Annotated in this window: 46 protein-coding genes (2 of these 46 cut by a window edge); 30 read left to right on the top strand and 16 right to left on the bottom strand. The window is 51.7% G+C overall.

Annotated elements, in window-relative coordinates; translation table 11 throughout:
- The 6 genes from EG028_RS05020 to EG028_RS04995 all read left to right on the top strand — a co-directional run.
- A protein-coding gene (locus EG028_RS05020) for a hypothetical protein (RefSeq protein WP_123864560.1) crosses the window boundary here: on the top strand, positions 1-1443 show its 3' portion. 318 nt of this gene lie to the left of the window's left edge; the window shows 1443 of its 1761 coding nt (coding positions 319-1761); the start codon falls outside the window, past its left edge; it ends in the stop codon at positions 1441-1443.
- A gap of 67 nt (positions 1444-1510) precedes the next feature.
- Positions 1511-3034 (top strand): hypothetical protein, encoded by a 1524-nt coding sequence (locus EG028_RS05015; RefSeq protein ID WP_120515304.1) that lies wholly within the window; start codon positions 1511-1513, stop codon positions 3032-3034.
- An 18-nt stretch (positions 3035-3052) separates the two neighbouring features.
- On the top strand, positions 3053-4648 hold the full coding sequence (locus EG028_RS05010; protein WP_120515305.1) for a T9SS type A sorting domain-containing protein: 1596 nt from the start codon (positions 3053-3055) through the stop codon (positions 4646-4648).
- A gap of 81 nt (positions 4649-4729) precedes the next feature.
- Entirely contained in the window at positions 4730-5419 is a 690-nt protein-coding gene (gene cmk, locus EG028_RS05005; RefSeq protein ID WP_120515306.1) for a (d)CMP kinase, read from the top strand.
- A 665-nt stretch (positions 5420-6084) separates the two neighbouring features.
- Positions 6085-8037 carry a tetratricopeptide repeat-containing sensor histidine kinase gene (locus tag EG028_RS05000; protein ID WP_162946289.1) on the top strand — a complete coding sequence of 651 codons (1953 nt, stop codon included), beginning with the start codon at positions 6085-6087 and terminating at the stop codon, positions 8035-8037.
- Between the two features lie 35 nt (positions 8038-8072).
- Positions 8073-8834: a LytR/AlgR family response regulator transcription factor gene (locus EG028_RS04995; protein WP_120515308.1), complete on the top strand. Its 762-nt coding sequence runs from the start codon at positions 8073-8075 to the stop codon at positions 8832-8834.
- 439 nt (positions 8835-9273) lie between these two features.
- On the opposite strand, the gene EG028_RS04990 is transcribed toward EG028_RS04995, so the two are convergent.
- Positions 9274-10503 carry a 4-hydroxy-3-methylbut-2-enyl diphosphate reductase gene (locus tag EG028_RS04990; protein WP_120515309.1) on the bottom strand — a complete coding sequence of 410 codons (1230 nt, stop codon included), beginning with the start codon at positions 10501-10503 and terminating at the stop codon, positions 9274-9276.
- 143 nt (positions 10504-10646) lie between these two features.
- On the opposite strand from EG028_RS04990, the gene EG028_RS04985 reads away from it, so the two are divergent.
- On the top strand, positions 10647-11144 hold the full coding sequence (locus EG028_RS04985; protein WP_120515310.1) for a DUF4251 domain-containing protein: 498 nt from the start codon (positions 10647-10649) through the stop codon (positions 11142-11144).
- Positions 11145-11283: 139 nt separating this feature from the next.
- Positions 11284-12570, top strand: a complete 1287-nt coding sequence (locus tag EG028_RS04980; protein ID WP_162946291.1) for a DUF3472 domain-containing protein — start codon at positions 11284-11286, stop codon at positions 12568-12570.
- Positions 12571-12649: 79 nt separating this feature from the next.
- Here the strand turns inward: EG028_RS04980 and EG028_RS04975 are convergent, their stop codons facing one another.
- Both EG028_RS04975 and EG028_RS04970 read right to left on the bottom strand, forming a co-directional pair.
- Positions 12650-14332, bottom strand: coding sequence for an ATP-binding response regulator (locus EG028_RS04975; RefSeq protein WP_120515312.1), 1683 nt, complete (start codon positions 14330-14332; stop codon positions 12650-12652).
- 76 nt (positions 14333-14408) lie between these two features.
- A complete protein-coding gene (locus EG028_RS04970) occupies positions 14409-15299 on the bottom strand; it encodes a rhomboid family intramembrane serine protease (RefSeq protein WP_120515313.1) in 891 nt (296 codons plus the stop codon).
- Positions 15300-15480: 181 nt separating this feature from the next.
- Here EG028_RS04970 and rpsA point away from each other — a divergent pair, with 181 nt between their 5' ends.
- The 3 genes from rpsA (at position 15481) to EG028_RS04955 (ending at position 22574) form a co-directional block, all read left to right on the top strand.
- A complete protein-coding gene (gene rpsA, locus EG028_RS04965) occupies positions 15481-17379 on the top strand; it encodes a 30S ribosomal protein S1 (protein ID WP_120515314.1) in 1899 nt (632 codons plus the stop codon).
- A 459-nt stretch (positions 17380-17838) separates the two neighbouring features.
- Positions 17839-21024, top strand: coding sequence for a SusC/RagA family TonB-linked outer membrane protein (locus tag EG028_RS04960; protein ID WP_120515315.1), 3186 nt, complete (start codon positions 17839-17841; stop codon positions 21022-21024).
- Between the two features lie 14 nt (positions 21025-21038).
- Positions 21039-22574 carry a SusD/RagB family nutrient-binding outer membrane lipoprotein gene (locus EG028_RS04955; RefSeq protein WP_120515316.1) on the top strand — a complete coding sequence of 512 codons (1536 nt, stop codon included), beginning with the start codon at positions 21039-21041 and terminating at the stop codon, positions 22572-22574.
- A 266-nt stretch (positions 22575-22840) separates the two neighbouring features.
- Here the strand turns inward: EG028_RS04955 and hxpB are convergent, their stop codons facing one another.
- Complete coding sequence (gene hxpB / locus EG028_RS04950; RefSeq protein ID WP_162946293.1) at positions 22841-23500, bottom strand: hexitol phosphatase HxpB; 660 nt, start codon at positions 23498-23500, stop codon at positions 22841-22843.
- A 527-nt stretch (positions 23501-24027) separates the two neighbouring features.
- Here hxpB and EG028_RS04945 point away from each other — a divergent pair.
- From EG028_RS04945 to EG028_RS04935, 3 genes are read left to right on the top strand one after another with little or no spacing between them, the layout of a single operon-like run.
- Complete coding sequence (locus EG028_RS04945; protein WP_120515318.1) at positions 24028-26148, top strand: HEPN domain-containing protein; 2121 nt, start codon at positions 24028-24030, stop codon at positions 26146-26148.
- 27 nt (positions 26149-26175) lie between these two features.
- Positions 26176-26952: a uroporphyrinogen-III C-methyltransferase gene (gene cobA / locus EG028_RS04940; protein WP_120515319.1), complete on the top strand. Its 777-nt coding sequence runs from the start codon at positions 26176-26178 to the stop codon at positions 26950-26952.
- A 2-nt stretch (positions 26953-26954) separates the two neighbouring features.
- Positions 26955-27536, top strand: coding sequence for a precorrin-2 dehydrogenase/sirohydrochlorin ferrochelatase family protein (locus tag EG028_RS04935; RefSeq protein WP_120515320.1), 582 nt, complete (start codon positions 26955-26957; stop codon positions 27534-27536).
- Between the two features lie 231 nt (positions 27537-27767).
- Here EG028_RS04935 and EG028_RS04930 read toward each other — a convergent pair whose 3' ends face one another.
- Positions 27768-28292, bottom strand: a complete 525-nt coding sequence (locus EG028_RS04930) for an acyl-CoA thioesterase (RefSeq protein ID WP_120515667.1) — start codon at positions 28290-28292, stop codon at positions 27768-27770.
- Positions 28293-28848: 556 nt separating this feature from the next.
- Between EG028_RS04930 and EG028_RS04925 the strand changes: the two genes are divergently transcribed.
- The 3 genes from EG028_RS04925 to EG028_RS04915 all read left to right on the top strand — a co-directional run bounded on the left by EG028_RS04925 (position 28849) and on the right by EG028_RS04915 (position 33455).
- Positions 28849-30504 (top strand): CTP synthase, encoded by a 1656-nt coding sequence (locus tag EG028_RS04925; RefSeq protein ID WP_120515321.1) that lies wholly within the window; start codon positions 28849-28851, stop codon positions 30502-30504.
- A 120-nt stretch (positions 30505-30624) separates the two neighbouring features.
- Positions 30625-32475, top strand: a complete 1851-nt coding sequence (gene yidC, locus EG028_RS04920; protein ID WP_120515322.1) for a membrane protein insertase YidC — start codon at positions 30625-30627, stop codon at positions 32473-32475.
- 56 nt (positions 32476-32531) lie between these two features.
- Positions 32532-33455: a M20/M25/M40 family metallo-hydrolase gene (locus EG028_RS04915; protein ID WP_120515668.1), complete on the top strand. Its 924-nt coding sequence runs from the start codon at positions 32532-32534 to the stop codon at positions 33453-33455.
- A 15-nt stretch (positions 33456-33470) separates the two neighbouring features.
- On the opposite strand, the gene EG028_RS04910 is transcribed toward EG028_RS04915, so the two are convergent.
- A complete protein-coding gene (locus EG028_RS04910) occupies positions 33471-34682 on the bottom strand; it encodes a tetratricopeptide repeat protein (protein WP_162946295.1) in 1212 nt (403 codons plus the stop codon).
- Positions 34683-35524: 842 nt separating this feature from the next.
- Here EG028_RS04910 and EG028_RS04905 point away from each other — a divergent pair.
- A complete protein-coding gene (locus EG028_RS04905) occupies positions 35525-35980 on the top strand; it encodes a hypothetical protein (protein ID WP_120515324.1) in 456 nt (151 codons plus the stop codon).
- The gene (locus EG028_RS04900; RefSeq protein WP_120515325.1) at positions 35977-36588 is read left to right on the top strand and encodes a hypothetical protein; all 612 of its coding nucleotides are present in this window, start codon (positions 35977-35979) and stop codon (positions 36586-36588) included. The genes EG028_RS04905 and EG028_RS04900 overlap by 4 nt, the downstream gene beginning before the upstream one ends.
- A 50-nt stretch (positions 36589-36638) precedes the next feature.
- Here EG028_RS04900 and EG028_RS04895 read toward each other — a convergent pair whose 3' ends face one another.
- Both EG028_RS04895 and porW read right to left on the bottom strand, forming a co-directional pair.
- A complete protein-coding gene (locus EG028_RS04895; protein WP_120515326.1) occupies positions 36639-39071 on the bottom strand; it encodes a transglycosylase domain-containing protein in 2433 nt (810 codons plus the stop codon).
- Between the two features lie 183 nt (positions 39072-39254).
- Entirely contained in the window at positions 39255-42152 is a 2898-nt protein-coding gene (gene porW / locus EG028_RS04890) for a type IX secretion system periplasmic lipoprotein PorW/SprE (protein WP_162946297.1), read from the bottom strand.
- Between the two features lie 306 nt (positions 42153-42458).
- On the opposite strand from porW, the gene EG028_RS04885 reads away from it, so the two are divergent.
- The 5 genes from EG028_RS04885 to EG028_RS04865 are packed head-to-tail and all read left to right on the top strand — an operon-like array spanning position 42459 to position 44552.
- Entirely contained in the window at positions 42459-42857 is a 399-nt protein-coding gene (locus EG028_RS04885; protein ID WP_120515328.1) for a hypothetical protein, read from the top strand.
- A gap of 54 nt (positions 42858-42911) precedes the next feature.
- Positions 42912-43352 carry a bactofilin family protein gene (locus tag EG028_RS04880; protein WP_206614386.1) on the top strand — a complete coding sequence of 147 codons (441 nt, stop codon included), beginning with the start codon at positions 42912-42914 and terminating at the stop codon, positions 43350-43352.
- Positions 43318-43542 (top strand): AtpZ/AtpI family protein, encoded by a 225-nt coding sequence (locus tag EG028_RS04875; RefSeq protein WP_120515329.1) that lies wholly within the window; start codon positions 43318-43320, stop codon positions 43540-43542. Before EG028_RS04880 ends, EG028_RS04875 begins: the two co-directional genes overlap by 35 nt.
- Entirely contained in the window at positions 43532-43927 is a 396-nt protein-coding gene (locus EG028_RS04870) for a hypothetical protein (RefSeq protein ID WP_120515330.1), read from the top strand. The genes EG028_RS04875 and EG028_RS04870 overlap by 11 nt, the downstream gene beginning before the upstream one ends.
- Before the next feature lie 4 nt (positions 43928-43931).
- Positions 43932-44552, top strand: coding sequence for a SprT-like domain-containing protein (locus EG028_RS04865; RefSeq protein ID WP_120515331.1), 621 nt, complete (start codon positions 43932-43934; stop codon positions 44550-44552).
- On the opposite strand, the gene EG028_RS04860 is transcribed toward EG028_RS04865, so the two are convergent.
- From EG028_RS04860 to sucC, 6 genes are all read right to left on the bottom strand, one after another.
- Positions 44515-45051 carry a hypothetical protein gene (locus EG028_RS04860; RefSeq protein WP_123864559.1) on the bottom strand — a complete coding sequence of 179 codons (537 nt, stop codon included), beginning with the start codon at positions 45049-45051 and terminating at the stop codon, positions 44515-44517. The two genes, EG028_RS04865 and EG028_RS04860, sit on opposite strands and share 38 nt — an antisense overlap.
- A 122-nt stretch (positions 45052-45173) precedes the next feature.
- Entirely contained in the window at positions 45174-46370 is a 1197-nt protein-coding gene (locus EG028_RS04855) for a hypothetical protein (RefSeq protein ID WP_120515333.1), read from the bottom strand.
- 87 nt (positions 46371-46457) lie between these two features.
- Positions 46458-46874 (bottom strand): OsmC family protein, encoded by a 417-nt coding sequence (locus tag EG028_RS04850; RefSeq protein WP_120515334.1) that lies wholly within the window; start codon positions 46872-46874, stop codon positions 46458-46460.
- A gap of 119 nt (positions 46875-46993) precedes the next feature.
- Positions 46994-48898, bottom strand: a complete 1905-nt coding sequence (locus tag EG028_RS04845; RefSeq protein ID WP_120515335.1) for a DUF4139 domain-containing protein — start codon at positions 48896-48898, stop codon at positions 46994-46996.
- A 319-nt stretch (positions 48899-49217) separates the two neighbouring features.
- Complete coding sequence (locus EG028_RS04840) at positions 49218-50276, bottom strand: DUF4407 domain-containing protein (RefSeq protein WP_120515336.1); 1059 nt, start codon at positions 50274-50276, stop codon at positions 49218-49220.
- Positions 50277-50412: 136 nt separating this feature from the next.
- The gene (gene sucC / locus EG028_RS04835) at positions 50413-51627 is read right to left on the bottom strand and encodes an ADP-forming succinate--CoA ligase subunit beta (protein WP_120515337.1); all 1215 of its coding nucleotides are present in this window, start codon (positions 51625-51627) and stop codon (positions 50413-50415) included.
- A 116-nt stretch (positions 51628-51743) separates the two neighbouring features.
- Here sucC and EG028_RS04830 point away from each other — a divergent pair, with 116 nt between their 5' ends.
- The 6 genes from EG028_RS04830 to EG028_RS04805 all read left to right on the top strand — a co-directional run bounded on the left by EG028_RS04830 (position 51744) and on the right by EG028_RS04805 (position 57092).
- Positions 51744-52556 carry a purine-nucleoside phosphorylase gene (locus tag EG028_RS04830; protein ID WP_120515338.1) on the top strand — a complete coding sequence of 271 codons (813 nt, stop codon included), beginning with the start codon at positions 51744-51746 and terminating at the stop codon, positions 52554-52556.
- A 30-nt stretch (positions 52557-52586) separates the two neighbouring features.
- Positions 52587-54569: a putative porin gene (locus tag EG028_RS04825; RefSeq protein ID WP_120515339.1), complete on the top strand. Its 1983-nt coding sequence runs from the start codon at positions 52587-52589 to the stop codon at positions 54567-54569.
- Positions 54570-54618: 49 nt separating this feature from the next.
- Positions 54619-54999 (top strand): HYC_CC_PP family protein, encoded by a 381-nt coding sequence (locus tag EG028_RS04820; RefSeq protein ID WP_120515340.1) that lies wholly within the window; start codon positions 54619-54621, stop codon positions 54997-54999.
- An 89-nt stretch (positions 55000-55088) separates the two neighbouring features.
- Complete coding sequence (locus tag EG028_RS04815) at positions 55089-55634, top strand: heavy-metal-associated domain-containing protein (RefSeq protein WP_162946299.1); 546 nt, start codon at positions 55089-55091, stop codon at positions 55632-55634.
- A gap of 10 nt (positions 55635-55644) precedes the next feature.
- Positions 55645-56517, top strand: a complete 873-nt coding sequence (locus EG028_RS04810; protein WP_120515342.1) for a hypothetical protein — start codon at positions 55645-55647, stop codon at positions 56515-56517.
- A 2-nt stretch (positions 56518-56519) separates the two neighbouring features.
- Entirely contained in the window at positions 56520-57092 is a 573-nt protein-coding gene (locus tag EG028_RS04805) for an AraC family transcriptional regulator (RefSeq protein WP_120515343.1), read from the top strand.
- Positions 57093-57207: 115 nt separating this feature from the next.
- On the opposite strand, the gene EG028_RS04800 is transcribed toward EG028_RS04805, so the two are convergent.
- Positions 57208-57477, bottom strand: coding sequence for a c-type cytochrome (locus EG028_RS04800; protein WP_162946301.1), 270 nt, complete (start codon positions 57475-57477; stop codon positions 57208-57210).
- Positions 57478-57561: 84 nt separating this feature from the next.
- Positions 57562-57671, bottom strand: the final stretch of a protein-coding gene (locus tag EG028_RS04795; RefSeq protein WP_120515345.1) for a hypothetical protein. The gene runs 229 nt beyond the window's last position; the window shows 110 of its 339 coding nt (coding positions 230-339); its start codon lies off the right edge, out of view; it ends in the stop codon at positions 57562-57564.

Here is a 57671-nt window from a genome sequence, read left to right as displayed (position 1 = left end):
GAAGATGACGGATCAGGCGGCTCTCCCTGGAAAATGGGTGGTAACGCGAATGCGACTACCGGCAGCTTCTTCGGTACTCCCACAGGCGTGCCTACTGTGCCCCTGGACTTTAAACTGAATGGTAGCTCAGTTATGACATTTGCCACTACCGGCCGTCTTACCATCCCTTACGCTAATGTGGATGTGGCAGGCGCAGGAGTGAACGATGTGTTGATGATCGGTTCTGATGGCGTGGTGCAGAAACAAAACCTTTCGCTCACTTCTGTGACTTCTCTGAACGCTGTAAAAGGGGACGCGTTACTCCAGGGTGCCGCTTCGCCCTCTAATACGGTAAACACGGCTTCTGCCGCAGGCTCAGGCCAGAACGTGACCCTGACCTTCCCGACGATGTTAGGTGGTGCCAGCCAGACCTACGGTTTCATGACCAAAGCTGATTGGGACAAACTGAATAACATCACCAGCGCTACCGGTTTCACCGTGAAGGACCTGACCCCTGCTGACGCAGTTGCAGGCGCTAAATCCGCTAAACTGGAAAAAGACGTAGCAGCCGGTGCTGACGGCAAATGGATACTCTCCCTGTTTCCCGCTACCGAAACCAACCCTGGTGTGGTAACCGTAGGAAACCAGACTTTCGCGGGTACCAAGACCTTTGACGGCGACATCGCTATTACCAATGTAAACGGTGGCAATGGCGGCCTGATCACTGAGGGCAACATCACCACGAAAGCTAAACTGAACATCGATATCACATCAGACGTCAGCGCAGCAGCTACTACAGTAGACGTGCTCGTTAAAGAAGGCAGCAGCGAAGTGAAAAAACTGTCCATTGACCCTACCAGGCTTGGCAGCGGTGTCAAAACTATCACAGCAAACGGGGCAGCTACCGGAGCTTCTGCTGCACCTGACGGTAAACTGAACTTCGCATTAGATTCCGCCGGTACAAACTTCAATATAGCAACCACCGCCACCGGTGTAACTTTCAACATTCCCAGCGCAAGCGGTGGCAGCCGTGGTTTGGTTAACACCGCCCCCCAGACTTTCGGAGGCGAAAAGACCTTCAGGGACAGCCTGACGGTAGGTGTTGGAAATTCTACTTCAAACTTCAATCTCAACGGTTCCATGTCAGTGAAAGTGCGTACACTGCCAGGCGGTTCCGGAGCGGTACTTGCGACCGATTATATTGTGCAGGTGGCTGGTACTTTAGCTGCTGAACTGAGTGTGACCGTCCCTACAGCTTCCGCGGACAACCTGGGCAGGATCTATATCATCAGGAGGATCCCGGCGGTAGGAACGGATAACAGTATCATCAAAATCTCTGACGACGGCGGTAAACAAATCAGCGGTCGTGCCACTATCGATATTGACGAACCTTACTTCTCCGTAACCCTCATCTCTATGGGTACTACCTGGGAAGTACTCAGCAGATCTGCTTCCAATTACTAAAATTTTGATTGAAAGGAACGGTTACGTATAACCGTAGCCGTTCCTTTATAATCCAAATACTATCCCAATGACCTATCTCTACACCAAAATTTGGAAAACAGCCCTTCTCTCCCTCGCACTCGGGCTGACCATTATTCCGGCTACCGCGCAAATGAAATTCGGCGGTACCAATGAACAAAGGGCTGACGCCATCCTGGAATTAAGCCATACCAAAAAAGGCCTGCTGCTTCCCCGCATCAACGCCGCCGCGCTTGCCGCACATCCGCTGGACACTGCAGCCGCCGGCATGATCGTCTATAATCTGACGGACAACAATCTTTACATCCGGAAAAAGACCGGCCCTACCACCAGCTCATGGGTAGCCATGCAGGAAGTAGGCGGTACCGGCAGTACCTGGACTTTCACAGGTAACAACAACATTAACCCCTCCGTAAATTATTTGGGCTCCACAAACGCCCAGCCTTTGATATTCAAAACAAACAACACCGAAGCCGCGCGTATTTCCGCAAACGGAAGGGTAGGCATTGGCACCGATGCGCCAAACGCCCGCCTGCATGTGAACGGCTCCATGAGCACGAACCTCGCAACATCCGCCGGTAACTATACCATGGCGGATTCCAGCAACGTCGTGATCATGAACAATACAACAGACGCGACTTTCACACTGCAATCCGCCGCCGGCCAGACTGGCAGGGCGATCGAAATTGTAGCTTACAATACAGGCACCGTAATCTTCGCGGGAGCGAATGTAAGAACGCAGGGCGCCGCCAATCCCACCCTTTCACTGGCGCCGGGTTATTCCCTCCGCCTGGTAAGCAATGGGACGGACTGGGCGGTTTCCGGCAAACAACGCAGCGGTATGCCCATGTATCTTGCCACCACAAACGGTACTGGTGAAGGCGAAGTGGTAAGGGATTACAATGGCTACCTCAACAATGGCAGCAGTGTGATACAGACAGACGTAGCGGGTGTACCTGTGAACCCGATCCCGAACGAAGGCGCATGGTTCAGCATGATGATGCAGGCGGTAGGCAGCACTTATTACGGGCAGTTCAACCTGAATGATCACAACGCTTATTTCCGCGGTGGCGAAAGAAACAACGTAGCCACCAGCACCTGGTACAAGTTCCTCAGCCATCCGGCCAAGATCAAATTCTCCGTGCTGGAAAGAGGTACAGACAGTGTTAACTTTAACCAGGAAGATGCCCGCGCGATCGTATTCAGCACCGCAAATACCGCGCGTGTATCCATCACCGGTGAAGGTGCTACGAACTTTAATACGCAGATGATCTACAACGTGACCAATATCACGGGAAACTATAATGTTGCAGCCACCGATTATACAATTGTGATGACGGCGAATGCCAATGCTACTATTAATTTGCCGGATGCGTCCACCTGCATCGGTAGGGTATTGGTGTTTAAAAAAGCGATCACCAATAACAGGACTTTCGCTTTGTCGCCCATGGGCACAGACAGGATCGATGCGGCGGGCGCAGGTACAGACCTTAGTTACACCGGCGCCGCGGTTCGCTGCTGGACCATCCAGGCTACCGGCAACGACCAGTGGATCATTATATCACAATTTTAAACGCAGGCTGACGCTGACATGAAACGCCTTCTCCACATATCATTCCTTCTCCTCCTGCCGCTGCTCATGCGCGCGCAGCAGGGCGTGTACATCGCGCCGGGCGCCCGCATCCAGGTGTCTTCCGGCGAGGTAATGTCCATATACGGTAATGTAGTGAACGACGGGGCTTTTGGCAGCAACCAGACGGCCGTGATCAACTTCTTCGGCAAAACCTGGAACAATGGCACCGGCGGTACCCTGCCCGATGAAAGCACCAACGGCTTCACCGGGAGAGGCGGGCTGTTCCGCTTCTCAGGCAATAACCCGCTTTACGGGAACCTCGGCGCACAACAACTATTTGGCGGTTACAACGTAACCAGCCGCCTGGGCGCCACTTTCCCCAATTTTGATGTGAACAACCGGCTTGGCATATTACTCAGCGACCTGAGCGATATGAAAGTGCGCAATAACCTGAACTTTTCCACCGGCCACCTTTTCCTCAACGGCTGGAACCTCGTGATAGGAAACGGCAATCCCGGCACCGTGACCGGTTACAGCGAGCAGTCCTTCATCATCACCGGCAGCAGCATCGCCGGGGGCTTTGTATACCGGGAACAGATCAACGCCGCCGCCGGCAAAGTGGTGTTCCCCATCGGTACCTCACCCGCCACCTATGCGCCCGCCGCTATCGAATATGCGGGATCGGCGGATGATTTTAAAGCAAGGGTGTTCGACAGCGTGTATCAATACGCCATCTCCGGCCTGGTGAACAAACTGGATTTTACCAACAAAACCTGGAACATGTCCCGTGGCAGAACGGACGCTTCCGAAGCCAATCTCACGCTCCAGCACATGGATGCGGACGAGGGGCGGGATTATTATTCCCAGCGCTCTTCCAGCTACGTAACACGATTTGTGAACAACGCATGGGATTACATGGAGCCTGAAACTTTCCCCACCGCGGGCAACCTCACTACCACCAATACACTGAGAAACGCCACGATGCACGTCCGCCGGTTCAGGGACGGCATCCGCAGCAACGAATATTTTACAAAGGCCTCTATCCTCTACGGGCCGTATGCACCTGCTGTTTTTATTTATTTCAACGCCTGGCGCCTGAACGAAAACTTCGCGCAGCTGGAATGGTCCGTGTCCCGCGAGCTGAACAACGCCTATTTCGAAATAGAGCGCCGGCTGGACAATGACACCGGTTTCGTGAAAGTGGGCCAGCTGGGCTCCCTCGCGCCTAATGGCAATATCAACACCCGCCTGGACTACCGTTATGTGGACCCGAACAGTCACGATGGCTGGAGTTATTACCGCATCAAAGCCGTAGGCCGCAGCAATGGCCGCGTGAGTTATTCAGAGATCAAAGCGGTGCCGCCGTTCCTGCGCATAGAAGTGTTCCCGAACCCGAACCGGGGCCAGTTCACTGTACGGATCCGCGGGGAGCAGACGGAGATCAATATGCATCTTATGAACGCACTGGGTCAACTGATAGAACAGTTTACCATCGCCGGCGAGCGGGACCTGCGTATAGACGGGCTGGCCAAAGGCACCTACCTCCTCGTATTCTACGAAAAAGGCACGAACCGCCTCATGCGTACGCACAAGGTGGTGGTGATAGACAGATAGCAATAATCTCTTTGATTTTTCCGGGATTTACGGCAACTTTGCAGAGGCATCCCAGCCAATGCACATCCTAAAAACCGGGGCTTGAAAAAAATAACCATTACGATAGACGGATACTCCTCCTGCGGGAAGAGCACATTAGCCAAACAACTGGCTAAGAAACTGGGCTATTTGTATATCGACAGTGGCGCGATGTACCGCGCCATCACCCTTTATTTTATTCAGCACACCGTGAACTGGAACGATGCGGAAGCCGTGAAAGAGGCGCTGCGCAGTATCCATCTCGAATTCATCCACAACCAGATCACCGGCCAGAGCGACATGTACCTCAATGACGAGAACGTGGAGCCGCTGATCCGTGAAATGCTGGTAGCGGAAAAGGTGAGCGAAGTGGCGGCAGTCCGCGAAGTGCGTGAGTTTGCCGTGGCACAGCAGCAGAAGATGGGCAAAGAAAGAGGCATTGTAATGGATGGCCGCGACATCGGCACCGTCGTATTCCCGCATGCCGAACTGAAGATCTTTATGACGGCGGACCCCGCCATCCGCGTGGAACGCAGGTTCAAGGAACTGTATGAGAAAAACAGGAATATCACACTGCATGAAGTGAAAGAAAACCTCGAACTCCGCGACTACATCGACTCAAACAGGGAAGTAAGCCCCCTGCGCAAGGCGGATGATGCGATAATCCTGGACAACAGCCAGCTGACCATGCCTGAACAGCTGGATCTCGTGCTGCAGTGGGTGGAAGACGCGATAATGGCACATTCTTCTTGAATTTTTTTTGTATATCAAAAAACGTTATTATCTTTGATTTGTTAAGGGAGCAGCCTCCCTTTAGCGTTAGCTATTAATGTAATAATAACCTCATCCTCCGAAATTCCTGCTATTTAATGGTCTTTGCCCTGCATTCCATGATATGAATGGATAGTAGTCGATACATGCCGCTGATACTATTGGACCAGAAGAAACTTTATACCTGGAAAAGAACCTGAACTTTGTAGCCGTCAGATAAGGATCTGACAAAAGCTCCCGGATAACGCATAGCGGACCCGGTAACTTTGCCGACGCAACACGTTTGGTTCCTGTGTTAGTCCAAAGGCTTTTGAAGCCATATCCGGATTTGTATTATGCAAAAAAGACCATGCTATTAACCGTCTATAAACGAACTGTGATATATATCAGACATCCCTGGGCCTTGGTGCTCAGGCCGTTGTAAAACGCAATGTGGAATACGGGCTAGTGCCCTGTTTCATATTTTCAGTAGGTGTATTCGGTTAATAGGAAAGGGGCGAATTCTTTCGCCCCTTCGCTTTTTTAAGCCGCTATAAACGGACACTTACATATCGCAATTAAATTTTACCTTGTGAAGGCTGTTTGCCTGATAACGCTGACCCCTAATGGTCGCAGGCGGAAAAGCAGCTGTTTTTTTACCTGATACCATGTCTAAAAGAGGGCTCTTTTACCTGTCATGCCTGTTGCTCCTGTGCTGCGGAATCAATTCCTCCGCGCAGGATTCCGTATTGGCGTTCCGCAGTCTCGATTCCGTTAAAAAAATGGCGGACGATACCCTCAAGGTGAATACCTTCATGGCCCAATCCAAAAACTTCTACCGTTATTTCGACCGCAAAAACCAGGAAAATCCTTTCCTCCTGGAAGCCATCACCCTTAGTTCCCGTATAAAATACAATAAAGGCCTGGCGGACGCCTATAACGAAATGGGTACCTCCAAACGTAATAAAAGCCAGTACATCCTGGCCACAGAATACCACGAAAAGGCGCTGGCCGCCGCGGAAGACAGCCGCAACGACCGCCTTATCGCAGTGTCTCTCAACAACATAGGTGTGGATTACCGCCGGCGCGACATGCTGGAGAAAGCCTTCGATTACCACTTCCGCGCCCTGAAGCTGGCCGAAAAGATCAACGACGTCCGTAATATCACCATCGCGACGAACTCCATCGGCAATATCAATCTCAGTGACGGCAAATACGAGGATGCCATCCGCGAATTCACCCGCAGCCTTCGCCTGGAGCAGGAAAGCGACAATGAGCTGGGCGTGGCCATCAACCTCGGCAACCTCGGGTATGCTTACGAATATCTTGGCAAACTGGACCTCGCCATCGATTATTACGAACGGTCCCTGGCCGTGAACCAGCGGCTGGGCAACTCCACCGGCATGTCCATCTGCTACACCTGCCTGGGCACGGCCTACCAGAAAAAGAAAAATTACCCCCTGGCCATGGATTACCTGCAAAAAGCCCTGGAGGTGAACGACCGGGTGGACGATAAGGTGCACGTGGCCGAAAGTTATCTTAGCATCGGCAGGCTGCTGAACGAACAGGGCAAATACGAGGACGCCCGGCACCATATCCGCCAGGCGCTTGAACTCGGGCATCAGTGGGGTTTTAAAAGCGTGCTGATGGAAGGTTATAAGGCCATGGCGGACAATTACAAACGCGAGGGCGACTATGCCCAGTCGCTGGACAATACCAATCTTTCCCTTCAATACAAGGACAGCATCCTGGAAGAACGCTCCAGCACCGAATTCGCCCAGATGAAGGCTATGCATGAGGTATACCGGAAAGACAACCAGATCAAGGAGCTGCAACGCGCCCAGGACCTCAACCAGCTGCGTATCCGGCGAAACCTTGCCCTGGCCATCGCCCTGGCGGGTTTCCTGTTCATGCTCATCGTAGGCGGGTTCTTTTACATCCGCCACCGGAACCTGCAGGCAAACCGGCAGACCCTCCAGCTGGAGCTGCGATCGCTGCGTTCGCAGATGAACCCGCACTTTATTTTTAATTCCCTCAGTTCCATCCACCGCTACATCTGGAGCAACAACCAGGAGGAAGCCAGCGACTACCTCACCAAGTTCTCCAAACTGATGCGCATGATACTGGACAACAGTCAGCATACCTTCATCCCGCTGAATAAAGAACTGGATTCGCTCCGTCTTTACCTGGACCTGGAGGCGCTGCGCTGCAACAACATATTTGATTACCACATAGCCGTGGGTGAAAATATCAACGAGGAAGAAGTGCTCATCCCGCCGATGATCATCCAGCCTTACGTGGAGAATGCTATCTGGCATGGGCTGGTGCACCGGGAGGCAAAGGGCCGGCTTGAAATATCCGTGTCGCTCAAAGGGAAAGTGCTGGAAGTGGTGGTGACGGACAACGGCATCGGCCGCAAGATGGCGATGGAGATCAAGGAGAAAAAAGACAGGATGCACAATTCCATGGGGATGAAAGTGACGGAAGGCCGCATTGCCCTGATCCGCAAGATCAATAATACCAAAGATGCAAACGTGGAGATCCTGGACCTGCGGGACAATGGGGGGCAGGCCACCGGCACGCAGGTGAGGATCGTATTGCCGGCAGAGTTCCTGTTTTAAAATAAGGTTGCAGAGAATAATAAATTACATCACACATGAGCGAGATCAAAGCCATTATCGTTGACGATGAGCAGCACTGTATTGATGCATTGCAGGCGATGCTGCAGAAAAAATGCCCGGAAGTGACCGTACTGGCCGGGGTGAACAGCGTTCGGGAAGCCCGGCAGCTGATAGACGAGCTGCAGCCGGACCTTGTGTTCCTGGATGTGGAAATGCCGCATCAGAACGGGTTCGAATTGTTGAAGCTGTTTGATAAGGTCACCTTTGACGTGATATTCACCACCGCTTACGAACAATACGCGCTGAAAGCCATCAAGTTCAACGCACTGGATTACCTGCTCAAACCTTTTAGTGTACAGGAATTGCAGGAAGCGCTCCGCAAATTCCATGAAAGGCGCATGCAAAAGCAGGATACTGCTATCGCGCCGCTGGAAGTGTTTTTGCAGAACATGAAAACTTTGCAGCAGACGAATAAAAAGATCGCGCTGCCGACCATCAACGGCCTGGTGTTTATGCCCGTGCAGAACATTGTGCGCTGCGAATCCACCGGCAACTATACCAAGATATTTTTTACGGACAAAAAGCAGCTGCTGGTGTCCAAACCGCTGAAGGAATTTGAAGAGCTGCTCACGGATGTGGATTTTTTCCGTGTGCATAATTCTCACCTGATCAATCTTCAGCAGATGGATTCCTACCTGCAGGGCGAAGGAGGTTTCGCGCTGATGAGCGACGGCACACAGGTAGAAGTGTCACGCCGGCGTAAGGCGGAATTCCTGAAAAAGGCGATGCATTTCTAAACGCCGTATTTCCGCATCCAATTTTATGCTCATTCTTGCCAGTTATCGCCTATACGATACCGGATATTAAATACCGGTTGCAGACTGCTCAACGGCGTATTACTTTTGTATCACACAAAAAGAAAGTCGATTGTTTGTTACAACGAATAAGAATTTTCTCTGCATTACTAGCGTTTGATTAGCCCCAAAGGAAAAAGGCACCTTCTGGTGTCTTTTTTGTTTTTATTAAGCCTGTAGTGGATTTCAAGGTGCCGGGCATAAGTCATGGAATAACTTTCGCGGATAGGTGGGTGCTCCGCAACCGATTGTAAGAAATGAACCCCGGAGGATAAAATACCCGGATATAACAATCTCCAGTTCACCGGAAATCACCAAACCGGGCTTACCAGTTATCAGCTAAAGCGGTTTCCGCTTCGCTGGTGCCTTTGAAAAGACGGAATTACCCAGCAAAAGCCGCCGCTGCTTCATCAACCTTTTCTTCCAGCCCGTAAAACGACAATAGTTTCCGTATCACCGCTTCCACGATAGCGTCGGGGCAGCTGGCCCCGCTCGTGAGCAGGAGGGTCACCGGTTCTTTTTCCGGGAGGAAACGAAAGCTGTGCAGTTCCTGGCTATGATGGAAGTCATAGTGGAGCAGTTCATTCCGGGAAAGAAGTTTTTCCTCGGATGATATAAAATAAGTAGGGAGTTTTTCTTCACATAGTTCCACGAGGTGGGAGGTGTTGGAACTGTTATAGCCGCCCACCACGATTGCCAGGTCCGCGGCGGATTCCAGCATACCGGTCACGGCCGTCTGGTTGTCGTTCGTGGCATAACAAAGCGTGTCCCGGGTATCGGCAAACCTTTCGGAGATGCGGTCTTCCGGCAGTGCATATTTCTCCTGGATGGCCTGTTTCACATAATCCGCGATGGCCTGCGTTTCGGATGCCAGCATAGTGGTCTGGTTCACCACGCCCACGCGTTCCAGGTGTCTGGTCACATCAAAACCTTCGGAATACTGCCCCTTGAACTCTTCGTAAAAGCCCTCCGCCGGCGTTTCGCCTTTGATATAGGCCGCCAGGCGATGCGTCTGCTCCATGTCTTTCACCACGATGGTGGGCGTATGGGAACGGCTGTGGGAGAAGGTGGCCCGGGTTTCCTCGTGTTTGGGTTTGCCATGTACGATCACGGTGTATTCTTTCGCGCCGATCTGCTCTGCTTTGTTCCATACCCTTTCCACGAAAGGGCAGGTGGTATTGTACTGTAAGGGTGTGATACCCAGCGATTGCAGCCTGGATTCTATCTCGAGGGTGGTGCCAAAGGCGGGGATGATCACGATATCGTCCGGCCGGAGGTCTTCCCAGGGGATCAGCTGTTTACCGGAAGTATCCATCAGGAAACGTACGCCACGGCTCAGCAGATCGCTGTTCACCTGGGGGTTGTGGATCATTTCACTGAGCAGGAAGATACGTTTGCCCTCGTTTTCCTCCACGGTCCTGAATGCGATCTCGATGGCGTTCTCCACGCCGTAGCAGAACCCGAAATGCCGGGCCAGCAATATACGGAGCGGTCCAAAATCCAGGAGGGTAGGGCTGAAGTCTTTCTTCATGCGGTCCTGCTGTTTTCTTTGCTGTTTGATGGCGGAGATCAGCGGGCTGCGGTATATGATGGGTACGTTGAATGTTTTCATGCGTTGGTCTGGCCGGGCCTCCCCGGGTTTGGTGCAAAATTACGAAACTATTAAGCTAGAAAAACTACCCGTTTTCCGGAATCCTTTTTTTCGCATTCACACATTTTATACTTATCTTGTAATGGCCTTAAAAAACCTATGCGTTGAAAACATCCAAAATCTTGCTGACAGGCTTATGCCTGCTCTTTGCAGTATCCGTAACCCGGGCTCAGAGCCCTAAACACTTCCGGGATTCTCTCATTGCCCAGGCGGTAAAAAAGCTCATAGACAGCAGGCAGTTTATTTTCTTCGTACAGTCAGTAATGGCCCCGGGCGGGCAAAACTTGCCCATGGCGGGAGAGAACTATACTTTCCGGATCAGGACGGACAGCGTGCAGCTGAACCTGCCCTACGTGGGGCGTGGCCACCAGGCCGTCACCGATTTCAGCCAGACGGGTTTTACTTTTAAGGCGGGCAATATCGATTATTCAGTCAAGGAAAGGAAAAAAGGCGGCTGGGACGTGACCATCCCGCTGCACAATTCCACCAACGTGAGCCTGATCGTGCTGAACGTTCTGAAGAACGGCTCGGCTACCCTTCACCTCACGCCCAGGAGCAGGCAACCGATCTCCTACCAGGGAAATATCGCAGAGAAAGAATGAGCGGATGCATGACCGTAGGCAGACAAATCGGGTAAACGGCCCGGAATACATTATCCTTATGCGGTCTTTTGTTACGCGTAAAGCGTACGCTTTATATAATCGCCGTATTATCTTCCGGAATAAATACTCCGGTTTGTATATGATAAAGTATTGCAGCAATTCACTGTCACTGTTACTGCTGGCCGCCTTTGCGCTGCCTGCCAGGGCGGAGCGCCTTCCTTCGGGCGATTCCACCGTAGTTACCCTGTACAGCAATGGGTACGTGTATCCTAAGGCGGACCGCGGTACGGGATACATTTCCCGCAACGGCCTTACCGCCTGGAAAGACGCCAGCCTCTTTTCGCGGACCTATTTTGTGACCGCGAAGACGGGTAAGCTGGATGTATCGCTCACCCTGAAATCCTCAGCCCCCGCGAAGCTGAAGGTGGAGCTGGAAGGCAGGGAGATGGTGCTGAGCGTGCCGGCCACCGAAGGCCTCGTAACGCTGCCCGTTGGTACCTTCAGCGTGAAGCAGCCCGGGTATCATTTTGTGAAAGTGACCGCCGCGGACAGCAAAAGCACACAACTGCCGGATATTACGGCGCTGGTGCTGAAAGGCGATGCGGCCGAAGGTGCAAAAGCGAATACCAGTCAATATAAAAGCGCACCCGCCACCCATCTCAGCTACCCCTTCCCGAAGGATACGCTGGCGGAGTGGTTCTACAACGAGATATCCGTACCGGCGGACGCGCAGCCGCTACACGCCTATTACATGGTGAATGGCTGGAGCGGCGGGTACTTTGGTATCCAGATCAATTCCCCCACGGAGCGCCGCGTGCTGTTTTCAGTGTGGAGCGCGTTCAGTACGGACAATCCGAAGGACATTCCGGAGGAATACCGGGTGAAGCTGATCAAAAAAGGGGCGGACGTAACCGTGAACGATTTCGGGAATGAAGGTTCAGGTGGCCAGAGCTACTGGCGCTTCAACTGGAAAGCCGAAACCACTTATAAATTATTGCTGCGGGGAAAACCTTCAGGCGATCATACCGTTTATTCCGCATGGTTTTATGACCCTGCAACGTCTAAATGGAAATTTATGGCCACCTGGGACAAACCGAAGTCGGGGAAATACCTTTCCGGTCTTTACTCTTTCGTGGAAAACTTCGGTTCCAACGGCGATGATCTTTTTAAAGCCCGCTACGGCAACCAGTGGATCCGCACCGCAAACGGCCAGTGGATAGAGCTGACGCAGGCGCGTTTTTCCACCACGGCCGACGCCGAAAAACATCCGCGGTTCGATATCGGCAGCGGGGTGGAAAATGGAATGTTCTACATGTTCTCCGGCGGTTTCCGCGAAGTGGGCACCACGAAGAAAGGGGACATTCAAACCAGGCCGGCCGTCAAAACGCCGCCTGTTGTAGACCTTGAGGGTCTGCCAAGAGAATAGGATTTTACGTTTACTGATAAACAATCTGATCAGGCCCCGGTTCCCCGGGGCTTACCTTTTTTAAAAAGGTGCCGCCGGATCATCTTTTCAGGCAGGTCTGAAGGGTGTGATGCAGCTGGTGGAAGTTGATGGGTTTTTGCAGGAAAGCTTCGGCGCCCGCGTCCATCAGTATCTGGCGGGTATCCTGGTAGGCGTCCCCGGTGGCCATGATCACAGGGATGTGTTTCAGGCCGGCCGTTTGTTTCATCTGCAACAAGGCTTCTTTCCCGTCCATCACCGGCATGTGATAGTCGAGTATCATCAGGTCAGGGGTTTCTATTTCGGCCTGCTGCAGGGCTTCCAGCCCATTGATGGTCATGGTTACGCGGCAGCCCAGCTGGCGCAGGTATTTGGCCAGCAGGATATTGTTCATATCGTTGTCGTCCGCGATCAATACGTGCATGTTAAACGCATGTTCCAGCTCTTCCTGTGTTTCTTCCGGCAGCATGGACGCATCCCCTTCGCGCAGCGGCAGGGTGACGGTGAAAGTGGTATATTCTCCCGGCGTGCTTTTCACGGCAATATTACCGCCGAGCGCCATGGTTTTGATGCGGGTGATGAACAGGCCCAGGCCGGTGCCTTCCACCTGCACATTACGGTGCGTTACAAACGGCTCGAAGATATGATCCAGTTTGTCTTTCGGAATACCGGCGCCGGTATTGGTCACGCGTATCTGCCAGGTATTTTGCGCGCCTTCAATACGCACGGTCACTTCGCTGTGTTTGTTGCCATACTGGATGGCGTTGGACAGCAGGTTTGCCATGATCACATGCAGCGTATGCGGGTCGCCTTTGATGAGGGCGGGCATATGCTCCATTTCGAACCGCAGCTGGATGTTGCGGTACAGGGCTATCACCCGGTGGCTTTGCAGGATGTTTTCAAAAAAAGGCAGCAGGCGGATCACCGTTTCTTCATTACTGTCGCTTTTGCCGGACTCATGCCGGGCCATGTCCAGTACATTCGCCAGGATGTTCCCCGCGGTACTGCCCGCTGCAAGCATATGATCGGTGAGCGCTTCGATGTTCCGCGCGTCCGGCTTGTAACGCAGCTCGCGTTTGATGAGCTGTGCGGCCAGCATCACCGCGTTCAGCGGGGTGCGCAGTTCGTGGGTGATCTGGTAAAAAAACACACGCCTGAAATCGCTGCTGCGCACGTATTGCCTGCCCGTCACGATGATGAGCAGCAGCACGCCGCCCATAGAGCACCATTTGAAAATAAAACCGGTAGTATGGCTGAGGGGAATGATGCCCGTCACGCCGTTGAAATAACATATTTCCAATGTTGCCAGTGTTGCAATGGCCATGGCAAGGCAGCAACGGCGGATGACCGTGCTGTTGAAAATGAGATAGGTAGCGGCGATGAGGAATACGACCATCAGCTGCAGCATCAGTATTTCTCCCAATACGATCCCGAAATACAATACAGCGGCGCATTGCAGGCAAAAGATCAGTAAAGCGGCGGCGGTGAACCTGCGGTAATGGTTGAGCAGGAGGGCGGAGAATGCAATAAGACACTCTGCTGTTGCTGGCAGAAGGATCAACAGGTTTTGTGTAAGAAACCAGAACAATGCGCCGATCACTAAAATCAGGCTGCCGAGCGAGACGCTCAGGGTATTCACGAGGACTATGCTTTTAACGGCGGCTTCGTCGTTTATGCCTCCTGTGCCTGTTCTAACAATAGACGAAATGATCCCCGGTATTCGTATGGACCAGATTGTAGCCATGATTGGGGCCGTCTTATTCTGACAGAAAACTATCGAATTCGGGGGATCAGGCTGTTAATCGGATGTTAATGGATTTTTATTTCTCGTCGCTGTACTTGCGCAGCCAGGTTTTTTCCTCGGTGGTCAGGCTGTTATATCCCTTTTCATTGATCTTATCCAGCAGCTGGTCCAGGCGGGAGGCATGGCTGGGCTCATTGTTCCGCACTACCCGGAGGGGCGACTTTTTGGGTTTGAACTTATTACGGGTGGAGGGTTCTTTTTTGGTGAATATTTCGCCAATGCGGTCGAAGAAACGGGCGATGGGGGCTACGAGGTCGCGCCCGTGCTGGAGCTGGCGGACGTAGAGGTACCCGAAGGCGGCGCCGGTGAGGTGGGCAACGTGGCCGCCGAAGTTGTCGTGCGGGAGGGATACCAGGTCTATGAGCACGACGGCCGCCGCTACCCATTTAATGCGGACCCGGAGTATAAAAAAGATCATTATCTCCAGGTTGGGCATTACGGTGGCGGCTGCTACGAGAAAGCACATCACGGCCCCGGAAGCGCCGATGCCGGTGGTGTCCGTGCCGCGGAGGCCGGGCAGCAGGTTATAAAAAAGTACGAGCACGCAGGAGCAGAGGAAGCCGCTGAGAAGGTAGAGGGGTACTACGCGTTTGTTTCCCAGTTCGGTCCGGAAGAGGTTTCCGAAAAAGAAAAAGATGATCATATTTCCCAGTATATGCCAGACTCCTACATGTGTAAATGCTGTGGTTATCATTCCCCAGGGTTTCCTGATAAGAATGGAGGGGAGGGTGTGAAGCGCGAGGTTGTCGTACAGGAAAGCGCCCACGCTGCTGAGTCCGGCGCCGGAAATAAAACCTGAAAGAGCGAACAGCAGGAAAACAACAATGTTAATGATGATCAGGATGGTAATAGAGTTGCCTTGTTTTACCCAGTGTTTGAAATCCGATGTAAGGGAAGTTCCGTTCATACCGGAAAATTAAAGAAAAATTGGTTGCCCGCCTGCATTTCAGCGAGAAATGACTATGAGGACTGTAAGCCGATGGTTATCAAAAATATATGTAACCTGTTCGTTTACAGCAGGTATTTAGCCTAAATAAAATTGCCGGGAAGGGATAATCTCCGTATCTTTGCCTCCCTTAAAATATATTATGACAGAAAACAACATTACTAACGAACAAAACGCTGAACAACAGGTTCCTGTGGCTGAAGTAGCTACTGTGGAAACAGCGACAACAAATGCACCTGTTGCCACCGCTCACGACGATTTTGACTGGAGCGTGGACAAACGTAACGTATCTTCTTACAACAAAGAAGAGAAAGCCAGGTACGACGCAACGTACGACAGTACTTTTAAGACGATCGAGGAAAACGGTCTGCTTACCGGTACAGTGGTTGGCTTAACCAAAACCGACGTGGTGCTGAACATCGGCTTCAAATCCGATGGTCTGATCTCCCTCAACGAATTCCGTGATCTTCCCCAGCTGAAGATCGGCGATGAGGTGGAAGTGCTCGTGGTAGAAAAAGAAGACCGCGACGGCAACCTGCACCTGAGCCGCAAACAGGCTCGTATGCAACGTGCATGGGAACGCATCGTGGAAGTTTACAAAACCGGCGAAGTGGTTACTGGTACTGTTACCAGCAAAACCAAAGGCGGCCTGATCGTGGACGTGTATGGTATGGAAACGTTCCTGCCCGGCTCACAGATCGACGTTAAACCGGTTACTGACTACGATCAGTTTGTAGGCAAAACCATGGAGTTCAAGGTAGTTAAGGTGAACGAGGCTATCCGCAACGCAGTGGTTTCCCACAAAGCGCTTATCGAAAGCGACATCGAGCAGCAACGTGTGGACATCATCTCCAAACTGGAAAAAGGCCAGGTATTGGAAGGTACCATCAAAAACATTACCGACTTCGGTGCGTTCATCGACCTTGGCGGTCTGGACGGTCTGCTGTACATCACAGACATCAGCTGGGGCCGTATCTCTCACCCGAGCGAAGTACTCCAGATGGATCAGAAGATCAATGTGGTTGTACTGGACTTCGACGACGAGAAGAAACGTATCAGCTTAGGTTACAAGCAGCTCACCCCGCATCCGTGGGATACCCTGCCTGCAACTATCACCGAAGGTGCCAAAGTAAAAGGCAAGGTTGTAAATATCGAAGATTACGGCGCATTCCTGGAAATTCTGCCTGGTGTAGAAGGCCTGGTACACGTATCCGAAATCTCATGGGCTTCCACCCCGATCAACGCCAAAGAGTTCTTCAAACTGGGCGAAGAGTACGAAGCAGTGGTAGTTACCCTGAGCAAAGACGAGCGTAAAATGAGCCTGTCTATCAAACAACTCACCGAAGACCCCTGGTCTACTATCGAAACCAAATTCCCGCTGGACAGCCGTCACAAAGGCATCGTGAAAAACATCACTCCTTATGGCGTATTCGTAGAGCTGGAAACCGGTATCGGCGGTATGATCCACATCTCCGACCTGAGCTGGATCAAACGCTTCAATCACCCGTCTGAGTACACGAAAGTGGGCAACGAGATCGAAGTAGTGATCCTGGGCATTGATAAAGACAACCGCAAACTGAGCCTTGGCCACAAACAGATCGAAGAAGATCCCTGGAATACTTTCGAAACTATCTTCCCGATTGGTTCTATCCATGAAGGTACCGTAGTGAAGAAAGATGACAAGGGCGCTACCGTGCAGCTGCAATACGGCCTGGAAGCATACGCTCCCGCCCGTCACCTGCGCACTGAAGATGAGAAACCCATTGCTGTTGAAGATGTGAAAGAATTCATGATCATTGAATTCGACCGCAACGAAAAACGCATCCTGGTATCTCACACCAAGGTTTGGGAACAAGTGAAAGCCGACGAAAAAGACGCTGTGAAGAAAGAACAACGTGCTGAAGCCGACAAAACCCGTAAGACTGTGAAAAACATCCAGTCTAAGGTGGAGAAAGCAACACTCGGTGATCTCGGCGCTCTCGCTGAACTCAGAGAAAAACTGAAACAGTCCGAAGGTGGTGAAGAAAAGAAAGGTGAATAAGTAACGACGGATTCGTTTAAAAATAAAAGGTCCCCTGGTGCAAACCAGGGGATTTTTTTTGTCAATATTTTGACCAGCAAAAGCCCGTCATTGCGAGGAGCAGCGGGCTAAAGTGGGCGGGGCAATCCCGTCATTGCGAGGAGCGGCAGCGCTAAAGTGGGTGGGCGACGAAGCAATCTCCTGCATCGAATGGAGGTACACCTAGATATGGAGATTGCTTCGTCGCGGCCCCTGCACAGATCCCCCGCTGCTCCTCAATGACGGGCTTTTTAAACAATGCTTCTCTACGAAAACGTTTTCGAAGATAGTTGCAGCTACAACTAAGTAATCCCTGAAACTCTTTATTCATCAATATTCCAGCGCATCGATGAAGCTATAGTTAAAATTTATTAGGATAGTTTTAACACATCCTATACCTTCGCAACCTATTTAGTCTATAAATATAATAGGGTAAAAACCATGCGACACTTTCTTAAGCTTACCCTGCTTTTGCTGATGACCAACCTAACTATCTATGCACAAAGCAGGAAAATCACCGGTAAAGTTTCTACCGCAGACGGACAGCCGTTACCCGGCGTAACCGTTTTCATCAAAGGCACCGGCACCGGTACCATCTCCGCCGGAGACGGCAGCTACAGCCTGGATGTTCCGGACAACGCCACCGAACTCACTTTCTCCCTCATCGGGATGGAAACATTCACACAGCCCCTCAGCGGCCTTGCTTCTTACAATGTAACGCTCAAAACAGGCGATAAACAATTGCAGGAAGTAGTGGTGACGGCGCTCGGTATTTCCCGCGCCACCAAAGCACTGGGTTACGCCGTGCAGGAAGTGAAAAGCGCCGAACTGCAAACACGCCCCACCAACGCACTGGGAGCCCTCTCCGGTAAAGTAGCCGGCCTGCAGGTGATCTCCTCCGGTGGCAACATGGGCGGCTCCACAAGGGTATTGCTGCGAGGCATCAATTCCATTTCAGGGAACAACCAGCCGCTGTTTGTAATCGACGGTATCACCATCGACAATACGGACATGAATACCAAAAGCACGATCAACTCGTCCGCGGGTAAAGACGTGGGCAATATGATCCAGGATCTGAACCCTGATGATATTGAAAACATCAACGTGCTGAAAGGCCCGGCCGCTGCCGCATTGTATGGCACTCGCGCGGCCAACGGCGTGTTTGTGATCACTACCAAAAAAGGGAAAGCAGGCAAAGGTTTTGACGTAACGCTCAATTCAGGTCTTGAATTTGAACGCCTCACCCGCCTGCCCGAACGCCAGCACCTTTACGGCGGCGGTAAAAGCAATACTTTCCAGACGGCCACCATCAACGGCACTACTTACAATATCGTGGACTACGGCATGGACGAAAGCTGGGGCCCCGAACTGGACGGCACCCCCGTACTGCACTGGTACAACCTGGACCCCGAATACGCGGACGATTACCTGAAACCGCAGCCCTGGCTCTATCCCAAATCAGACGTGGAAGACTTCTTCCGCACCGGCCTTGCATCCAGCAACAATATCTCCATCAGCGGCGGCAACGAGAACCAGGCCTTCAGGCTCTCCTATACCAATCGCGCCGTTCGTGGTACCATACCCAATTCAAGCCTGCACAGGAATACGGTGAACCTTTCCGGTTCTTCCCGCTTCGGCAAATTCCTGGCCACCGCGAACGTCAACTATGTAAAAAACCAAAGCACCGGCAGGCCCTGGACCGGCGCCAGCAACCGCAATATCATGCTGGAAGCCTACCAGTGGGGACAGGTACAGGTGGACTACGATAAACTCCGCGAATACAAACGCCCGGACGGCACGCCCCGCGCATGGAACCGTAACAGTTACGAAAACACCGCCGCCGGCCGCGCCACTAAATACATCGACAATCCTTTCTGGTCCGCCTTCGAAAGTTACCTCGAAGAAAACCGTGACCGCTTCTACGGGAACATCGGTCTTTCCTACGACGTGAACAGCTGGTTACAACTCAGCTCCAAAGTGAACGCGGACCTGTACGATTACCAGAACCAGGACAGGATCGCGGTATTCTCCCGCAGCCAGAGCTCTTACAACGAATACTCGAACAACTTCAGCGAATTCAACTACGAGTTTCTCGCCAACGCAAAAAAACGCTGGAATGATTTCAGCCTCTCCGCATTCGCGGGTGGTAACATCATGAACCAGAAACGCCGTATCAGCAACGCTGCCACACAGGGTGGCCTCATTATACCGGACTATTACAACCTGAAAAACGCCAGCAGCGTGCTGAACGAATCCAACTCCTTCCACAAGAGCATTTATTCACTCTTCGGAAGCGTATCGCTGGGTTACAAGAGTTTCCTTTTCCTGGACGGAACATTGCGCAACGACTGGAGCAGCACTTTACCGCTGGACAAAAACTCCTTCGCGTATCCTTCTGTATCCACTTCATTCGTGATCAGCGAACTGGGTGAATTAAAATCCTCCAGCTGGATCAACCTCCTGAAGCTCCGCCTCAGCTGGGCGCAGGTGGGCAACGACACCGATCCTTACCAGTTGCAGCAGGCATACGAAGCCACACAGGCGTTCAACGGCAACCCCGGGTATAAACTCCCGTCCATCTTCGCGAACCCTGAGCTGAAGCCGGAGATCACTTCCTCTTACGAAGCAGGCGTGAGCTTTAAAGCATTCCGCAACAGGCTGGGCCTGGATGTAACCGTGTATACGAACGACAGCCGGAACCAGATCATCAACATCCCGGTGTCCACCGCATTTGGTTATGAATCCCGTTTCATCAACGCGGGTAAGATCAATAACCAGGGTGTGGAAGTGAATCTGAACGTAGTGCCCGTTACCAACCAGGATTTTAACTGGGATGTAAACCTGAACTGGAGCACCAACAAAAACAAAGTGGTGAAACTGACGGAAGACGCCAGCAGTTATCCCATCAACGACCCGACCGGCACGCTCATCACGCTGGTGGCCAGGGAAGGAGAGTCTTACGGTCAGTTCCTTGGATATGATTTTGTATATGACAACGATGGAAATAAAGTGATCGGTGCAAACGGCGCATACCTGCGCACGGAGCAAATGGTGCCGCTGGGCAGCATTCTCCCCAAATGGCAGTTCGGTATCGGCCAGCGCTTCACTTACAAACGCTGGGATGCGGGCATTCTCGTAGACGGGCGTGTAGGCGGGAAAGTATTTTCCCAGACTTACAAAGTGGGTATGCAGACCGGTGTACTGAAACCGACGGCAGAAAACGGCATCCGCGAAAACGGCCTCGTGCTGGACGGTGTGAACGGTACCGTAACATTTAACCCGGACGGCTCTTACAGCGTGTCCAATACCAAAGTGAACACCACGCGCATTTCCGCGATGGACTGGGCACTGGGTTTCTCCAACGGCCCCACCACGCAGAGCATTTTTGACGGTACTTACGTGAAGCTGCGCGAAGTGACGGCAGGTTATACCATCCCGTTCTCCAAGACCAGCATTGTACGCCAGGTGCGTGTATCCGCATACGGCAGGAACCTCTGGAACATCTATACCGTGAACGATTACATCGATCCGGAACTGACGAACAGCGGTGGAAATATCCAGGGTGTGGAAGGCGGCAACCTGCCGGTGCCTGCAACATTCGGTTTTATTGTACAGGTGAAATTCTAGTAAACTGAACGACCATGAAACAACAACTTTCTAAAATATATACGCTGGCGCTTGGAGCTTTACTGTTCCTGGCCGCCTGCAGCGACGATAAGTTCGAGGACATCAACAAGGACCCCAACAGGCCTTCCGATGTGCCCACCACCACCATTCTTTCCCAGGCGCAGAAACAGCTGCTGGACAACCTCCGCGGCTCAGTCGGTAACTTCAGGGGGAGCATGCTTTTTGCCCAGTACTTTTCACAGAACCAGTATACGAACGAAAGCCGGTACGACCTGCCCAGAGCGAATTCAGATGCTTACTGGGACAATGCCTACAAAGCGTTGAACAACCTGGAACAGATCATCCGCCTGAACACGGACCCGCTCACCAAAGTGAAAGTAACGGCGAACGTAGGCCCGAACGAAAACCAGATCGCGATCGCGCGTATCCTGAAATCCTACGCGTTCATTTCCCTCACGGATGCTTTCGGGGATATTCCCTACAGCTCCTACGGCAGCGACGATCCGGACTTCCAGGCACTGAAGCTGAACCCTGCCATCGTGAAACCGAAATACGCTTCGCAGCAGAAGATCTATACGGACATCCTGAAGGAACTGAAGGAAGCGGCCGCTCAGCTGGATGTGAACGCCAATACTTTCGGCAACTACGATGGTATTTACAAAGGCAGGCCCGATCTCTGGAAACGTTTTGCCAACTCGCTGAGGCTGCGCGCCGCCATCCGCGTCCGCGCCAAACTGCCGCAGCTGGCTGAAACCCATATCCAGGAAGCGATTGCGGGCGGCCTGATCCAAAACAACACGGAAAACGCCACGCTGAAATACGAAGCCAAAGCGCCGAACGAAGCGCCGCTGTACCGCATCACCGTGACGGAAAACCGCCGCGACTTCTCCGTGTCCCACATCCTGATCAATGTGCTGAAAGGCCAGGCAGGCCCCTTTGCCGCGCCGGACCCCCGTTTAAGAGTGTATGCGCGGGTGAACAAAAACAACGAATACCTCGGCCAGCCTTACGGCCTGAACGCAACGGTGGCGTCTATCCTGAAAGCGGAAGATATCAGCCTGCCCGGTACGCTCGTAAATGCCGCCGATTACACGGAAGTGCTGCTGGAATATGCGGAAGTGAATTTCCTGCTGTCCGAATACCGTAACTGGAACCAGGCGGATTATGTAAAAGGCGTACAGGCATCTTTCGAAAAATGGGGTGCGGACCCTGTTGCTGTGACCGCATACCTGGCCCTGCTGCCGGCGGCCACGCAGGAGACCGTACTGTCCCAGAAATATCTTGCGCTGTATATGCAGGGCAACGAAGCCTGGGCTGAGATCCGCAGAACGGGTTATCCCCGCTTCCTGGTGAAAGCCGGTGACGTGGTATGGCCCGGCGCCCCCGGTGCCCCGGAAAACCAGCAATTCATTCCCATCACCGGCACCGCCATTCCTGCCAGGGTGTATTATCCGCAGAAAGAGCAGACCGTGAACAGGGACAACTACCAGGCCGCTGTAGCCGCGCAGGGCAACGACCGGCTGGACACGAAAGTGTGGTGGAATAAGTAGCAGACATGTTAACTATTGATAGACAAACGGCAGGAGCGAAGGTTCCTGCCGTTTTTTATACCGGGTATCCTGTTATGAGATCGGTTGCACGGTCGTTGTTTGGCCTTAGGCCGCTTTTAAACCTGTTCCGGACCTGCTCATACTGGCCTCTAATTGGCGTTATACCGGCCCCATACCGGCCTGTAACCGGCCTGCAACGGCCGTGTATTAGTGATGTAACAGCGGAGTAAAAGCGTTCTAACGGCGATATCACCGTTGGGAAAGGGTTATTTGCGCAGCAGTTCCAGCTGTTCATCCCCGAATTGCAGCAGGGAGTCCAGTTTCATATCGGCCAGTACAAACTTCGGTTCGGTTCTTTTATGCGCTTCAGGCACCACTACCACCTTCATGCGGGCGGCTTTGGCGGCTATCATGCCCGTTACGGAGTCTTCAAATGCAAGGCAGTTCAGGGGATTGGCGTTCAGCTCTCCCGCGCAGGCGAGGTAAACGGCGGGGTGGGGCTTGCCGTACGGCTCAAATTCGGCGGAAACCACCGCGTCGAACGAAGAGCGGATATCCAGGTGGCTGAGCACGGACTGGATAAGGCTCATGGGAGAGGAGGAGGCCAGGCCGATGCCGAAGCCGCGGCTGCGGAAAAAATCCAGGATATAATGGAGGCCTTCCATGCCCTGGCCCTCATGCAGTATCTTATGGGTTACGCTGTCGATGATCTCGGTGGTGACCTGTTCGGCGCTTTTGCTGTTCCATTTGAAATAATTATGCCAGTAGCTCACTACTTCCTTGGTTCTCAGGCCCGTAGTTAAGTGGGTCAGTTCGGGGGAGAGGGAAACGCCTACCGTTGAAAACACCTCCCGCATAGCGACGCCCCAGAGAGGCTCGGAATCCACCAGCAGGCCGTCCATGTCAAATATCACCGTATTGATCATTATTGTACTTTTTGCGCCGCAAAGGTACGAAGTTGAAGGAGAAATGCCATTCCGGCTGCCCATTTACAGCCGGGCCCGCCTCCCCTGGCTACTGATGAGCCATTTCCCCGGAGCTGCGCCCCATCAGCAGCCAAACGGCTTTCCGCCTGCCCCGGGCTTACTTATTAGATATTTTCTAAAATTCAACCCCGTTTTTTATCAAAAAAAGTTTTGTGTTTACGACCCGGACCTATACCTTTGTATTACTCTACAAATTCTATAGGAAAATGGGCAATACAGTATCAGTAAGAATGAATATGCGCATGTGCTGTTGGTCAGTCTCAACGGACTGAGGAGGAATCTACATATGAATTATCTGAATTCAGAATCATACAACGACAGCCTCCGATATGCAAACGGGGGCTTTGTTTATATTATAGGCCTGTGCCGGAAGTAGTAGTTATGAAACCAAAAAGGTTCCATCCGGCCTATAAGAAGACAAATATTAACGGGATGAATACCATTAAATAACGAGCAATTCAATTATCATGCAAAGTTTCAGAACCGAACTGGAAAATCCGATCGTAGAACGGGACATTATTGAACTGGAACAAAAGATCAGGCTGTTTCGCGAGGGCAAAATGTCCGACGAGAAATTCCGCAGCCTCCGCCTTGCGCGCGGCGTATACGGTCAGCGCCAGCAGGGTGTGCAAATGGTCCGCATCAAATTGCCGTACGGCAAAATGACCCTTCAGCAATGGAACCGCATTGCAGACATTTCAGACGAATATTCCACCGGTAACCTTCACCTCACCACCCGGCAGGATATCCAGATACATTTTGTGTCGCTGGACAGAACGCCCGAGCTGTGGGCCAAACTGGAACTGGACGATATCACGCTTCGCGAAGCCTGCGGCAACACCGTCCGTAATATCACCGCTTCTGATAAAGCAGGTATTGACCCGGAAGAACCATTTGACATCACGCCTTACGCGGATGCCACCTTCCGTTATTTCCTCCGCAACCCCATCTGCCAGGACATGGGCCGTAAATTCAAAATGGCCTTCTCCTCCAGCGAAAAAGATACCGCCCTCACCTTCATGCACGACCTCGGCGTGATCCCCAAGATCCGCATCGTGGACGGCAAGGAAGTGCGTGGTTTTAAAGTACTGGTAGGCGGTGGCCTCGGCGCCCAGCCTTACCTCGCCAAAACGGCCTTCGAATTCCTGGAAGCGGATCAGCTGATCCCTTACATCGAAAGCGTGCTCCGGGTGTTCGACCGTCATGGCGAAAGATCCAGCCGTCACAAGGCGCGTATCAAATTCCTCATCCAGAAGATCGGTATGGAAGAATTTGAGCGTTTGGTAAAAGAGGAATACAAAGCCATCAAATCCAAAACAGTAGCCATAGATTATGCTGCATGGCCCGCGGACGTAGTGCCGGCGGACGGTTTCACCGCTCCCGCTTTCACCATCCAGGACCAGAAGCAGTTTGAAGCCTGGAAAAAGACCAACACCTTTGAACAGAAACAGGAAGGTTATTTCGGCGCTTACATCCGCGTACCGCTGGGTGATATCAAATCCCACACTTCCCGCGCGCTGGTTGAAAAACTCCGCCCGGTAGTGGCCGATGATATACGCGTGACCGTGAACCAGGGCCTGCTGCTGAAATTTGTGCGCGAAGAGAACCTGCCTTATATCTTCTCCCTGCTGGAAGAAGCAGGATTTAAGGCGGCGGGTTTTGACAGCGTGGCGGACATCACCGCATGCCCCGGCACAGATACCTGTAACCTTGGCATCTCCAGCAGCACCGGCATCGCCGCGGAACTGGAACGGGTGATCCACGAAGAATTCCCGGACCTGATCTACAACAACGATATCAAAATAAAGATCAGCGGCTGTATGAACTCCTGCGGCCAGCACGGTCTTGCCCACATCGGTTTCCACGGCTCCTCCCTGAAAAGCGGCGGTAAAGTACTGCCTGCATTGCAGGTACTGCTCGGCGGCGGTGTGCTCACGGACGGTGCGGGAAGGATCTCAGACAAGGTACTGAAAGTGCCCAGCCGTCGTGGTCCTGACGTACTGCGCACCCTGCTGCACAACTACGAAGCCAATGCAAAGGACAAAGAACTGTTCAACGACTATTACGACCGTAACGGTGAAAAATATTTCTACGAACTGCTGAAACCGCTCGCGGACCTCACCAGCCTCAAGGACGGTGATTTCATCGACTGGGGCCAGGCGGAAGGGTTCAGCACGGCGATCGGCGTGGGCGAATGTGCCGGCGTAATGATCGACCTGATTGCCACCCTGCTGTTTGAAGCGGAAGAAAAACTGGAATGGGCCGCGCAGAGCTTTGCGAACAATTCATGGGCCGATGGTATTTACCATTCCTACGCCTGCCTCATCCAGACCGCGAAAAGCATCCTGCTGGACGAAAACGTGAACTGTAACACACAGCATGGCATCATGAACGATTTCGACAAACATTTCGTGGAAACCGGCAAATTCAAAGTACCGGCCGAAAGCTTTAAGAGCCTTGTGCTGCAGATCAACCAGCACGAGCCTACCGAGAGCTTCGCCAAACAATATTACCAACAGGCAAAAGCCTTCTACGACAAAGCGCAGCAATACCGCACGGAGAAGCAGACGGCAAACGCGAACGCCTGATATACCAACCATAAAAATTGTACGATCATGCAAACACAACAACCCAAAGTGACGCTGGTAGGAGCTGGACCCGGAGACCCGGAACTGATCACCGTAAAAGGACTGAAAGCGATCCAGCAAGCCCGCGTGATACTGTATGACGCCCTGTCTAACAACGAGCTCCTTGACCATGCACCGCAGAACTGCCTGAAACGCTTTGTAGGAAAGCGCGCAGGCATGCACGTGTATACCCAGGCGGAGATCAACCGCATGATCGTGAAATATGCCCTCACCTACGGCAGCGTGGTACGCCTGAAAGGCGGAGACTCTTTCGTATTCGGCCGCGGCCAGGAAGAGCTGGCGGCAGCTCAGCAGTACGGCATCGAAACGGAAGTGATCCCCGGCATCAGCAGCGCCATTTCCGTACCCGGCGTGAACAAAATACCCGTCACCGCAAGGAACGTGAGCGAGGGGTTTTGGGTGATCACCGGCACCACGCAGGACGGCAAGCTGTCCCGCGACCTGGAATTCGCTATCCAGGCGGATACCACCGTGGTAATCCTCATGGGAATGAGTAAATTGCAGGAGATCGCGGATATTTATGCCCAGCTCGGCAAAGGCCAGGTGCCCGCAGCCATCATTCAGAACGGCACCCTGCCTACCCAGAAAATAGGCGTGGGCGTGGCGCAGGACCTTCCCGTATTTGCGGAGGAACAAGGGCTGAAAAATCCCGCGATCATCGTGATAGGCGAGGTGGTACGGTTCCACGAAGCATTCCAGGAACTGCAGACCAAACTGGCCGACAATTACAAATTAGCCGTTTGATCATGGAGCAAAATCACCTTTTTCCCGTTTTCTTTAAGCTGGATCAGCTCCAGGTGCTGGTAGTAGGCGCCGGGAACGTAGGCTGCGAGAAAGTATCGGCCATCCTGCAAAACTGCCCGGCAGCCCGCGTAACCGTTGTAGCCACCTGGTTTGCCCCCGAAATGGCGGGTATCACCGAAGGATATAACAACGTAACGCTGGTGCAGAAGGAGTTTTCCTGCGGAGACCTCTTCGGGAAAGACCTGGTGATAGCCGCCACGGCGGATAAAGAGCTGAACAGCTGCATCTGGGAAAAGGCGAAAGCTTCCAGGGTATTGATCAATGTGGCGGATACGCCCGCCCTCTGCGACTTTTACCTAGGCTCCGTGGTGCAGAAAGGCAACCTGAAGATCGCCATCAGTACAAACGGCAAATCGCCCACCATCGCCAAAAGGCTGAAGGAAGTGCTGAACGATGCGATCCCGGAGCAACTGGAAAACGTGCTGCATCATCTCCAGGCCATCCGCGACCGGCTGAAAGGGGATTTTGCCGACAAAGTGAAAAAACTGAACGAGCTCACCAGTGTACTGGTCAGCAAAGACTGATTTAGATAGATCGATTCATATACAGAAAAAGAGGCTGTCTCCGTTGAGGCGGCCTCTTTGTTTTAAAACCGGTATTTTATTCACCTGTACCCAAAGTATACCGTACGTATAGGATACGTATAGGAGAGGTATAGGAGAGCGGGCGGGAAGGGGTGTTAAAATAGTATCTGAATAACAAAGGCCGTCCCGAATGCTTTCGGGGACGGCCTTTGTTATAATATTCTCACCGGGTTATTGTTGCTCGTAAAACAGGGCTTTCAGCTCACCCGCGTCGGCGGGTTTCATTTTGCCTCCCAGGATCAGTCTCAGCTGGCGGCGGCGCAGGGCGCCTTCAAACAATTTTTTTTCTTCTTCGGACTCGGCCACCACCGGCGGCACGGGGCGGGATTTGCCGTTTGGGTCCAGGGCTACGAAGGTCATAAACGCTTCGTTGGATTTGTAGCGGTATTGCAGCACCGGGTCTTCTCCCCACACCTTCATATGCACTTCAATGGAAGTGGTGAAGGCACGGGTCACGATGGCTTCGATATGCACCACGTTGCCCAGTTTGATGGGGTTTTCGAAGGAGATATTGTCCACAGAGGCAGTTACAACCGGCGCGGCGCAGTGTTTCATGCAGGCCAGCGCGGCGGCGATGTCCATCCAGTACATCAGCCGGCCGCCCATCAGGTTGCCGAAGGTATTGGTATCGTTGGGGAGCACCAGCTCCGTCATCTGGATCAGGGAATCGTGTGCCTTTTTTGGCGTTAAGGTCATATCAAATGATTTCATCCGTTAATAACTGATTTTCTTAATTGTCGGATGGAATTGCATGTCATCCGTTAATAATCGACTTTTTAATGGTCGGATGGAGCCTGGCGGGAATGTCTCTTGTATGACAAATATTTCTCATGCCCGGCTTCAGGACGCAAAATTACGGTAATGCTATGATAATTCCCGTCGGTGAGAGCGGCGAAGGAGGGAAGCGCCGCGAGGCAATGGAAATCAGGGCGGAATGTTGCCGGAATATTTGAAATGCCCGCCTGCATTTGCCGGGTACGTAGCCGCCACGGTACAAAAGAAGAACGGGAGATTCCACACCGCGGCGGGAAAGAGCAACGGGAGATATTTCTGTTAATTTTTTGAAAGGCAATATGGTATTGGATTTGCGCGGATTTTGGAACGCCCTCCGGGAAATTGAACTTGGGTGGGAGGCAAATTTGTGTATCTTTGCATGACCTTACGGAAGTAAATTACTTGACAGGATACACCATTACAGTCCCGGCAGCACTTCCTCTTTGGTCAAGTAAAAATTTCAGGAACTTAGTTTTTTATGGCAAAATATATCTTCGTTACGGGAGGTGTTACTTCCTCATTGGGTAAAGGAATTATCGCAGCGTCCCTCGCTAAACTATTGCAGGCGCGCGGCTTTAAAGTGACAATTCAGAAATTTGATCCATATATCAATGTGGATCCGGGTACATTGAACCCTTATGAGCATGGGGAATGTTATGTAACCGAAGATGGCGCCGAAACCGACCTGGACCTTGGCCACTATGAGCGTTTCCTGAATACGCCCACCTCACAGGCCAATAACGTGACCACCGGCCGCATTTACCAGACCGTGATCAACAAAGAGCGTGAAGGCGCTTATCTCGGTAAAACGGTACAGGTGATCCCGCACATTACAGACGAAATTAAACGCCGCATCCTGCTCCTGGGCAAGGACAGCAAATATGATATCGTGATCACCGAGCTGGGCGGCACCGTGGGCGACATCGAATCCCTGCCCTACATTGAGGCTGTACGCCAGCTGCAATGGGAACTGGGCGAAGAAGACTGCCTGGTGGTGCATCTCACCCTCATCCCTTACCTGCGCGCGGCTAAGGAACTGAAAACCAAACCTACCCAACACTCCGTAAGACTGCTCAGCGAAAACGGCGTTCACCCGGACATCCTGGTGTGCCGTACGGAAGAGCCGATGTACCGCGAGCTGAAAAAGAAGATCGCCCTGTTCTGTAACGTACAGGTAGAAGCGGTGATAGAAGCGAACGACGTAGGAACCATCTACGAAGTGCCCCTGGAAATGATGCGCGAGAAGCTGGACGTGATCTGTCTCAAAAAGATGAAGCTGCCCGTTGAAAAAGAACCCGAACTGGTGAAATGGCGCGAGTTCCTGGACAAACTGAAATACCCCAAATCCAAAGTGACCATCGGCCTGATCGGCAAATACGTGGAATTGCAGGATGCTTACAAATCCATCCTGGAGTCATTTATCCACGCCGGCGCGGTGAACGAATGCAAGGTAATTGTACAAAATATTCACTCTGAACATATTACGCCCGAAAACGTAAGCGAGAAACTGAAAAACCTCGATGGGCTTTTAGTAGCACCCGGCTTCGGCCACCGCGGCATAGAGGGCAAGATCACGGCTATCCAGTATGCCCGTGAAAACAGCCTGCCGTTCTTCGGTATCTGCCTTGGTATGCAGATGGCCGTAGTGGAATATTCCCGCAACGTACTGGGCCTTCGCGAAGCGCACTCCACCGAAATGAACCCGGAAACGCCTTACCCGGTGATCAACCTCATGGAAGAGCAGAAAAAGATCACCAAAATGGGCGGTACCATGCGCCTGGGCGCTTACGCCTGCGACCTGAAGCCCGGATCCCAGGCATCGGCCATCTATGGCGGCGCAACGGCCATCACGGAGCGTCACAGGCACCGTTATGAGTTCAACAACGACTATCTCCAGCAACTGGAGCAGGCGGGTATGGTAGCCTCCGGTAAAAACCCGGAAACCGGCCTCGTGGAAATGATCGAATTGCCCGGCCATCCTTTCTTTGTAGGCGGCCAGTTCCACCCGGAGCTGAAAAGCACCGTGGAAAGCCCGGCTCCTCTCTTCGTGAGCTTCATAGAAGCCGCCAAGAGCTTTGCCGAGAACAAAAACGGCAAGGCTAAACAGGCCGAAGAGAAAGTAATACATGAATAAAATAATCATCAAGTGATGCACGGTTCCTGCCGGTAAATGATTTAACATTTCTACCCGGCAGAAATCGTGCATCATTATGCCGTAAATATTACCTTTGCTCCTTAAATTTTAATTTTCGACATGGATAGAAATTCGGTCATCGGTTTTGTGTTATTAGGCGCTTTACTGATCGGGTATATTTTCTGGAATCAGAAAAGCTCTGAAAACGCGAGACTGGAGAAGGCCCGTCAGGATTCCATAGCCAACCTGAATAAGCCCAAGGACGAGCAGGCGAAACCCGTTGCCACACTGAAAGACAGCACCGGCGCAGCGGTTATTGATTCCGCCGCTTTCAGCGCAGAATACGGTCCCTATGCCGCGGGCGCTACCGGTACTGAAGCAACCGCCGTACTGGAAAACAAACTCGTTAAGATCACTTTCAGCAACAAAGGCGGTGAGCCCAAACTCATCCAGCTGACGGAGTTCAAATCCTCAGACGGAAAGCCCCTTTTCCTCCAGCAAGGCTCTTTTAACAGGACCGGGCTGAAACTTCCCCTGCCTAACAATCAGACGCTCAATACTTCAGATGTATATTTCACACCCGGCCAGATTGAAAAACATCCTGACGGCAGCCAGAGCATCAGCTACCGCCTTGCCGCCGGCGCGAACCAATACATCGAGTATCAATACATGCTGAAAAACGACAGCTACCTGGTGGATTATACCATCAACCTGGTGAACATGCAGAACATCCTGCCGAAAGGCAACCTGAACCTGCAATGGAACAGCCAGGCGAACCTCCAGGAGCACGACATGAAGCAGGAGCGGCTGAACAACCAGGTGCATTACCGCTATGAAAATGAAGAACACGACTACTTCACCCTGCAGAACAAAAGCGAGGAGAAGCTAGGCAAACCGCTTCAGTGGATCAGCTTCAAGCAACAGTTCTTCAACATCACCCTGATCGCCAAAAAAGATAAGTTCGCCTCCGCGGAGATCCACTCCAAAGTACCGGAAAGCGCCAATATCGTTGGCCAGCAGATGAGCACGCTGACTATTCCCTACAATGGCGCGGCCACTTACAGCTTCCCCGTGGAAGTGTATTACGGCCCGAACAAATACAAGACCCTCAAAGCCATGGACATCGGTCTGCAAAAGATCATCCCCCTCGGCTCAGGTATCTTTGCTTTTGTGAAGTATGTGAACATCTGGATCATCATCCCGGTATTCGACTTCCTTGGCGGCCTTACCAGCAACTACGGTCTCATTATCTTATTGCTCACCATCTTCATCCGCCTGATCATCGCACCGTTCACCTACCAGAGTTACGTATCAGCCGCCAAAATGAAGGTGCTGAAACCCGAACTGGACGAACTGCGGGCAAAACATAAAGACGATCAGCAGGCCTTTGGCATGGAGCAGATGAAACTTTTCCGCAGCGCGGGCGTGAACCCGCTCGGCGGCTGTCTGCCGGCACTGCTGCAGTTGCCCATCCTCGTGGCGATGTATTCTTTCTTCCCCTCTTCCATTGAGCTGAGGCAGGAAAGTTTCCTGTGGGCGAAAGACCTTTCCACCTACGATTCCATTTACAACTTCGGTTTCATGATCCCTTTATACGGCGATCACATCAGTTTGTTCACCATCCTGATGACGATTACCAGCCTCGTGCTCGCGTTCTACAACCGCGGTATGACGGACCAGAGCAACCCCGTAATGAAATACATGCCTTATGTATTCCCCGTGATGCTGCTGGGTATCTTCAACAGCATGGCCGCGGCGCTCACGTACTATTATTTCCTGAGCAACGTGATCAGTATCGCGTTGCAATGGGTGATCCAGACGTTCATCATCAACCACGACAAGATCCACGCGAAGATCCAGGCGAACAAAGCGAAGCCGGCGAGCAAAAGCAAGTGGGCCGAGAAACTGGAAGAGATGCAGAAACGCCAGCAGGAAGTACAGAAACAACAACCGAAACCAAAAAAGAAATAAAAATTTCCTGATAAAGAAGGCTCCACCATATGGAGCCTTCTTATTTTAAACAAGATATGAGAGTAACAGTATTAGCAGGATTATTACTCGCGGGCCTTACGGGCTTTGCGCAGGATTATAAGCCCTCAGCGGAAAGGATCACGGAAACGGTGAAGTATTTATCCTCCGACAAACTGAAAGGCCGTGGAACGGAAGAAAAGGGCGGTACAAAAGCCAGCGGATATGTAATGAAACAATTCCGCAAGCTGGGCCTCGAACCGGGGAACCACGATGCCTGGTACCAGGACTTTACCTTCAGCCGCGGCAAACACACAGATCTGCGCAGCCGCAACGTCATCGGTTACCTGGACAACGGTGCTCCTTATACGATCATCATCGGCGCTCATTACGACCACCTGGGCACAGCAGGTTTATTTGACGGCAGGTATCCCGTTGGCCAGATACACAATGGCGCGGACGACAATGCCTCCGGCGTGGCAGGCCTGCTGGAGCTGGCCCGTTATTATATACAGAACGGCGGGAAGGAACCGTTCAATTTTATGTTCATCGCCTTTGGCGGCGAAGAACTGGGCCTGCAGGGCTCCAAATACTTCACAAAAAATCCCGTGGATTCGCTCAGTAATGTGCATTTTATGTTGAACATGGATATGATCGGCCGTTACAACCCTGAGCGGGGCGTCGGCATCGGCGGTTATGGTTCCGCGGAAGAATGGCCGGAGATATTCAAAGGCGTGCAATACGAAGGCATTAAGTTCTTTACAGACGCCGCCGGCAAAGGCGGCTCCGACCATAACAGTTTTTATGTGGCGGGCGTACCGGTATTATTTTTCCACACCGGTGGCCACGATGACTATCACAAGCCCACCGATGATGCGCCGAAAGTGAAGGCGAAGGAAGAAGCGGGGATACTGGAGATAGCGGTGCAGCTGATCAATAATGCGATGAAGGTGGATAAGCTGGAGTATAAGGGGGAAAAATAAAGCCGGAACATCTCGCTATTCGTATTGAACGTTCAGCGTAAACCGTTTGAACTCACTCCTGCAAAGTTCCACAGGTACATTATTCTTGTAGGAAAATATACAGACCTGGTATTTTAGCCGGATGGAGCCTTGCGGAAGAATAAGGATATTATAGGGAAGAAATATCTTCAGAGCTTTAAAATCAGCAGGATGATACCCGGGCCGGAAGTCAGTACTGCTGGATAATTCACCGGCCGCTGTTCGGTAACGATCGATGCTGGTTACTAATGGTGTTCCATCTTCAAAATAAAAATAAGCAACAGCCTTTCCGTTAATCCCTTTCATATTCTGGACATTAAAATCCGTTGTAATTTCCATACCATATAGGTTGTTCCTGGTAACGTTCGGGTCCAAGGTTACATCATTTACATATCCTCTGGTTTTTGTAAGTTCGTCACTTAGCTTTTTATTAACAGATTCGATAAGTTTTTTGGTTTCGGCATCTGAAGGGTTTAGCAGCAATGATTTTTTGTAATCAGCAAGAGCGGCTGTATAATTGCCTGTTTCACTATAACATCTTCCCCTGCTTCTGTAATACAAAAAATGATTCGGACGAAAGCTAATGGCTTTACTGAAATCTTCAATGGCCACCGGGAATTTTGAAAGCGCCAGGTAGCTTTGACCCCTGTAAAAATAACCATCTTCGTTGCCCTTGTCGCTTTGCAATACCTCGTTGCATATCTTGATGCATTGATCGTATTCCTTGTTATTGATACGTAAGAGAGCATGCATAATCCGGTATTGCATCAGGCCTGGATTAAGGGAGATAGCGGTTTCAATGGACCGTATGGCGGCGGGGGACTGCCCTTTATTTTTGAGGATTCCGGATTTAAGGTAATAATAATTGGCATCATTAACGTTAAACTCGATGGCTTTATTTACTTCTCTCAGCGCGGCGTCTGTGGAATCCATATTATTATAGGCATCAGCCCGAGCATAATATGCGGCGCTGTATTTCGGATTCAGGGTAATTGCTTCAGAAAGCTTCACGACTCTGGCGTGAAGGTCCGGTGTGGTTATAGCGGATTCATATTTTTTACGGGCCTGTTCCATGATATTGGCAGATAGTTGAGAGGTAGTAGCGCGATATTCCTGTTGCGCTTCCTGGTATCCCTGGATGACAGCTTTTTGTCTTTCTGATCTTGGCGGATGCGTAAGAGAAGGTTTGTCTTCCGCATAGTTTATCACGCCGTCGAGTATGCTTTTTTCAGGAGCGCCCAGTTTGTATAAGGCATATCCGGACCATTTATCCGCAGCCAGTTCAAAATCCGGATTGGAACCTTGCGATTCAAAAGTATGACCAAACAGTATATGGGCTACTTCATGTGCTAGAACACACTTGGCACCCCAGTCCGCAGCAGCGGTGTTTTTGATCTTTTCCAGGAAAACAGGATCATATAAAATATACTGCCCGGGATGTTTAGGGTCGTTGTAGAACCATGCGTAGCAGTTTTTGATCTTCAGGCAGGGTACGATCTTGATACTGTTCTTTACGCCTATCTTTCCCAGAATAGCTTCCACTACTTTTGTTGCTTCCTGATCTGGCAGTGCGCCAAAGAACTGGCAAAGATTTTCCTTGAAGGGGTCTTTTTCATTTACCGGGTTATAACCACAAAAGAAGCCTGTTTGGGCAAATGTTCGGGGGGAAGAACCCAGTATGAGTATAAGGGATAAAAAAATAAGGGATCTCATACAGAATCAAAGGTATTTAAAAACAAATTAGGCAAAATATTCGTCACTAGCATGAAAATTTGAATATATAGAGCAAATCCGTATTTTAACAGAAAATACCACCTGTGTACAAGCTTCCCCTGGCCCTTTTACTATACCTTTTAACCAATCCCCCGTCATTTCGTAGCGCCGTGCCTGAAAATCTCCACTGCAAAGAGGATTCAGTAACAATAGCCGTTAAGCGCATAGACAGCCTTATTACGCATGAACTACAAAGGAATTTGTGTTCTGGTTCTTTCGACGGATCAAATGACTCGCTATTGATATTGATCCAGCATAAAACACGACAATTACCTGCCATGCTCAGAGAGCGCGATTCCCTGATTCCATATTATGCAGATGATCTCGGAAACTATGGGCAGGTTATAGACAGCATATTGAGAACGGATGATCCGAAGGTAAAGCAGCCGTTGATCCGTTTTCTACATGATGATATTGCCGCCAAATGTTGGTTCCCGGGCATGGGAGCGGACCCCAATAACCCACTTACGACCGTCAGGGTCAAATTAAAGGTGATGGATAGTAAGGGAGACGAAGAGTTAAGAGGCTATACAGGTTACCTGAAACCCCAGCTCTCCAATTTGCCAAAGAATGTTACAGTGTTTATTCCCACATTTGGAAATGAAAAAAATATCTCACCAGGTATAAAACTGGTCTGGATCGAAAAGAACGGAAAAATAATACAATCAAGGGTTGAAACACTGCGGAGGACAATGGGTACACTTGAAATAGCATTTTTAATTACAGAACAATGATGGGTGCTCTTACGCTGCTTAAACGTTACTGGAATATTCTCCTTGCTTTCGCACTAGCATTTGTTACGATGATTTCCGAAGTGTTGATCTCACCAGGAATCAACCAGTCCACTTCGCTGGCTTCTGTAAACATTCTTACCCTTTCAAAGGTCCTTATAGTAGTGGTAACCCTGGTATTGATTTACCCGATGAATCGTTTCAGGCAAAAAAAATATGCATTAAAATGGTGGATTGCATCTGCTGTTTTGTTATTGTTATCCCTATTTCAGTTTTTTCATTACCAATCTGTGTATTTCAACAATACTGCTACGGACAGGCTTAAAGAACAGACGGTTGTAGTGGGGAATACAGTTTTGTCCGCAGCCCGCCCGGTGTACGATTCATTGATGAAAGTAAACAGATCCATATCTGCGGTCAACAGTATGATGCTGGAAGGATATTCTGATGAGGCAACGGATATCTGGCTGCCCGATGAGATTCAGTCTAATACAATGTCTATCCTTTATTATTACCTGGGAGCCTTATTGTCCATTTATCTTTTGGCACTTTGTGCGGCTCAGGCTATATATTGTTCGCGGTCTTCAGTCGTAGATGTCATGGTAAAATAAAAAGACCGGCAGTATCTGCCGGCCTTTTCCAATATCATTCAGAAAGACAATCAATTATTCTTCGGCTTCGCCGGCATCACCGCCTTCGGGTTACTTCCCTGCTGGGCGGGGGCTGGCTGTTGCTCGTCTTTCCTTTTCTCTTTGTCTTTATTGTCTTTGGGCTGCTCTTTAGGCTGATCTTTGGGTGTTTCCTTTGCAGGCTCCGCGGGCTCGCCGTAATCGCGCAGGTCTATCGTTTCGTAGTCGCTGGCGGCGCCGTTGCCGAAATCTTCCGCTTCCGCGCCGGGCTGTACGTTGCTGTCGTAATTAAAGTAAAGGTCGTTCTGCATGTTTGCGGGGATCGGGAACTTGGAGTTCGGATCTACGCCCAGCGTTTTGTCCGCGTATACTTTCTGCATGAACAGCGCCCAGATAGGCAGGCCGGTGTTTGCACCCTGGCCCAGCGCCGTGCTGTTGAAGCGGAGGTAGTTGTTGTCGCAGCCTACCCATGCGCCGGCCAGCAGCTGCGGGGTGTAGCCGATGAACCAGCCGTCCGTGTTGCTGTTTGTAGTACCGGTCTTGCCAGCTACTTCACCGGGGATGTTGTAACGGAAACGCAACCTTGCACCGGTACCGCCGGTGGTGGTTACGCCTTCCATCATTTTCACCATGGTGTATGCGTCTATTTCGCTGATCACTTCTTTTTTCTCAGGCACATTTGTTTCCAAGATGTTGCCGTTACGGTCTTCGATGCGGGTAACGTAGATCGGTGTGGTGATCACGCCCCTCGCGGGGAACATCGTATAGGCCCTCAGCATGTCAAACAGGGAAAGTGTGGAAGTACCCAGCGCAATGGAAGGATACGGCTCGATCTTGTTCGACTGGAAGCCGATCTTGGTATTGGCGAAGTTGGCAAATGCTTTGGCGCCAAATTGTTTGATGAGGTATGCGCTCACCAGGTTCAGCGATTTGGCCAGTGCGCCCGCCATGGAAATGGAACCGCCCACGCTGCCTTCCGAGTTGGTGGTTAGCGTCCAGTTGCCGATGCTGATCGGTTCGTTCGGCAGCATGGTGTTCGGGTTGAAGCCGTTCATCAATGCAAAGCAGTAGAGGAATGGTTTGAAGGTAGAACCTACCTGGCGGAGCGTTTTGGATACGTGATCGTTCTTAAAATAACGGAAATCCGGGCCGCCTACCCAGGCTTTTACTTCACCGCTTTCAGGGTCCATTGCCATAAAACCGGTCTGGAGGATAGCCCTGGAATATTTGATGGAGTCCAGCGGCGTCATCAGGGTATCGGTCACATTGAGGTCCTTTTCAGTAAAGCTCTTCCAGGCAAACACCTGCATTTTGGTGGGGGTGTTGAATGCCTTTTCTATTTCTTCGTCCGTGGCTTCGTCTTCTTTCATCTGTTTGTAGCGGTCGCTTTCACGGATGAACACGGGCAGGTCTTTCACGGCCAGCGGGTCTTTCCAGATCTTGCCGGTTTTGATGTTGGCCTGCTGCTGGAAAGACTTTTGCAGGTCTTTCAGGTGTTTGGCCACGGCTTCTTCCGCATACAGCTGCATGCGGGGATTGATGGTGGTGTATATTTTGAGGCCGTCGCGATAGAGGTTGTACTCGGTGCCGTCTGCTTTTTTATGCTCTTTGCACCAGGCTTTCAGTTCCGCTCTCAGTACTTCGCGGAAGTAAGGAGCGAGGCCTTTGTTGTGGTCGATCTTGTTATAACGTAATACGATGGGGCGGCCTTTGGCGGCTTCGCCATCCGCTTTGGTGATGTATCCTTCGTCCACCATGTTGTTGATCACGGTATTGCGCCTGTCGCGGGCCATTTGCGGGTTCCTGCGGGGATTGTACTGGGTGGAGCCTTTCAGCATACCTACCAGCGTAGCGGCCTCTTCGATGGAAAGGCGCGCGGGCTCTTTGCTGAAGAAGGTCCTGGAGCCGTTCTCAATGCCATATACGTTATCGCCGAAGGGCACGGTGTTCAGGTAAAGCGCGATGATCTCCTTTTTAGTAAGGTTTCTTTCCAGTTTGATGGCGATCACCCACTCGGAGAGTTTCTGGAAAGAACGGACCAGCATGTTGCGGGAGCGGGTTTTACCTTCTGTATCCTGCTGGAGGTTGAGAGCCAGCTGCTGGGTAATGGTGCTGGAACCGCGTTTTTTCCCGATCAGCAGGTAAAACGGCACAGCCGCAGTGGCTTTGGCATCGATGCCGGAGTGGCTGTAGAAATTACGGTCTTCTGTAGCCAGCAGGGCATTGATCACGTTCTGGGAGATATCTTTATAATCAACGTTGGAACGGTCTACCTGGACATATTTCCCCATAATGGTGCCGTCTTCGGCAATCACTTCAGAGGCGAGGGACGTCCTTGGGTTCTCCAGGTCCTCCATGCTGGGCATATGGCCGATCAGGCGGAGGTTGATGAGCAGCAGGAGCAGCAGGAATACAGCCACACCGGCGCCAAAGGCATACCATAATATTTTTACGGATTTTTTCATCTGTATATTTTTCTTCTACTTTGATGGCCAGATGGAACCTCGCAAAATCTTAAGATCTGGCATCTTATTAAGCTCGGTTTCATATGTTAAAATGTGTGAAACAGTCTGTTTATGCAAAATTATGCAGTTTTCCCCGGGTTTCATAGGCCGGGAGGCATAGTGCTCCCGGGTGGAGTGCAAATATTATTCCGTTATGAAGTTATTGCCGAAGAATTTCTTATACCCTTCTATGTCTTTGGTATTGTTCAGCAGGATGAAATTTTCCCTGGATATGATAAAGAATTTATACTCAGTAGGTTTGATGCGGGGAATAATAGCCGTGGGGGCTTGTTTCACCACTTCGTCAAAATAATTCAGGGCTTTGCCTTCGTCGGGGAAAAGCCGTACGATCACCATGATCTCGGTCGGGGTGAGCACAAAACTGCTGGTTTCCAGTTTATCCGCCGGGTGCTGCTCCGCATTGTACCGGGAGAACTGCGCCACGGCTTCATCTACCAGTACTTTGGACACCCTGTTGAAATACATCACCACAAAATGTGGGATCGCTGCCTTTTCGTCACCCAGCGTATACGGGGTAACCGGCGGAGGGGGTGGCGGAGGCGGTGCGGCGGCCACTGCCACTGAATCCACTCCTGTTACTACGGGTGTTACGGCCGTTGAAGCCGCAGCCGTGGAATCGGGGAGGTTGGGCTTGGGCGTCTGCCAGGGATAGCGGATAGAGATATTTTCGTCCACACGGGCGGCCGTACTGCTGTCCCGGCTGATCTCCAGCTTACCGAGGTAATCGGTGATCTGCTGGCGGCGGTCCAGCACATCCTGGATGGCTTTGGCCTGCGCGAGGATAGGCCCGTCTCCGGGGTATTTCGCAATAATGCCCGCGATAGCGGCTTTAGCAGAATCTTCTGAAGAAGTTTTGACGATGGTCATGGCTTCCAGCAGGTCGAATTTTGCCTGGAGGGAGTTGTATCCGAATGTGGAATCCGCGTACTTCCTGAGTACAAAAACCGTATCGTAGTTACCGGAGCGGTAAGCATTGTATGCCGCTTCGTAAACGGCGCTCACGGCGCTGGTTTTAGTTTTATCCTCGTCTTTGGGCAGGCCGAACTGGAGGATGTTCGCATAGTTCGTGCCGGCGTATTGGGTGAGTATCAGTTGTTTATAGCGGGTGGCCTCCTGGGTGTGGTTCATCCGGTTGTGCCAGATGTAGAGCGAATACAGCTCTTCTACCCTGCGAGGGTTCTCCGGGAACCTGTCCAGCAGTGAATCGTAGGTTCTGATCGCTTCACGGGGATCGTCCAGCTTATCGTTGTAGATCTTGCCCAGGTCGTACCAGGCTTCCAGCTGCCGGGTGCGCGATTCTTCCATCTTTTCGGGCGTATTGGGGAGGTTTTCCGCAAGCAGCGAAGTGTTGATTCTGTCCGCGGGCAAACTTGCGATAGCGGCTGCAACGTCTGATTCCGGGGCGGTTTCTTCCACGGCGGCATTGTTGCCTGACCCCAGCAGGTTGGTGCTCTGGGTACGGCGCCAGTTGTCTTTCAGGGCACGGTTGCCCCAGCGGCGTTTGAACTCGGAATATCCGGTGCTTTTGCTGCTGGTATTGTAGAAATACCAGTCGCCGCCGGCTTCCGGCGCGGGGCCGAAGGAGGGGCTGCTGTAACCGCTGTTCGTGGTGAACTTCGGCTGCGAGTTTTCTATGGACGCGCCGCCTTTGCTTTTTTCAGGAGCGGCTTTGGCGGCCCTGATGGCGCTCACCTGTTTGGCCAGCATGGAGTCGCGGAGGGCGGGAGACAGGGAGGCGAGGGTTTGCAGGCTGTCTTCCAGGTGCATGATGCGCAGCTTGTCCCTTACTTCAGCCAGCGCCTCTTTACGGGCGTTCACGAGTTTGGCCTCTTCAAAATCAGGGCCCATGATCAGCGAGGTGCTGTCGTAATATTTCTGTGCGGCGGCGTAGTCTTTCCGGAAATAATAGATATCCGCCATGCCTTTGAAGGTGAGTGTTTTCTGCAGCATGTTGGCGCTTTCCACCTTCAGTGATTTCTGCAGGAATTCGATCGCCCGTTCCGGCTGTTCGTTTGCACAAAGCGCGGCCATCTGGTAATAGATCGCGTCGCGGAAGGGGATGAAACGTTCTTTGCGCAGCATTTTCTGCAATGCGGCGATGCTTTCTTCGAGGCTGCCGCCGTTCGCTCTTACGTTCGCTTTGGCAATCTGCACGCGGGCATTGAAGTCCATGGTGGCGTCCGGCTTCAGGGCGATCACGTGGCGGAAGGCGTCCATGGCGGAATCCTGCCGGCCCTGCGCAGCATACAGCTGGCCCAGTATAAAACTCATGCGGGCTTTCTGGGCGCGGCCGCTGTTCGATTTTTTAATGGCTTCTTCCAGCGGGGCGATGGTTTGGGCGTAAAGGCCCTGTTTGTAAAAACGCCATGCCTGCAATTCCGCCAGCTGGCCGTTCAGCCTTTTGGGGAAATAAGGGTCGGCCACGAGGATGTTCAGCAGCGACTGGGCTTCGTCATGTTTGCCCTGCTCCAGGAAGGCGCGGGCCTGCCATATAAAGGCGTCGTTGCGGGCGGCTTTGTGCCTGAACTTGCGGCTGTACCAGTCTTTTTGTTTTTCCCGGGTGGAGATGGACAGGCGGTCATCTTCGCTGCGGCCCACCACGGTATTGTATTCCGACTTCTTTTTAGGTGCAAACTTGGTATTGATGTACTGGAAAGTATTGTTCGCATTCTCCCAGTCGCCTTTGTAATAATAGGCTTTGCCGATGAGCAGGAAACAGTCGTCTATCCAGCGGCCGCGCGGGTCGTGTATCTGTACGGCCACGGACGCTTTCTGGATCACGGAATCCAGTTCGCCGGAGTTGAGATTGAGTTTTTCTACGGTGAAGGGGTAGAAGGGGAGGTACACGTTATAGTTATCCTGGCGCTGAGAGTTGATGCCGGCGAGTACCTTTTCAAGCCTCAGTTTTGCGTGGTAATAGTAGTTGTACCGGGTAACGGTGTTTTGAATCACCCTGCGGGTAACGGTAAAGGGCTTTTCGGCCATTTTTTCGGAAGGGGGGCGGCGGTCTTCCTTTTTCACAGGTTTATCAGCCGCCTGATTTTGACCAAATACCGCCAGGGCACCCGAACACAAAACCAAACTTAACACACAGGCGCGTATATATAAGGATCTATAATAATTCATGTAAAGCCAGGGTCAGTAAAAACTACTAATCTATATAACTCTTTTAGAGAAAAAAATATTTTAAAGATAGGATAATTTTTTTCTTTGGGCAGCGTATAAGGGCTAACTTAAAGGCCATTATATGGTCTTCGTTAACGAATTATGATTTTTTGTCGGATATTTCATTATTTTCTTCAATCTTTACATTTTTACTAAGCGTATATGGCATTGGAAGACAAAAATAAGGGGAGGAGCCTGGACAGGTTGAACCACAAGTACAGGCTCGTGATCATGAATGATGATACCTATGAGGAAGTGACTGCCTTCCGCCTTTCCCGTATGAGCGTTTACGTAGCCTTAAGCACCCTGTTTGTATTGCTGGTGGCCATTACTGTGGCCACGGTGGTATTTACCCCGCTGAGGTATTACATACCGGGTTACGGTGACCTGAAACAGCGCAAGGAATTCCTCCAGCTGAAGATGCGCACGGACTCCCTGGAAAGGGCTATTACCGTGCGGGACCAGTACCTGGACAATATGTTGAAGAATGTTGTGGGCGAAAGCAAACCGCTGGACACGAACATGCTGAAACTGCCTAAAGTTGACAATAGTACTTATTAAATATTTTTTCACTATCTTACACCATCTTTATTAAAACGAAAAACCTGAGAACCTATGTTTAACCAAAGTAAGAAAGGCGAGGGCAAAAGCATTATGCCCACCTCCAACATCAATCTTATAGGGAATGGCACCAGTATCCAGGGTGATATTGTGTGCGAGGGCGATATCAGGATAGACGGCCAGGTAACCGGCCTCGTGTCTACCAAAGCCAAGATTGTAGTGGGCCCTGAAGGCGAAATCACCGGTGACCTGATCTGCCAGAGCGCGGATATCCTGGGTAAGGTGACAGGTATCATCAAATGCGAGGAACTCCTGTTCCTGAAAGGCAATGCATTGATCAAAGGGGATATTTACACGGCGCATTTTGAAATGGAACCTACGGTGAAGTTCAATGGCCGCTGCTATATGGACCCGGCAGACCTGCCGCCGGCTATATCGACAAACAATACGGAATCAAAAAATGGAAGAACCGTCCTCCAGGAAGAATCCATATAAATCACTCTGGAAGTACGCCGGGCTGGCGTTCCAGATGCTTGCTGCCATCGGCCTGGCCCTTTGGCTGGGCTACTTGCTGGATCAATGGCTGGGAATAAGGTTCCCGGCTTTTATGATCATTTTTTCTTTACTCGCTTTAGCCCTACTTTTGTGGCGAATTGTAAAAGATACCAGCAAGCATGACCGATAAATTTATTCTCTGGCTGGCAGGGGTGTTCGTACTGATCACCGCTGTCCTGTTCCTGTTGCAGCAATGGCTCCTCCAATCGCTGGGGGTGCACTTTGAAGTGCTGGTAGCGGGCAACATCGCCATGGCGCTCATCACCCTCATCAGCTATTCCCTGAACCGCAAAGGCATGACGGCCTCCAATCCCAATGTTTTTGTACGGTCAGTATATGCCTCCACACTCAGCAAACTGATGCTCTGCGTGGTGGGCATCGGCGTGTACGTGTTCCTGAGCCGCCCGCAGGTGAGCAAAGCCACTATTTTCCTGCTGCTGGGCTTTTACCTGGTCTACACGGTGTTTGAAACCATCCACCTGTACCGGATGAGTATCAAGCAAAAGAAATCCTGAGCGTTTGAAGCAAGAAGCACCTTTACATGCGTTAGCCAGTTACCTGCCGGACGGAACGTTTGAGCAGGTGATCGCCTATATCTCCGAGTATAAGGTTCACCTTACCATTACCCGCGAGCGCCAGAGCGTTCTGGGCGATTACCGGCACCCTTACGAAAACAAAGGCCACCGCATCAGTATCAACGGCGGCCTGAACAAATATTCCTTCCTCCTCACCCTCCTCCATGAGATCGCCCACCTGGTCACCTTTATTGTGTACGGCAACCGCGTGTCCGCGCACGGCAAAGAATGGAAACAGGAATACAGCAAGATCCTCCGGGAATTTGTAGGCAAACAATACTTGCCCCCCGATGTGGAAGCCGCGGTGAAACAAAGCCTGCACAACCCCGCCGCCAGCTCCTGCGCGGACGAAGACCTGATGCGGGTGCTCAAGAACTACGACCGCCGCAAAGACAATCATTACCTCGTAGAGCAGCTGCCCGCCGGCCAGCTCTTCAAAACCAAAGACGGCCGCGTATTCCGCAAAGGAGAACGTATCCGGAAAAGATTCCGCTGCGAGGAGATACCCTCCAAACGGGTGTATCTTTTTAGCCCTGTTTACGAGGTGGAGGTGGTGGAGACGTAATTCTCAGGGACTTTAATACTTCTATCATCCTGCGATAAGACGTTGCAGGATCGGGTTGTATATGTTTGAACACATGTCTGAATGTGAATCTTAATGGCACCGCATTTACCAGCGTTGTCGCTACCGTTGGGTGTTTTTCGTCCATTATATCTGTAAGAATTGAGAAACGGAGTTCCCCTATTGTTAAGATCGTATCCACGTCTATCGTCTCTCCCGGATAGTATTTCAGGAAAATGTCTTTCGTATTTTGGTGATGCCTGTCAATGTAGCTCCAGTCTGATTCCCCTGGATTCAAATTCGGCTGGTGACTGATTGTCAGCTGATCCACCGAATCTGTGATATCATCCCAAAAGGATCCGTTTTCCAGGAATACAGGATATGTTTTGGGTTGAAACCTGTATTTAGTTTCATCGGGGGGGATGGTGCAGGAATAGTGCTGCCAGGTGAACATGGTGTCCCATTTCTGTGGTATATCCAGTTTTATACTGCCTATGGGCATTTGGGTTTCAAAGTTTTGCAGGAAAATATGTACCTCCCTCGTATTGGAAGGTGGTATCTCAGCAAGGGGCGGTGCATTGCATGCGCACAAAAAGAACAACAGGCAGGGGAGATATTTCATGGTCAGAAATTGATACTCTTCAGGTACTTGTACAATTCCTTAAACACTTTGTCCGAACTGAACGGACCGGCCGCTTTTTTCAGGTCTTCCATCATCGCCGTTCTTTTTGCCGGTGGTATATTGATGTTGGGATGATTTGCCAGGTAGTTCAGCACGTCTTTTTTCTTCAGCCGGTCGTCCGTATCAAAATAGGCGGCTTTGTACACAGGCATCAGTGCGCGTTCACCATAATAGTCGGGCTCCTGCGGTTCCAGTGAAATACAGGTGTTCACATCTTCCAGCGCCATATCGAATTCGAGGTTCTTTAACCTGTAATAGGCGCGGGCCAGGTAGATCTCCGGGTTGCCGGGCTCTCTTTTTAACGCTGCGGCATACTCATCTATTTTAAGAAGCCGCTCACGCCGTTCCGTTGTTTTTGTTTTTTCTGTCTCCGGTCCGCCTGACGTCCGGATGCGGGAGCTGGAATCCGTCATGAGGCCGGAAGACAGATATTTTGTCGTAATCGTGCCATACTGATGTAATTGCACGCGTTTTTTTATACTGCCGTTGGGATAATAATATTCCGATACCAAAACCATCCCGGGCAACACGTATTTCCAACGGTAATAGACATTCCCCGCACTGTCCGTGGAAGCTCCTTCAAGGTCCAGTGTGTCTGCAACGGAAACGGTGTGGAGGGTAAGGATGCCGTTGATATCATATCTTTTTAAAGGCCCTTTCTGCAGGCCTTCTTCATAATATCCTTCCTCTTTGATGTCTCCGGAATAATAATAATCGATCACTTTCCCGGTATACATTTCGCCCCTGAAGTAATAGCGGTTGTTCTTCCGTTTGTCAAGGCGCGCCTGGGAAGGAATATTCTTCAGTTCCGGGGAGAGTTTCAGGTAATGTTTGGTGAAGATGAAAGTAACGCTGTCATATTTGCCGTAACCCAGTTTAAAAAGGGTGAACGGATCTTTGACGGTATTCATAAAACCCACCTGGCTGGTTTGCAGCTGTTCCTCGGTGAGGGTTTTTATTTCCGCGGAATCGAGGAGGTAGAGCTGTTTTTGTTTGCTGACGGAACCTTTGTTGTCCGCCTTTGCGGAATCGGGTGCGGTGCGCTGGTTTCTGGAACTTACCCGGCTTCTCTGCGCGGTGGCGTGCAGGCACATGATAAGAAGGAAAGTAAAGAGGGCAGAGGTTTTAGGGATATTCATAATATGCAAAATAACAAATTACCGGCTGGTAACAAATGAAAGCCGGGGCATGAGGAGGCATGCCTGTTTGGAAGGTGACGGGGTGCGTTAAGCGCCCTGTTTCACGATATCCACGGTGTTCAGTTTTACCTGTGTGCCGCTCCTGAGCGAGTAGGGTATTTCCGCCACCTGGTCCGTATGCCTGATGAGGTCTTCCACATCTTTACGCGGCGCGGGCGATTCCAGTCGGATGTCGTACCGGATGTTTTTTGCCAGGGCGGGCTCCCCGCTCCAGTCCCCGTTCACAACGATCTCCACATGCGCAATGTCTATGCCCCGGATGGCGGCTTCCCGGTACAGGTCGTTACAAAGACTGGCGCCTATCGCCATCATAAAAAGTTCTTCGCCGCTGAACCCTATGCCAAGCCCGCCGGCCCGGGGGGTGCGGTCTATCACAACGCTGCGCGGCCCCGCCCATGCTGCCGCGGCGCTGGTTTCGTGGATTGTTTTGATATGTACCTGCATAATATGTTTAATGTACGCAAAGTTGGGCTTATAACAAAAAAATGCCTCCCGGGAGCGGGAGGCGCTGTTGAAGCATGAGCTACATCGAAATTGATATTAGAGAATTGGGGTGATGTGTATTAATCGAGGTTCACGAGCTTATCCTTCGGATATTTCACGGTGTACTGGAGCTGCATCTTTTTTTCTTCTTTCACGGGTATGTCCAGGCTCCAGGTGACCAGCTGTGTGACAGGATTGATATTCGCGCCGGCGTAGGACACTTTGCTTACTTCCACTTCGCCCTGCGCGGCCATCGGCACCTGGTCTTCCACCACAATGCGGATAGGCTCCTGTTTGTTGTTCCTTACACTGATCTCCCAGTTTCGTACAGCCGTCTGGTTGCTGCCCAGGAATTGGTTTTTGGCATATTCCTTTTGCAGTTTGCGGTTGATCACGATGTTTTTATCCCTGCCCAGCGATACGTAAAGTGTATCCGAAGCGCTTTGCAGGTTCAGCAGGGACTTGCCGAGGTAGGTGCCTTCAAAATAGATACTGGCTTCACCTTCCAGCAGGTTCATTTGTTCCCAGCCCGTAATGCCGGCCACGAGATAAGCGGCTGCATCCAGCTTGGGTGCTGCATGGTAGAGATAACTCGTGGCTACCTGTGCCTGGCTTACCGCCACGGCGTAAGGTTTACCATCTGAAAGGATCGTGTAAGGCAAGGCAATATCGAAGTTGACACTGGTGGTGTGGAAACTTGCGGATACATCCAGCGGGATGTCTTCACGTTCCTGTTTTGTATTCATACCGCGAATTCTTACTCCTGGCACAGCGCCTGCCAGTGCGCCCGTCATCACTTCCTTTTTTTTCGCACCATATCCCACCACCACTACTTCGCTGAGCGCCCTGGTATCTTCATACATCACTACCGAAAGGGAATTACCATTGAGCATTACCTGCTGTTCTTTATAACCGATAAATGATATATCCAGGGCTTTGGTGCCGGGCGGCAATTGAAGATTAAACTCGCCGTTCTGATTGGTGGCGGTACCGATCGTACGGTTGGGTACCCGGACGGTAGCGCCTGAAATAGGATTACCGCCAGCATCGGTAACGTGGCCGGTGACCTGGCTGATATCGGTTAAAGGCGTGGTGCTGCGGGCGCGGATCAGCTCCTGCATATTGTTGAACGTCCGCAGGTACCAGGCGTTCATTTCAGGTTTCATGCCGTTCTCCGAAGGATTACCGCTGGAGAGGCTGAGTTTTACATTTTTCCAGTCTTCGCCGCATTGCTGGAATACATTGGCTTTGTACGCCAGCTCCATCGGGCGGCTGATGTTTTCCACGCGCAGCTCGTAGGAGGGAAACCAGCCTGCGTTTTTTACGAGATACCGCAGGGTGAGTTTGCCGCTGATATTTTCTTTGGATGAAACGGTAACGAGCAGGTCTGTGGTGGAAGTATCTTTTGTTTCCATGAGGGCCGAGCGTTGCAGGCCGTTTTTCTGGATCTCATAACTCAGCCGGCGTATATTGGTCTGTATGGTGAGCAGCTGGTCCAGCACTTCCGTGAGGCGGTTTCGCTGGAAGTCCAGGGCTTCTTTCAGGTCCGCGGTTTTGAGGCCGGTATTGGTCCCGCGCAGGTCCTGGTTTTTTTTCAGCATTTCCTCTTCCTGCCTGTACACCGATTCTTTATTCCTTTCGCGTTGAAGTTTTTCTTCCAGCGTTTCCAGCTGGTCCTGCAATTTTCTTAATTCTTCCTGCGGGCTCTGGCTGTTCTTATAGTTTTTTTCACGGGAAACGGAGAGGATGGTAAATGCGCCTTTCCCCTGCACCTGGATGCTTTTTTCTTCCAGCTCGGGGGAGATGCCGGGGAATACCAGCGTGGTGGTGCCGGAGGGGATGGTGGCGGTGGCGGTGCGGGTGATCTGTGCGCCTTGCAGGAATACGGTCACATTTTCGATGCCTGAAGGCACGTTGAGTTTCTTCGTTTGGGCGGCTGCATTAGTGCAGGTAAAAATAAGGAGGAGGTATAGTAATGGTTTCATACCGGGTATTTTGGGTCAGGATGTGTTTTTTGTCCTGATTCCATAAATACCCGGTAAAAAATTATACATGCGGTCTTTTTTATGCCCTTTACCCGGCCACCGGATACTGATAGCATATTAGCCGGGTCAACTCCGGATCATGTCCGCCTCACCTCCACCTCACGTCCGCCTTGCCTGTATCTCTCCTATATCCACCATGGCTGTTCCCCGGTTATTTCCAGTATATAACGGGGTTGTTTTCCGGTAAAAGGCAAAATACTATCAAGTAGCGGAGGTCTATGCGGGCCGGCGGCGCTATAAGAACAGGCCGGGCGCATTATTAAGAAAACGCGGTCTGGCCGCCGCCAGCCTGCCGGCCAAGGCTTTCACCCCCTTTCCTTATACCCAGTTCCGCTTCTTTTTTCGCGATGCGGTCTTCGGTTTCCATCTGGAGGATAGTTTTCTTTTCTTTCCGGTGCATGGTAAAGGAAAACTCGTGCTGGTCCTGCAGGTCGTCGTAAGGGCCGCGGGGGGAAATGAGTTTGACGAATACAGGGGCGGTTTCGATAGCGATGAACAGCAGCATGATGAACCAGTTTGCCCAGCGGATGGCCTGGCTGGCGGCGGTGATCCGGCCCAGCGCTTCCAGGCGGGAGGCCATGCCGTTCAGCCGGCCGCGTTGCAGGCCCGCAATATCCCCGGTGACGGTACTATCCACCTTCGCCAGTTCCTCACGGAGCGCCTTCTGGCGGATCGCCAGCGCGGCAAGGGTGGCTGATGCACTGTCCGCATCGGCTTTTTTGGCTTTATAGATAGGCCCCAGGTTTTTTACCCGTGAGCCGCCGGTACCGTCCGCTTCCTGCTGGGCGAGCAGCTGCAGGGTGTCGCGGCGGGCGGCCTGTACGGCCATTTCCTGCTGTACTGCAGCAAGGCGGGCTTTCAGTTCGTTGCTGCGGGTGAGATAACGTTCGGATACTTTGGTTTCCTGTTCACGGAACTTCTGCTGTTCCATAATGATCAGTTCGGCCTGTATCTCGGTATCAAATATTTTCAGTTCCAGCGGTTTGGAGATCACCACGGCGATGAGCACGGCGAGGATGATACGGGGTGTGGCCATCCACAGTTCCTGCCCGAAACGTTCGCGTTTTTTCATGCTGGACACGATGTAGCGGTCCAGGTTAAAGATCATGAGCCCCCATACGATGGCGAACAGCAGGGCGATCCAGGGTTGCCGGAAGATGGTCCAGAGGGCGTAGCCTGCTGATATGGCGGCAAAAAGACCGGTAAAAAATACGGTGGCGCCGATGCCCGCGTACTTGTTAAGCTCGGAAGGCGCGCGGCGAAGCATGGGCAGGTGTGCCCCGGAACAGATCAGAAAGAATTGGCGGATGCGTAGCATAAAGATTCAATGTTAGTAGTTGAACTATTAACCTGACGCACGTTCTATATATAAAAAGGATGGACTTCAAAGATAGGCAAAAAAATGGCCGGCGATAATGCCGGCCATTCATATGATAGAACAATATTCTGTTCGGTTAAGCGTTCACCGCCTTGTTCACCAGGTCAGCCGCTTCGCTCAGCAGGATGGCGCTCTGTACTTTCAGGCCGCTTTCCTCGATCAGCACTTTTGCTTCAGCAGCGTTGGTGCCTTGCAGGCGTACGATAATGGGAACGGTGATGGTGCCGATGGATTTGTAAGCGTCGATCACACCCTGTGCCACCCTGTCGCAACGAACGATACCGCCAAAGATATTGATCAGGATCGCTTTTACTTTAGGATCTTTCAGGATGATGCGGAAGCCTGCTTCCACGGTCTGTGCGTTTGCGGTACCGCCTACGTCCAGGAAGTTCGCGGGTTCGCCGCCGGAGAGTTTGATCATGTCCATGGTAGCCATGGCCAGGCCGGCGCCGTTTACCATACAGCCTACGTTACCGTCCAGTTTTACGAAGTTCAGGTTGTGTTTGCCTGCTTCCACTTCGGTGGGATCTTCTTCGGTTACATCGCGCAGGGCTACCAGGTCCGGGTGACGGAGCAGGGCGTTGTCGTCCAGGCTCAGTTTGCAATCTACCGCGATCACTTTATCGTCCGCCGCTTTGAACAGCGGGTTGATCTCGATCATGGCGGCGTCCAGGCCCACGTACGCGTTGTACAGGTTGGTCACAAATTTCACCATGTTTTTGAAGGCCTCGCCGGTTACGCCGAGGTTAAACGCGATCTTGCGCGCCTGGAAGCCCTGGAGGGGCATATTAGGCTGTACGCGTTCGCGGTATATTTTCTCAGGAGTGTCATGCGCTACGTCTTCGATGCTCATGCCGCCTTCTGTGGAATATACGATCATATTCTGGCCGCTTGCCCTGTCCAGCAGGATGGAGAGGTAAAACTCCTCGCGTTTGGCGGGGCCGTCATAATATACGTCCTGGGCAACCAGTACTTTATTCACCACTTTACCCGCGGGGCCGGTCTGTACGGTCACCAGGGTACCGCCCAGGATGTTCCCGGCGATGGTTTTGATATCTTCTGAGCTTTTTCCTACCGCTACGCCATGTTGTTTGGTACCTTCAATCAGGCCTTTACCACGGCCACCAGCGTGGATCTGTGCTTTTACAACCGCGAAGTTGTTGCCATATTGCACTTTCAGTTGCTTATATGCTTCCGCAGCCGCTTCTGGAGTATCTACCGGGATACCTTCCTGTACCGGTACGTTATATTTTTTCAGCAGTTCTTTAGCCTGGTACTCGTGTAAATTCATCGGTAATTAAATTTGGCCGCTAATTTAGGCAAATTATGTTTTAGAATAGGGATTTCTTTGGGGGGAGATGATGATATGTTATATAGAATTAACTTTGCCGGGCACAAATCATGGCTATGCTGGTACAGATCAATGAAGCAACGGCTTATATAAGGCAGTTTGCGAAGGAAACACCCCTGTCGGGCATCATCCTGGGCAGCGGCCTGGGGAACCTGGCGGGGGAGATAACCGACCGGACGGAGATCTCCTATTCAGACATCCCCCATTTCCCTCCCGCCACCGTGGAAGGGCATTCCGGGAAACTGATCCTGGGCCGGCTGGGCGGCAAGCCCGTAGTAGCCATGGCGGGCCGTTTCCATTATTACGAAGGCCTTACCATGCAGCAGGTCACCTTTCCCGTAAGGGTCATGAAAGCCCTGGGCATTCATACCCTGCTCATTTCCAATGCGGCCGGGGGGATGAACAAAAATTTCCGCGTGGGGGACCTCATGATCATCACCGATCATATCAACCTCCAGCCGGAGCACCCGCTCCGCGGCCGGAACGAGGACGCCCTGGGCCCCCGGTTCCCGGATATGAGCGAACCATATGCTAAAACACTGATAACCTCCGCACAGGCAATTGCTTCCGCCAAAGGCATATCTTTACATACCGGCGTATACGTGGGCGTGCAGGGGCCTACCTTCGAAACCCGGGCGGAATACAAATTCATGCACTTCATCGGGGGAGACGCCGTGGGCATGAGTACCGTGCCGGAAGTGATCGTAGCCATCCACAGCGGCCTGAAGGTATTTGCCATGAGCGTGATCACGGACCTGGGCATCAGGGACGAAGACAATGTGATCACCCACGAAGAAGTACTGGCCGCGGCCAAAGGAGCGGAACCACATTTAACATATATTTTCAGCGAATTGGTCCAACAATTGTAACAAATTGCGGATCCCACACGAATCATCAGGATGAGGCATTTCACTATCGTTTTTTTACTGCTGGTATGCTCCGGCTCAGCCCTCCGGGCGCAATTTAATACCAACCGCCTCCCGACCGGTGGCGGAGGGGGTAATTCTTCCATGCAGCGCGATACCACCAAACACGACCACGAGCCTGATACCCTCACGCTCCGCTTCCGTTACCTGGATGAGCCCACAGACTTCATGCTTGATTCCACCATTTCAGACTTTCAGCTCAACTACCTGCGTGTGCCCGCCACCTATATGAACCTGGGCAATAACGGCAACGCCGCCCGCAACCTGCTGCTCAGCCCCCGCATGATCCCCGGCTTCGACCCCGGCTTCCATGCCTTTGACGTATATGGTTACAATCACGGCAACGCGAAGTTCTATAATACCAACCGCCCTTATTCCGAACTGGGTTACCTCATCGGCGCCAAACAGGAGCAGATGATCAACCTGATGCATACACAGAACAGGGGGGAGAAGTTCAACTTTTCATTCGGCTACCGCAAGATCAACTCCCCCGGTTTTTACCGGAACCAGAGCACGAACCACGACAATTACAACGTGACGGCCAATTACAACAGCCAGAACAAACGGTATCATATCTTCGGGAGTTATTACCTGAACAAACTGAACGGGGGTGAAAACGGGGGCATACAGAATCCCGAAGACCTCCGGAACCCGGAATATACCCAGCTGCGCCTGATACCCACCAACCTCGGCGGTGACAACGATCAGAACAGCAGCAGCTTTTTTAATACATCCATCCCCACCAAAAACGATTACCAGGAAGCCAGCATCCTGATCCGCCAGCAATACGACTGGGGCAAGGGCGATTCCATTCACATCAATGACACTACGGACATCTATAAATTCGACCCGCTGTTCAGGGTGGAGCATACTTTCAGTTATACGCAGAACACCTACGAGTTCATAGACTCGGCGCCGGATTCAGCCTGGTATGCCGGCAAATATGGTTTCAATATACCCAAGGCGGGCAACGACAGCGTGTTCACCCGCCACCAGTGGCGCATCATCAGCAACGATGTATCCGTCATGCAATTCCCGGTACGCGGCAACCTGGCGCACTTCTTTAAGCTGGGCGGCGGGTTGGATAATATTTCGGGACGGTTCCAGGCAGACACCATATCATTTATGAACTTCAGGGTGCATGGCGAATACCGGAACAAAACCCGTAACCTGCGCTGGGACCTCCAGGCCAAAGGCGAGTTTTACGTATTGGGCGAAAACGCCGGGGATTACGCCGTAATGGGCCGCCTCAGCCGCTTCCTCAACGAAACGCTGGGCAACGTGAGCCTGATGGCCATGAACGTGAATAAAGAACCTTCGTATGTATACCGCTACTTCGGCTCCAACCTGGACAGACCATGGCAGAACCTGAACCTGGACAAGGAAAACATCACCCAGATACAGTTCAGCGCAGATAATAAGAAGCTGAAATATGTGCTGACGGCTAATTATTACCTGTTCAACAAATACACGTATTTTAAAAATTATAAGGAAAGCGACCAGTTCACCGGCCTGTTCAACCTCCTCCAGTTGGTGGCCTACAAACGCGTAGACCTTGGCAGCTTCACCTTCGATGGAGACGCCGCTTTCCAGCAGATCGCCGGCAGCGCCCCCGTGCAGATACCCGCCTTCTGGGCCAGGCTGCGTATGGCGTATACGGCCCGCCTGTTCAAAAACCTGAACCTTTACACCGGTCTTGAAGGAAAATATAACACACCTTATTATGCGGACGATTATTCGCCGGTAATAGGCCAGTTCGTCTACCAGAACACCCAGCAGTTCAGCAACACGCCTGAAGTGGCCGCGTTTGTGCATTTCAGGATCAAGTCTTTCACGGCATATGTACGCGCGGAGAACCTGAATTCCTTTGTCTGGAACTATAATTTCTACGCCCCGCTGTACGCCAGCAACGATTTTGCGCTGAGGGTGGGCCTGCGCTGGTGGTTCATCAACTAACAGCTGTGTTATTTCAACCGGAATGCCTTAAATTTGTATTGTGAAGAAAATGCTCACCATATGTTTTGCCATACTTTACACGCTGATTACCAGTGGGTTTAGTGTCAATGCGCATTACTGTATGGGCGAGCTGGCTTCCGTGGACCTGCGTGATACCTCTAAGGAGCCCTGCCCCAAATGCGGCATGCCTTTAAAAGGTGATTGCTGCAAGGACGAAGCGAAGTTCTTCAAAATGGACGATTCCCACCAGGCCGCCAAAGCCTTCGTGGGCCTCACCGAAAACTGGGTGGCCGTACCCCTGGCCTTTCAGCCCTCCTGGCTGCAGCCCGTTTTTAACGCCCCCGTACTGAAAGTATGGGCGCCCGTGCATGCGCCGCCCCAGACGCCGGCCCTGCCTCTCTACAAACAGCATTGTACTTTTCTGATCTGATACCGGACCATTCCCCCAGGACCCGTAAATCCGTGCGTATTCACAGCACGATTATGTAATGGGCAATTGGTGCCCGAAAATGAATGATCATGAAAACAATACTCTTAGCTATAGCTCTCATTGGTGCTCAGCTCACCGCTTCCGCACAATACAAAAAAGCCGCATTACAGGCCGCCGGCCTCACCTGCGCCATGTGTTCCAACGCCACCCAAAAAGCCCTGAAAACGCTTCCTTTCGTGGATAAGATCGATACAGACCTGAACACCACCACCTTTATCCTCCATTTCAAACCGAACGTGCCCGTAAACCTGGACCAGATCAAACAGAAAGTGGAAGGCGCCGGATTTTCCGTAGCCACGCTGAAAGTGACAGCCGACTTTGACCAGGTGAAAGTTGAAAACGACAAACATATCGTGTTTGGCGGGCAAACGCTGCATTTTGTAAATGTAAAACCGCAGACCCTGCAGGGTGAGAAAGAAGTGACCGTGATAGACAAAGACTTCGTATCCGCGAAAACGTACAAGAAGTACAGCACGCAGACCAAAATGGCCTGTTATGCCACCGGTACCATGGCGGACTGCTGCCAGCCCGGTACCAAACCCGCCGGTAAAAGAGTGTATCACGTAACCATTTAAGCCCCTGACCATGCTGAAGCAACTCTTTTTATTATTCGCCTTTACAGGTGCGGCTGCGGCCGCGCACGGCCAGGAGCTGTATGTGTACTCGGAGCCGGCCAGCAATATGGCCACAGGTTCACTGGGCGTGCGGCTTACGAACAAGTTTTTCCCGATGGACCATGCCGATTATACCGGCTACCGCCTGCAGCCGGAAGTGATGTACGGGTTTTCCAAAAAACTCATGCTGCACGCCAGTGGTTATTTCTCGAATATGATGCAAAAACAGTTCGAGTTTGAAGGCGCCAGCGTATACGCCAAATACCGCTTCATTTCCATGGACGAAGTGCAGACGCATTTCAGGATGGCGGCATTTGTAAAAGGCTCGCTGATCAATAACCCATTTATTCCGCCCATGGGCGAGGGCCACGATCATACCGCAAAGCCTTATAACAACGAAGAGCTGGACCTGGACGGCAGCGCCTCCGGTGTAAGCGGCGGCATCATAGCCACACAGCTGCTGCACAAGCTGGCCCTTTCCGGCACGGTGGCATACGACCGGTATTTTAAGAACACCAAAGACGAGCTGCCGCTTTTCTTTTCGAAGAATGCGCTTAACTACAGTCTTTCCGCCGGTTACCTGCTGTTTCCGCGTAAGTACAAAAACTACAAACAGACGAATGTGAACCTGTATGTGGAGTTCCTCGGCAAGAGCAACCTGGACCAGTACCGCAGGAATTATTACGTGGACATGGCGCCCGCCGTGCAGTTCATTATCAACAGCAACTCCCGTGTGGACCTCGGTTACCGCTGGCAGTTGTACGGGGATATGGACCGGGTGATGGACAGGAGTTTCCTGGTAAGGTACGAGTTTAATTTTTACAACATCAGAAAGCAGCAATAATTATGAGCAAGGCAGAATTACATATCAAAAACATGGTGTGCCCGCGTTGTATCAAAATGGTGCGTTACGTGTTGGAACATCATGGCCAGGAAGTGCTGGACGTAAGCCTGGGCAAGGCCCTGCTGAAAAAGGCGCCCGATGCCCCGCAGCTGGAGAATATTGCGGAAGCGCTGAAAGAAGAAGGGTTTACCTTGCTGGACGACCGCCGTCATCAAACGGTGGAAGCCATCAAAAACTTCGTGGTGGAAACCGTGCATTACGGCGAACTGGACGAACTGAACGCCAACTTTTCCACGCTGCTTTCGCAGAAGCTGCAAAAGGATTATCACCAGCTCAGCAAACTGTTTTCCGAAACGGAGAACACCACGATAGAACAATACATCATTCAGCAGAAAATAGAACGGGTGAAAGAATTGCTCGTATACGGCGAGCTGACGCTCAGCGAGATCGCGTACAAGCTGGGGTACAGCAGCGTGGCGCATCTTTCCGGCCAGTTCAAAAAAGTGACGGGGCTTACCCCCAGTCATTTCAAACAGCTGAAAGAAGATAAACGCAAGCCGCTGGATCATATCTGATCAGTGTGCGGGCATTACAAAAAAAGGCCGTCTCCATTATGGGGGACGGCCTTTTTATTACAGTTCATTTTAAACTCGTACAATTCTCCCAGACTGGTCCAGCCGTATATCTCCCTCAGCTTCCCTGTATGGAATGGATATATGCGATCACTTCCGCCACCTGTTTCCCCGACAGCGCACCTTTCCATGCTCTCATCCCTTTTTCCGGCACTCCGTTCCAGATGGTGTGGAAGATATCTTTTGTGCTGCTGCCATGTAGCCAGGTGTTGTCCGTAAGGTCGGGGCCTACCTGGCCTTTGCCCTGCCCGCCGTGGCATACGGCGCATTTGTTCACAAAAATGAGCCTGCCGGCCTTTACGGATGTTTCATCATTCAGTTCCGGCACATTGTTTTCATCGATCTGTTCTTCAGCGGCGGCGGCAGTTTCAGTGGCTGCCTGCGCGGGTTTGGCGTGTGAGAACTGGAACGTTCAGAGATAACCGGCGAGGCCCAGTACGATAAAAGACATGGCCCAGGCTTTGCTGCTCACGCGCAGCCCGGTGAGCGTGCGCAGAACGTGCAGCAGTACCAGTATCACGA

Origin of the sequence: Chitinophaga barathri, from assembly GCF_003807585.1 — a bacterium.
GTDB classification, from domain to species: Bacteria; Bacteroidota; Bacteroidia; order Chitinophagales; family Chitinophagaceae; genus Chitinophaga; species Chitinophaga barathri.
This window is presented reverse-complemented; position numbering and strand designations above follow the sequence as displayed.

Bases quoted from the DNA above. Each gene is read 5' to 3' on its own strand.
- EG028_RS05015 (WP_120515304.1), top strand. From the start codon at position 1,511: ATGACCTATCTCTACACCAAAATTTGGAAAACAGCCCTTCTCTCCCTC.
- EG028_RS05010 (WP_120515305.1), top strand. From the start codon at position 3,053: ATGAAACGCCTTCTCCACATATCATTCCTTCTCCTCCTGCCGCTGCTC.
- EG028_RS05000 (WP_162946289.1), top strand. From the start codon at position 6,085: ATGTCTAAAAGAGGGCTCTTTTACCTGTCATGCCTGTTGCTCCTGTGC.
- EG028_RS04995 (WP_120515308.1), top strand. From the start codon at position 8,073: ATGAGCGAGATCAAAGCCATTATCGTTGACGATGAGCAGCACTGTATT.
- EG028_RS04990 (WP_120515309.1), bottom strand. From the start codon at position 10,503: ATGAAAACATTCAACGTACCCATCATATACCGCAGCCCGCTGATCTCC.
- EG028_RS04980 (WP_162946291.1), top strand. From the start codon at position 11,284: ATGATAAAGTATTGCAGCAATTCACTGTCACTGTTACTGCTGGCCGCC.
- EG028_RS04975 (WP_120515312.1), bottom strand. From the start codon at position 14,332: ATGGCTACAATCTGGTCCATACGAATACCGGGGATCATTTCGTCTATT.
- EG028_RS04970 (WP_120515313.1), bottom strand. From the start codon at position 15,299: ATGAACGGAACTTCCCTTACATCGGATTTCAAACACTGGGTAAAACAA.
- rpsA (WP_120515314.1), top strand. From the start codon at position 15,481: ATGACAGAAAACAACATTACTAACGAACAAAACGCTGAACAACAGGTT.
- EG028_RS04960 (WP_120515315.1), top strand. From the start codon at position 17,839: ATGCGACACTTTCTTAAGCTTACCCTGCTTTTGCTGATGACCAACCTA.
- EG028_RS04955 (WP_120515316.1), top strand. From the start codon at position 21,039: ATGAAACAACAACTTTCTAAAATATATACGCTGGCGCTTGGAGCTTTA.
- hxpB (WP_162946293.1), bottom strand. From the start codon at position 23,500: ATGATCAATACGGTGATATTTGACATGGACGGCCTGCTGGTGGATTCC.
- EG028_RS04945 (WP_120515318.1), top strand. From the start codon at position 24,028: ATGCAAAGTTTCAGAACCGAACTGGAAAATCCGATCGTAGAACGGGAC.
- cobA (WP_120515319.1), top strand. From the start codon at position 26,176: ATGCAAACACAACAACCCAAAGTGACGCTGGTAGGAGCTGGACCCGGA.
- EG028_RS04935 (WP_120515320.1), top strand. From the start codon at position 26,955: ATGGAGCAAAATCACCTTTTTCCCGTTTTCTTTAAGCTGGATCAGCTC.
- EG028_RS04930 (WP_120515667.1), bottom strand. From the start codon at position 28,292: ATGACCTTAACGCCAAAAAAGGCACACGATTCCCTGATCCAGATGACG.
- EG028_RS04925 (WP_120515321.1), top strand. From the start codon at position 28,849: ATGGCAAAATATATCTTCGTTACGGGAGGTGTTACTTCCTCATTGGGT.
- yidC (WP_120515322.1), top strand. From the start codon at position 30,625: ATGGATAGAAATTCGGTCATCGGTTTTGTGTTATTAGGCGCTTTACTG.
- EG028_RS04915 (WP_120515668.1), top strand. From the start codon at position 32,532: ATGAGAGTAACAGTATTAGCAGGATTATTACTCGCGGGCCTTACGGGC.
- EG028_RS04905 (WP_120515324.1), top strand. From the start codon at position 35,525: ATGCTCAGAGAGCGCGATTCCCTGATTCCATATTATGCAGATGATCTC.
- EG028_RS04900 (WP_120515325.1), top strand. From the start codon at position 35,977: ATGATGGGTGCTCTTACGCTGCTTAAACGTTACTGGAATATTCTCCTT.
- EG028_RS04895 (WP_120515326.1), bottom strand. From the start codon at position 39,071: ATGAAAAAATCCGTAAAAATATTATGGTATGCCTTTGGCGCCGGTGTG.
- EG028_RS04885 (WP_120515328.1), top strand. From the start codon at position 42,459: ATGGCATTGGAAGACAAAAATAAGGGGAGGAGCCTGGACAGGTTGAAC.
- EG028_RS04880 (WP_206614386.1), top strand. From the start codon at position 42,912: ATGTTTAACCAAAGTAAGAAAGGCGAGGGCAAAAGCATTATGCCCACC.
- EG028_RS04875 (WP_120515329.1), top strand. From the start codon at position 43,318: ATGGAAGAACCGTCCTCCAGGAAGAATCCATATAAATCACTCTGGAAG.
- EG028_RS04870 (WP_120515330.1), top strand. From the start codon at position 43,532: ATGACCGATAAATTTATTCTCTGGCTGGCAGGGGTGTTCGTACTGATC.
- EG028_RS04860 (WP_123864559.1), bottom strand. From the start codon at position 45,051: ATGCCCATAGGCAGTATAAAACTGGATATACCACAGAAATGGGACACC.
- EG028_RS04855 (WP_120515333.1), bottom strand. From the start codon at position 46,370: ATGAATATCCCTAAAACCTCTGCCCTCTTTACTTTCCTTCTTATCATG.
- EG028_RS04850 (WP_120515334.1), bottom strand. From the start codon at position 46,874: ATGCAGGTACATATCAAAACAATCCACGAAACCAGCGCCGCGGCAGCA.
- EG028_RS04845 (WP_120515335.1), bottom strand. From the start codon at position 48,898: ATGAAACCATTACTATACCTCCTCCTTATTTTTACCTGCACTAATGCA.
- EG028_RS04840 (WP_120515336.1), bottom strand. From the start codon at position 50,276: ATGCTACGCATCCGCCAATTCTTTCTGATCTGTTCCGGGGCACACCTG.
- sucC (WP_120515337.1), bottom strand. From the start codon at position 51,627: ATGAATTTACACGAGTACCAGGCTAAAGAACTGCTGAAAAAATATAAC.
- EG028_RS04830 (WP_120515338.1), top strand. From the start codon at position 51,744: ATGCTGGTACAGATCAATGAAGCAACGGCTTATATAAGGCAGTTTGCG.
- EG028_RS04825 (WP_120515339.1), top strand. From the start codon at position 52,587: ATGAGGCATTTCACTATCGTTTTTTTACTGCTGGTATGCTCCGGCTCA.
- EG028_RS04820 (WP_120515340.1), top strand. From the start codon at position 54,619: ATGCTCACCATATGTTTTGCCATACTTTACACGCTGATTACCAGTGGG.
- EG028_RS04815 (WP_162946299.1), top strand. From the start codon at position 55,089: ATGAAAACAATACTCTTAGCTATAGCTCTCATTGGTGCTCAGCTCACC.
- EG028_RS04810 (WP_120515342.1), top strand. From the start codon at position 55,645: ATGCTGAAGCAACTCTTTTTATTATTCGCCTTTACAGGTGCGGCTGCG.
- EG028_RS04805 (WP_120515343.1), top strand. From the start codon at position 56,520: ATGAGCAAGGCAGAATTACATATCAAAAACATGGTGTGCCCGCGTTGT.